48 protein-coding genes, 3 tRNA genes and 1 pseudogene are annotated in these 55087 nt (G+C 44.9%); 28 read left to right on the top strand and 24 right to left on the bottom strand.

Annotated features, from left to right (window positions below; genetic code table 11):
• A pseudogene (locus FTU82_RS09745) lies at nucleotides 1-109 on the top strand (IS701 family transposase); the annotation flags it as partial.
• Nucleotides 110-235: 126 nt separating this feature from the next.
• Here the strand turns inward: FTU82_RS09745 and glyS are convergent.
• The gene (gene glyS, locus FTU82_RS09740; RefSeq protein WP_180101299.1) at nucleotides 236-2305 is read right to left on the bottom strand and encodes a glycine--tRNA ligase subunit beta; all 2070 of its coding nucleotides are present in this window, start codon (nucleotides 2303-2305) and stop codon (nucleotides 236-238) included.
• Nucleotides 2305-3288, bottom strand: a complete 984-nt coding sequence (gene glyQ / locus FTU82_RS09735; RefSeq protein ID WP_005095400.1) for a glycine--tRNA ligase subunit alpha — start codon at nucleotides 3286-3288, stop codon at nucleotides 2305-2307. Before glyQ ends, glyS begins: the two co-directional genes overlap by 1 nt.
• A 314-nt stretch (nucleotides 3289-3602) precedes the next feature.
• Between glyQ and FTU82_RS09730 the strand changes: the two genes are divergently transcribed.
• Entirely contained in the window at nucleotides 3603-4445 is an 843-nt protein-coding gene (locus FTU82_RS09730; protein ID WP_180101298.1) for a transglutaminase family protein, read from the top strand.
• 231 nt (nucleotides 4446-4676) lie between these two features.
• Entirely contained in the window at nucleotides 4677-5795 is a 1119-nt protein-coding gene (locus FTU82_RS09725; RefSeq protein WP_180049812.1) for an HPP family protein, read from the top strand.
• 122 nt (nucleotides 5796-5917) lie between these two features.
• On the opposite strand, the gene FTU82_RS09720 is transcribed toward FTU82_RS09725, so the two are convergent.
• From FTU82_RS09720 to FTU82_RS09710, 3 genes are all read right to left on the bottom strand, one after another.
• A complete protein-coding gene (locus FTU82_RS09720) occupies nucleotides 5918-7330 on the bottom strand; it encodes a DASS family sodium-coupled anion symporter (RefSeq protein WP_005172903.1) in 1413 nt (470 codons plus the stop codon).
• 83 nt (nucleotides 7331-7413) lie between these two features.
• The gene (locus FTU82_RS09715) at nucleotides 7414-8199 is read right to left on the bottom strand and encodes a sulfite exporter TauE/SafE family protein (protein ID WP_100329294.1); all 786 of its coding nucleotides are present in this window, start codon (nucleotides 8197-8199) and stop codon (nucleotides 7414-7416) included.
• Between the two features lie 216 nt (nucleotides 8200-8415).
• Complete coding sequence (locus tag FTU82_RS09710) at nucleotides 8416-8691, bottom strand: PspC domain-containing protein (protein WP_005172901.1); 276 nt, start codon at nucleotides 8689-8691, stop codon at nucleotides 8416-8418.
• A gap of 243 nt (nucleotides 8692-8934) precedes the next feature.
• Between FTU82_RS09710 and FTU82_RS09705 the strand changes: the two genes are divergently transcribed.
• Nucleotides 8935-9627, top strand: coding sequence for a hypothetical protein (locus FTU82_RS09705; protein ID WP_005172899.1), 693 nt, complete (start codon nucleotides 8935-8937; stop codon nucleotides 9625-9627).
• 191 nt (nucleotides 9628-9818) lie between these two features.
• On the opposite strand, the gene FTU82_RS09700 is transcribed toward FTU82_RS09705, so the two are convergent.
• From FTU82_RS09700 to FTU82_RS09680, 5 genes are all read right to left on the bottom strand, one after another.
• Nucleotides 9819-9894 (bottom strand) — tRNA-Lys (locus FTU82_RS09700).
• Between the two features lie 58 nt (nucleotides 9895-9952).
• Nucleotides 9953-10028 (bottom strand) — tRNA-Lys (locus FTU82_RS09695).
• 20 nt (nucleotides 10029-10048) lie between these two features.
• Nucleotides 10049-10124: transfer RNA gene (locus tag FTU82_RS09690), tRNA-Lys, on the bottom strand.
• A gap of 195 nt (nucleotides 10125-10319) precedes the next feature.
• Nucleotides 10320-12161: a long-chain-acyl-CoA synthetase gene (locus tag FTU82_RS09685; RefSeq protein WP_005172895.1), complete on the bottom strand. Its 1842-nt coding sequence runs from the start codon at nucleotides 12159-12161 to the stop codon at nucleotides 10320-10322.
• Nucleotides 12162-12334: 173 nt separating this feature from the next.
• Entirely contained in the window at nucleotides 12335-15817 is a 3483-nt protein-coding gene (locus FTU82_RS09680) for an Rne/Rng family ribonuclease (protein WP_180101297.1), read from the bottom strand.
• 766 nt (nucleotides 15818-16583) lie between these two features.
• On the opposite strand from FTU82_RS09680, the gene FTU82_RS09675 reads away from it, so the two are divergent.
• The 7 genes from FTU82_RS09675 to FTU82_RS09645 all read left to right on the top strand — a co-directional run bounded on the left by FTU82_RS09675 (nucleotide 16584) and on the right by FTU82_RS09645 (nucleotide 24417).
• A complete protein-coding gene (locus tag FTU82_RS09675; protein ID WP_180101296.1) occupies nucleotides 16584-17540 on the top strand; it encodes an RluA family pseudouridine synthase in 957 nt (318 codons plus the stop codon).
• A 196-nt stretch (nucleotides 17541-17736) separates the two neighbouring features.
• The gene (locus FTU82_RS09670; protein ID WP_180096724.1) at nucleotides 17737-18405 is read left to right on the top strand and encodes an HAD-IA family hydrolase; all 669 of its coding nucleotides are present in this window, start codon (nucleotides 17737-17739) and stop codon (nucleotides 18403-18405) included.
• Nucleotides 18406-18811: 406 nt separating this feature from the next.
• Nucleotides 18812-19609 carry a 2-keto-4-pentenoate hydratase gene (locus tag FTU82_RS09665; RefSeq protein ID WP_005172886.1) on the top strand — a complete coding sequence of 266 codons (798 nt, stop codon included), beginning with the start codon at nucleotides 18812-18814 and terminating at the stop codon, nucleotides 19607-19609.
• A 24-nt stretch (nucleotides 19610-19633) separates the two neighbouring features.
• Nucleotides 19634-20527, top strand: coding sequence for an acetaldehyde dehydrogenase (acetylating) (locus FTU82_RS09660; protein WP_004278526.1), 894 nt, complete (start codon nucleotides 19634-19636; stop codon nucleotides 20525-20527).
• An 11-nt stretch (nucleotides 20528-20538) separates the two neighbouring features.
• Nucleotides 20539-21558 carry a 4-hydroxy-2-oxovalerate aldolase gene (dmpG, locus tag FTU82_RS09655; RefSeq protein WP_004278525.1) on the top strand — a complete coding sequence of 340 codons (1020 nt, stop codon included), beginning with the start codon at nucleotides 20539-20541 and terminating at the stop codon, nucleotides 21556-21558.
• A gap of 429 nt (nucleotides 21559-21987) precedes the next feature.
• Nucleotides 21988-23277 carry an OprD family outer membrane porin gene (locus tag FTU82_RS09650; protein WP_180101301.1) on the top strand — a complete coding sequence of 430 codons (1290 nt, stop codon included), beginning with the start codon at nucleotides 21988-21990 and terminating at the stop codon, nucleotides 23275-23277.
• A gap of 279 nt (nucleotides 23278-23556) precedes the next feature.
• Nucleotides 23557-24417, top strand: coding sequence for an alpha/beta fold hydrolase (locus FTU82_RS09645; RefSeq protein ID WP_180101295.1), 861 nt, complete (start codon nucleotides 23557-23559; stop codon nucleotides 24415-24417).
• Nucleotides 24418-24797: 380 nt separating this feature from the next.
• On the opposite strand, the gene hcaR is transcribed toward FTU82_RS09645, so the two are convergent.
• Complete coding sequence (gene hcaR, locus FTU82_RS09640; protein ID WP_180001562.1) at nucleotides 24798-25706, bottom strand: DNA-binding transcriptional regulator HcaR; 909 nt, start codon at nucleotides 25704-25706, stop codon at nucleotides 24798-24800.
• Nucleotides 25707-25986: 280 nt separating this feature from the next.
• On the opposite strand from hcaR, the gene hcaE reads away from it, so the two are divergent.
• The 9 genes from hcaE to FTU82_RS09595 all read left to right on the top strand — a co-directional run bounded on the left by hcaE (nucleotide 25987) and on the right by FTU82_RS09595 (nucleotide 34815).
• Nucleotides 25987-27354: a 3-phenylpropionate/cinnamic acid dioxygenase subunit alpha gene (hcaE, locus tag FTU82_RS09635; protein ID WP_005095430.1), complete on the top strand. Its 1368-nt coding sequence runs from the start codon at nucleotides 25987-25989 to the stop codon at nucleotides 27352-27354.
• Nucleotides 27351-27869, top strand: a complete 519-nt coding sequence (gene hcaF, locus FTU82_RS09630) for a 3-phenylpropionate/cinnamic acid dioxygenase subunit beta (protein WP_005095432.1) — start codon at nucleotides 27351-27353, stop codon at nucleotides 27867-27869. Before hcaE ends, hcaF begins: the two co-directional genes overlap by 4 nt.
• Entirely contained in the window at nucleotides 27869-28195 is a 327-nt protein-coding gene (hcaC, locus tag FTU82_RS09625; protein WP_005095433.1) for a 3-phenylpropionate/cinnamic acid dioxygenase ferredoxin subunit, read from the top strand. The genes hcaF and hcaC overlap by 1 nt, the downstream gene beginning before the upstream one ends.
• 2 nt (nucleotides 28196-28197) lie before the next feature.
• A complete protein-coding gene (gene hcaB / locus FTU82_RS09620; protein WP_005172874.1) occupies nucleotides 28198-29013 on the top strand; it encodes a 3-phenylpropionate-dihydrodiol/cinnamic acid-dihydrodiol dehydrogenase in 816 nt (271 codons plus the stop codon).
• Between the two features lie 113 nt (nucleotides 29014-29126).
• Complete coding sequence (locus FTU82_RS09615) at nucleotides 29127-30092, top strand: 3-carboxyethylcatechol 2,3-dioxygenase (RefSeq protein ID WP_074383973.1); 966 nt, start codon at nucleotides 29127-29129, stop codon at nucleotides 30090-30092.
• A gap of 5 nt (nucleotides 30093-30097) precedes the next feature.
• Entirely contained in the window at nucleotides 30098-31324 is a 1227-nt protein-coding gene (hcaD, locus tag FTU82_RS09610) for a 3-phenylpropionate/cinnamic acid dioxygenase ferredoxin--NAD(+) reductase subunit (protein ID WP_180101294.1), read from the top strand.
• Between the two features lie 296 nt (nucleotides 31325-31620).
• The gene (locus tag FTU82_RS09605) at nucleotides 31621-32529 is read left to right on the top strand and encodes a DMT family transporter (protein ID WP_180075934.1); all 909 of its coding nucleotides are present in this window, start codon (nucleotides 31621-31623) and stop codon (nucleotides 32527-32529) included.
• 398 nt (nucleotides 32530-32927) lie between these two features.
• Nucleotides 32928-33983: an MBL fold metallo-hydrolase gene (locus tag FTU82_RS09600; protein WP_180101293.1), complete on the top strand. Its 1056-nt coding sequence runs from the start codon at nucleotides 32928-32930 to the stop codon at nucleotides 33981-33983.
• Nucleotides 33984-34113: 130 nt separating this feature from the next.
• Nucleotides 34114-34815: a DUF542 domain-containing protein gene (locus FTU82_RS09595; protein WP_180001567.1), complete on the top strand. Its 702-nt coding sequence runs from the start codon at nucleotides 34114-34116 to the stop codon at nucleotides 34813-34815.
• 89 nt (nucleotides 34816-34904) lie between these two features.
• Here FTU82_RS09595 and FTU82_RS09590 read toward each other — a convergent pair whose 3' ends face one another.
• Nucleotides 34905-36425: a catalase gene (locus tag FTU82_RS09590; protein ID WP_180001568.1), complete on the bottom strand. Its 1521-nt coding sequence runs from the start codon at nucleotides 36423-36425 to the stop codon at nucleotides 34905-34907.
• Between the two features lie 642 nt (nucleotides 36426-37067).
• Here FTU82_RS09590 and FTU82_RS09585 point away from each other — a divergent pair.
• The gene (locus FTU82_RS09585) at nucleotides 37068-37247 is read left to right on the top strand and encodes a hypothetical protein (protein ID WP_005095450.1); all 180 of its coding nucleotides are present in this window, start codon (nucleotides 37068-37070) and stop codon (nucleotides 37245-37247) included.
• Here the strand turns inward: FTU82_RS09585 and FTU82_RS09580 are convergent.
• From FTU82_RS09580 to FTU82_RS09570, 3 genes are all read right to left on the bottom strand, one after another.
• The gene (locus FTU82_RS09580; RefSeq protein WP_180039677.1) at nucleotides 37244-37732 is read right to left on the bottom strand and encodes a hypothetical protein; all 489 of its coding nucleotides are present in this window, start codon (nucleotides 37730-37732) and stop codon (nucleotides 37244-37246) included. The genes FTU82_RS09585 and FTU82_RS09580 overlap by 4 nt on opposite strands.
• Before the next feature lie 41 nt (nucleotides 37733-37773).
• Nucleotides 37774-40071, bottom strand: coding sequence for a phosphoenolpyruvate--protein phosphotransferase (gene ptsP / locus FTU82_RS09575; RefSeq protein WP_180039679.1), 2298 nt, complete (start codon nucleotides 40069-40071; stop codon nucleotides 37774-37776).
• A gap of 88 nt (nucleotides 40072-40159) precedes the next feature.
• Nucleotides 40160-40642 (bottom strand): RNA pyrophosphohydrolase, encoded by a 483-nt coding sequence (locus tag FTU82_RS09570; protein ID WP_005095455.1) that lies wholly within the window; start codon nucleotides 40640-40642, stop codon nucleotides 40160-40162.
• 182 nt (nucleotides 40643-40824) lie between these two features.
• Between FTU82_RS09570 and FTU82_RS09565 the strand changes: the two genes are divergently transcribed.
• Complete coding sequence (locus FTU82_RS09565) at nucleotides 40825-41475, top strand: HAD family phosphatase (RefSeq protein ID WP_005095456.1); 651 nt, start codon at nucleotides 40825-40827, stop codon at nucleotides 41473-41475.
• A 169-nt stretch (nucleotides 41476-41644) separates the two neighbouring features.
• The gene (locus FTU82_RS09560) at nucleotides 41645-41893 is read left to right on the top strand and encodes a DUF2789 family protein (RefSeq protein ID WP_005095458.1); all 249 of its coding nucleotides are present in this window, start codon (nucleotides 41645-41647) and stop codon (nucleotides 41891-41893) included.
• A 43-nt stretch (nucleotides 41894-41936) separates the two neighbouring features.
• Here the strand turns inward: FTU82_RS09560 and ovoA are convergent, their stop codons facing one another.
• The 3 genes from ovoA to FTU82_RS09545 form a co-directional block, all read right to left on the bottom strand.
• Entirely contained in the window at nucleotides 41937-44111 is a 2175-nt protein-coding gene (ovoA, locus tag FTU82_RS09555; RefSeq protein ID WP_180101292.1) for a 5-histidylcysteine sulfoxide synthase, read from the bottom strand.
• Nucleotides 44112-44260: 149 nt separating this feature from the next.
• Nucleotides 44261-45136, bottom strand: coding sequence for a LysR family transcriptional regulator (locus FTU82_RS09550; RefSeq protein WP_005095462.1), 876 nt, complete (start codon nucleotides 45134-45136; stop codon nucleotides 44261-44263).
• A gap of 195 nt (nucleotides 45137-45331) precedes the next feature.
• A complete protein-coding gene (locus tag FTU82_RS09545) occupies nucleotides 45332-45568 on the bottom strand; it encodes a DUF2061 domain-containing protein (RefSeq protein WP_005172852.1) in 237 nt (78 codons plus the stop codon).
• A 261-nt stretch (nucleotides 45569-45829) separates the two neighbouring features.
• On the opposite strand from FTU82_RS09545, the gene leuC reads away from it, so the two are divergent.
• The 4 genes from leuC (at nucleotide 45830) to leuB (ending at nucleotide 49792) form a co-directional block, all read left to right on the top strand.
• A complete protein-coding gene (gene leuC / locus FTU82_RS09540; protein ID WP_180101291.1) occupies nucleotides 45830-47263 on the top strand; it encodes a 3-isopropylmalate dehydratase large subunit in 1434 nt (477 codons plus the stop codon).
• A 105-nt stretch (nucleotides 47264-47368) separates the two neighbouring features.
• Nucleotides 47369-48019, top strand: coding sequence for a 3-isopropylmalate dehydratase small subunit (leuD, locus tag FTU82_RS09535; protein ID WP_180085879.1), 651 nt, complete (start codon nucleotides 47369-47371; stop codon nucleotides 48017-48019).
• 87 nt (nucleotides 48020-48106) lie between these two features.
• Nucleotides 48107-48670: a hypothetical protein gene (locus FTU82_RS09530; protein ID WP_005095471.1), complete on the top strand. Its 564-nt coding sequence runs from the start codon at nucleotides 48107-48109 to the stop codon at nucleotides 48668-48670.
• Between the two features lie 42 nt (nucleotides 48671-48712).
• On the top strand, nucleotides 48713-49792 hold the full coding sequence (gene leuB / locus FTU82_RS09525; protein ID WP_180085877.1) for a 3-isopropylmalate dehydrogenase: 1080 nt from the start codon (nucleotides 48713-48715) through the stop codon (nucleotides 49790-49792).
• Between the two features lie 83 nt (nucleotides 49793-49875).
• Here the strand turns inward: leuB and FTU82_RS09520 are convergent, their stop codons facing one another.
• From FTU82_RS09520 to infA, 3 genes are all read right to left on the bottom strand, one after another.
• Nucleotides 49876-50280: a hypothetical protein gene (locus tag FTU82_RS09520; RefSeq protein WP_180101300.1), complete on the bottom strand. Its 405-nt coding sequence runs from the start codon at nucleotides 50278-50280 to the stop codon at nucleotides 49876-49878.
• A gap of 146 nt (nucleotides 50281-50426) precedes the next feature.
• The gene (locus tag FTU82_RS09515) at nucleotides 50427-50807 is read right to left on the bottom strand and encodes a hypothetical protein (protein WP_005172842.1); all 381 of its coding nucleotides are present in this window, start codon (nucleotides 50805-50807) and stop codon (nucleotides 50427-50429) included.
• Nucleotides 50808-50940: 133 nt separating this feature from the next.
• Nucleotides 50941-51162 carry a translation initiation factor IF-1 gene (infA, locus tag FTU82_RS09510; protein ID WP_001284370.1) on the bottom strand — a complete coding sequence of 74 codons (222 nt, stop codon included), beginning with the start codon at nucleotides 51160-51162 and terminating at the stop codon, nucleotides 50941-50943.
• 231 nt (nucleotides 51163-51393) lie between these two features.
• Here infA and FTU82_RS09505 point away from each other — a divergent pair, with 231 nt between their 5' ends.
• Nucleotides 51394-52401, top strand: coding sequence for an AraC family transcriptional regulator (locus tag FTU82_RS09505; RefSeq protein WP_005172840.1), 1008 nt, complete (start codon nucleotides 51394-51396; stop codon nucleotides 52399-52401).
• A gap of 90 nt (nucleotides 52402-52491) precedes the next feature.
• Here FTU82_RS09505 and truA read toward each other — a convergent pair whose 3' ends face one another.
• The 3 genes from truA to FTU82_RS09490 are packed head-to-tail and all read right to left on the bottom strand — an operon-like array spanning nucleotide 52492 to nucleotide 54995.
• Nucleotides 52492-53289: a tRNA pseudouridine(38-40) synthase TruA gene (gene truA / locus FTU82_RS09500; RefSeq protein ID WP_179999105.1), complete on the bottom strand. Its 798-nt coding sequence runs from the start codon at nucleotides 53287-53289 to the stop codon at nucleotides 52492-52494.
• A gap of 15 nt (nucleotides 53290-53304) precedes the next feature.
• Nucleotides 53305-54273: an asparaginase gene (locus tag FTU82_RS09495; protein ID WP_100355814.1), complete on the bottom strand. Its 969-nt coding sequence runs from the start codon at nucleotides 54271-54273 to the stop codon at nucleotides 53305-53307.
• Between the two features lie 47 nt (nucleotides 54274-54320).
• Nucleotides 54321-54995, bottom strand: coding sequence for a hypothetical protein (locus FTU82_RS09490; RefSeq protein WP_257221952.1), 675 nt, complete (start codon nucleotides 54993-54995; stop codon nucleotides 54321-54323).
• Nucleotides 54996-55087 lie beyond the last annotated feature (92 nt).

Here is a 55087-nt window from a genome sequence, read left to right as displayed (position 1 = left end):
AAATGTATATCGTTGGCAGAAGAAATTATTTAGACCAGTTATCAAAAACTTCATTGATGACTTTATTCTCGATAAAAATCATCTGCTACCACAGAGAATCTATAAATAATAGTGCGTAAGTCCTATATATTTAAATAATGCTATTTCACCCTGTTCTAATTTACTCATTTTAAACTCAATAAAAAACCCCACTAATTTATAGCGAGGTTTTGTTTAAACTTCAAGCAATTAAAGCTTAGTGCTGTAACACCGAAATATCAGCGACTTTCGTAAACAAATCACGCAGCTGAGCAAGCATACGTAAACGGTTTGCTTTCAAGTCAGCATCATCAGCCATCACCATTACACCGTCAAAGAACGCATCGACTGGCGCACGAAGTGCAGCTAAAGCTGAAAGTGCAGCAGTGTAGTCTTTGGCAGCAAATAACGGCTCAACCACAGGTGTGATTTTCGCAAGTTCAGCGAACAATGCTTTCTCAGCATCTTCAACCAGGCTTGCTTCAACAATTTCACCTTCAGGTGCAGCTTCTTTTGCAAGAATATTGGCAACACGCTTGTTGGCAGCAGCAAGGGCAGCAGCTTCAGGCAAGGCACGGAAGTGATTGACCGCATTGACACGCTTGTCAAAATCAAGCGGTGATTTAGGCGATAACGCTTGAACTGCTTGAATCACATCAACTGCAACGCCTTGATCTTCGTATTTGGCACGGTAACGACCTTCTAAGAATGCAACAGCATCATTTAAAGTCTTGTCGTGATCTTTCAATACATCGCCATAAGCAGCTAAAGCAAGTTTGATTAGGTCTTCAATTGATACATCAAGCTCGTTTTCCGTCACAAGACGCAAAATACCAATCGCAGAACGACGAAGTGCAAACGGGTCTTTCGAACCTGTAGGCGCTTGACCAATACCGAAAATACCCGTCAAAGTATCTAAACGGTCTGCAAGGGCAATGGTTGTACCTGTCTTAGTCTTAGGTAGAACGTCACCTGCGAATTTAGGTAAATACTGCTCACCTAAAGATTCAGCAACTTCATCATTTTCGCCTTCAAGACGTGCGTAGTATGTCCCCGCGATCCCTTGAAGTTCAGGGAACTCACCCACAAGTTCAGAGGTTAAGTCACATTTTGCCAGAAGGGCCGCTTTTTCAGCGTCTTGAGCATTTGCACCTGTAATTGGCGCTAAAGCAACAGCCAATTTTGCAATACGTTCCGACTTGTTCCAAAGCGTACCCAATTCTGCTTGGAAGACCATATTCGCCAATTTCTCTTTACGCGATGCAAGCGGTTGCTTTTGATCTTGCAAGAAGAAGAATTCAGCATCCGACAAACGTGGACGAACGACTTTCTCGTTACCTTCAATAATTTGTGTCGGGTCTTTCGACTCAATGTTAGACACCGTAATGAAGTACGGTTGCAGTTTATTGTCAGCATTCACTAAACAGAAGTACTTTTGGTTGTCCTGCATGGTGGTGATCAATGCTTCTTGAGGAACAGCAAGGAAGCGTTCTTCGAAGCTTGCACGAAGCGCAACAGGCCATTCAACCAATGCTGTTACTTCGTCACGAAGGTCACTTGGTACAATTGCAATGGCATTGACTTCATCAGCCAACGCTTTCACTTGTTGGTCGATAATGGCTTGACGTTCTTCAAAAGAAGCTACAACGTGCGCTGCTTTTAATTTTGCTAAGTATTCGTCAGCATGCGTTAAAGTAATCGCTTCAGGTGCGTGGAAACGATGACCATAAGTCACGTTAGCTGCTTTGTGATCCTGAATGGTTGCATCAACAATATCGTTGTCTTTCAGCAATACCACCCATTTTACCGGACGTACAAATTCAGTACGGCTCGCCGCAGAACGCATGCGTTTTGCAATTGGCAGGTTGTCCAAGGCATTTTGTAAAATTTGCGGGAGTAAAGCGTCTAGGCTTTGACCTTTCACGTCTTTCAAGTAGCACACTTTTTCAACTTTACCGGCTTGGAAAGTCGATACTTGATCAACCGTGATGCCTTGACCACGCATAAAGCCTTCTAAAGCTTTGGTTGGGTTGCCTTCCGCATCAAAGGCTGCTTGCTTTGCAGGGCCGTCAAAACGCTTTTGCGTATCTGCTTGTGCGCCATCAACGTTTACGATTTTAAGTGCCAAACGACGTGGTGCTGCGTAGGCTTCGATAGAGTCAAAAGCAAGACCCGCATCTTTTAAGCCTTTTACGGTTTCTGCTTGCAATGCATCACGTAATTTTTTAAGGCTTTTCGGTGGAAGTTCTTCACAGCCTAATTCGAACAAAACGGTATGTTTAGACATTATTTGCTCTCCTTAGATTCAACTTTTGCTTCCGCTTCAACTTGTGCTTTTAACTGCGCTAACACTTCATCACGAAGCTCAGGTTCAGCCATCGGGAAGCCTAACTTCGCACGCGCTGCTACATAGCTATTTGCAATGGCACGTGCCAAAGTACGCACACGTAAAATATAACGTTGACGTTCAGTCACCGAAATCGCGCCACGCGCATCTAATAAGTTAAAGCAGTGTGATGCTTTAATCACTTGCTCATAAGCAGGCAATGGCAGTTCAGCTTCGATTAAACGTGTTGCTTCAGCTTCGTAGAAATCGAACAACTCAAACATTTTTTCAACGTTTGCATATTCAAAGTTATAAGTTGACTGCTCAACTTCATTTTGATGGAACACATCGCCATAGGTCACAGTACCGAACTGACCTTTGGTCCAAACTAAATCGTAAACCGAGTCTACACCTTGCAAGTACATGGCAAGACGCTCAAGACCGTAGGTAATTTCGCCTGTTACCGGGTAGCATTCAACACCGCCCACTTGCTGGAAATACGTGAACTGCGTCACTTCCATACCATTGAGCCAGACTTCCCAGCCTAGACCCCAAGCGCCGAGAGTTGGCGATTCCCAGTTGTCTTCGACAAAACGAATATCGTGTACCAGTGGATCAATTCCAATCGCTTTAAGCGAGTCAAGGTAGAGCTGTTGGATGTTGTCCGGGTTTGGCTTCAGTACCACCTGGAATTGGTAATAATGTTGCAGACGGTTCGGGTTTTCGCCATAACGGCCATCTTTCGGACGACGTGACGGCTGAACGTAGGCTGCGTTCCAGGTTTCAGGCCCTAAAGCACGAAGGAAAGTCGCTGTATGGAATGTTCCTGCGCCCATTTCCATGTCGTAAGGCTGTAAAATTACACAGCCTTGCTCCGCCCAGTAAGTTTGTAAGGCAAGAATTAAGCCTTGGAAGGTATCAATATGCGATATGGCGCGACTCATGGTCATCCACTTAAAATTAGAGAAAAATTGTGCTCAATTATAAGGACTTTGCAGGGGAGTGGCAAAGGGTTAATGTGTGGAACCTTTTTTGAAAAAATCCAGAATACCTTTAAACAAGAAGAGTCATCTATGCATCTGTCGTGATTTCAGCTTTACTGGCCGATTGAGGCTAACTTAAAAAATCAAGAATAAATCAGATATATGGCATCCGATTAACCGGAGCATTATAAAGCTCAACTGATCTTATACGATTAGCATCCTAAAATTAGTTTAATATTCACACAATATAATAATGCTTAAAAATAAGGAAATTCATGACCACTTATCAAATTCAATGTCATTTAAAATATAAGGTTGTCCAGACCACAGAATTTGTTTTTCTGATTCAGGCGGCACATCATTCCGATCAAACTATTCTTGAACAACAACTGACATTTAATATGCCTGTCGTATGGCGTGAATTCCAGGATTTAAATCATCAAAATCGTTATATATGTCTGCATGTCCAACCTTGTGATGTCTTTGAAGTGCATTATAACGCGACAGTTGAACGTCATCCGGTGATCAATGCAGATGCGCAGCATAATCTGAATGAAGTGCTGATTCCGGATTTGCCTGATGCGGTGCTGCCTTATTTGCTAGCCAGCCGTTATTGTAATTCGGATTTATTTGCAGAAATGGCCAATCGGTCCTTTGGCTGGATGACGCCGGGTTATGCGCGGGTCAAAGCGATTGAACAATGGATTTATAACAATATATTTTATGTTTCTGGCAGCACGGATCAGTTTAGTACTGCAACAGATGTGCTCATCCATCGGGCGGGCGTCTGTCGTGACTTTGCTCATTTAGGTATTGCGCTGTGTCGTGCTTTAGGCATTCCAGCACGCATGGTGGTCGGTTATGTCGAAATCGAAAAGTTTTTACCCGATTTTCACGCCATTTTTGAAGCTTATTTAGAGGGTGGGTGGGTACTGTTTGATCCGACCCGTTTGGCGCCTGTAGAAAATTTAATTCGGATTGGCACTGGCGTCGATGCCGGAGATGTGGCATTTTCGACCTTCTATGGTGAGGTCGAGCTGATTAAAATCGAGCCGATTATTCGCTCTGAATCAGATGAAAATCCGCTATCAAAGCCTACTGAAATTACTGCAAAATAACATGATTTTAAACAGTTTTATCAGCTTCATTGTAAGTCATAATGTTGTTGGAATATGCAGAAGCATAAAGCCTTAGCTATTCAAAACCATTTTGATGATGAGCAATCATGCCGACATTTTTTTCTAAAAAGTAGGCATACCTGCAGCATTAAAAGATATAAAACAAATATACCTTTAAGGCTGCTTGGTTCTATAATGCGGAAAATCGATAAAAAGTAAATCAGGTAGACTGTGTTTCACTCAAATCTAGACTGGCTCAATACCTTAAAACCAAACTTCAAAGTCCTTCCGCTCAAAGACCGTCTGTTATGCGGCATCGGTGCCCTGATCGGCTTGGCCGTATCTTCATTGCTGAGTTTGTGGATTCTGGGTGATTTTAAGGCCTGGTATATTGCACCGATGGGAGCGTCTTCGGTGTTGCTGTTTGCAGTGCCGGCCAGTCCTCTGGCACAGCCCTGGAATATTATGGTGGGGAATACCATTGCGGCTGTGGTCGGCGTAACCTGCGCATTATTCATGGCCAATCCGACTGAAGCTTTTAGTGTCGCCGTCGCTCTGTCGATTATGCTGATGATGACCACAGATTCCTTGCATCCCCCGAGTGGTGCGGTCGCGATTACTGCGGTCTTGGGCGGAAATGCGGTACATGATCTGGGCTATGCCTTTGTGTTTTATCCGGTGCTCTTAAATTCACTGCTGCTGATGATCATCGCCATTGTATTTAACCGCATGATTGGCAAGAGCTATCCGCAGCAGGCGCAACTGAATACCCGTTCTAAAGATCCAACCCCGACCCAGAAAGTTACCATTCAGCCGCAGGATATTCAGGACGTGCTAGACCAGCAAACAGAATTGCTGGATATCAGTGAATATGACCTGCAAAAGATTATTCTGGAAGCACAGGATATTGCCAATGCGCGGGCGGTGCATGAATTTACTTGTCAGGATATTATGACCAAAGATGTGGTCACGCTGCATGAAAATGACAATATTCATCATGCGCTGGACAAGTTTAAACAGATGAACCTGATGAGCCTGCCCGTGGTCAATGCAGAAGAAAAACTGGTCGGTACTTTGGCCATGTATGACGTGGTGGAATGGTTTAAGCGTGCTTCAGATATTCGCAGCAGTTGGGAAGATCAGGTCAGGCATATTATGAGCTTAAAAGTCGTCACGGTGCAGCCGACCCAGCCGATTCAGGATCTGGTGCCTTATTTTGTTGAACGTTCTTTTAATTATATTCCGGTGGTCAGTCAACAACGGCTGGTGGGAATTATCAGTCGTGCCGATATCATTGCTGCACTGAATCAGGAACTCAATCAACTTAAGATCAAAAGCAGAACTGAATAAGGTGATTTTAGAGAAATTATCTGAGTTTAATATATCTGCTTTGAGCAAGGATTTTTCTTAAAAAGCAGCGATACTTGCCAATAAAAAAGCACGCCAAAACGTGCTTTTTTATTGGACTTGGTTTAGAGGAAGAACCAGTAAATAAACAGTGAAATAATAAAGATACACATAATATTCAGTACAAAACCGACTTTCATCATTTCGCTTTGCTGGATATGACCGGTTCCAAAAACAATCGCATTGGGCGGGGTAGCTACCGGCAGCATAAAGGCACATGAGGCACCAATACCAATGACAATCACCAGAATTTCTTTGGGCATGCCCATCTGATCCGCAATTGCGGCAAATACTGGTACCAGCAGGGCAGCCGAAGCGGTATTACTGGTAAATTCAGTCAGGAAGATAATAAAAGTGGCGACTACAAAAATAATCATCAGCGGGGAGGCATCACCAAAGGCATTGGCCAGAGTTTGCCCCAGTACCAGCGAACTGCCTGAATCCTTCAGAATGGCACTCAAGGTCAGACCACCACCAAATAGGTACAAGACCCCCCAGTCGGTATTTTCTGCAATCTGTTTCCAGCTTGCGGTACCTAGAATTACCACCATACAGGCAGCCGAAATTGCAATCCAGGTATCCGGCTGAGAAATACCAAAAATTTCGGTGAATTTTTTACTGAAAATCCAGGCAATTGCAGTACAGAGAAAGAGGATCATGGTGGCTATACGGGTGCCGGTCCAGGGAATATCTTCGGTCACAAATTGTACTTTGTGATTTAGTTTTGGACGTAGTACCAGATATAAACTGACTAGCATGGCGGGGAGAATAATGAACATCATCGGCAAGCCGATTTTCATCCAGTCGGCAAAATCATAGCCGAGTGCCTTGGCGGCAATGGCATTCGGAGGGGAACCGACCATGGTGCCCAGCCCGCCAATACTGGCCGAATAGGCAATGCCGAGCAGGATAAAGACAAAAGTTTTACGATCCTTGCTGACATCCAGATGTGAAAGCAAGCCTAAGGCCAAAGGCAGCATCATGGCAGCAGTGGCCGTATTGGAAATCCACATGGACAGCAGCGCCGTCACCACAAAAATCGCCAGTACAGAAATACCCAAATGCCCACCAGACATGGAGATAATCCACATGGCAATTTTCCGGTCCAGCTTCTGGATATGCAATGCCGTTGCCAGCGCAAAACCACCAAAAAACAGGAAAATGACAGGATCGGCAAAAGTGGCCAAAGCGGCTTGTGTGGTGATGGGAACCAGTCCCCCGTCAGAGGCCATTGGCATGGCGAGTAACACCGCCATCACTGGAACTAAAAGTGCGGTAATGGTGATATGAATCGCTTCAGTCAGCCAGAGAATACCGATAAAAGCCAGCAGAGCCAGACCCTTATTGGCATTCTGGTCATAGGGCAGATAAAGATAGAGGCTATAGGCCACAATAGCTGCAACAACAATAAGGATCCAGCCTTTGAGCAGCCCTTTAGGCATCGCATTGGTTGGGGTGGCTAGATTGGTCTGAGTCATATGCTCTCCTTGCAAGGTTTTTATTTACGTCATTTTTTTATATCAGCTTTGAATTTGTAATTTTGCTTTGTTTAAAAAATACCCTATTTAAAGATACTATAACCAGATTGTTGCAATAATCCAGCACTTTGCCAGAGGGCATACAGGCCCAAGCCAAAAAGTAAAGCCAGGACAATCCATTTGAAGTGCTGCTGAGATAAACGATGGCGTATTTTGCCTCCGATCCAGACACCAGCAAGGGCGAATAAGCTGATCCCGATCAGAATATGCTGTTGATGGGTTTCCAGTGTGATCAGAATTGGAAATAGTAAAATCAGCTGAATCAGTTTACCGGCAATAAAATTGAGATTACTGATAATAACAATATCTATCTTTGAGAGCTGGCAACTCATCAGATACATCATCAGAAAAGGTGCCATAGCATTGGTCGCACCTCCAATAATGCCGGCCAGTAAACCAAAACAGAGCATGCTGGAAATATGCGGACTAACTTGTAAGGGTCGTGCCCGTAACTGGTCCAAGACATAAAATACAATTACCAGACCCAATAACAGTTTTAAATAAGCCTCATTTAGCCAAAGTAACAGCTTGACCCCGAGTACACTGCCGATCAGGCTACTAAGCATTAATGGCCAATAGCGTTTTATATAATAGCCAATACTATTCAACAGACTATGTGCAGGATCGGCATTCAGCATGATCAGATTCAGCAGCAAACAGGGCAGAATGACAAGGGTAACCGCGATGCTAAGCGGATATGCGCTGGACAGAACAGCCGTACTCATCATGGGAAAGCCAAAGCCGCTTAAACCATGCAGCAGGGCTGCTACGGCACAGAGCCACAGCATCATCCATTCTGCCTGAGTCATCTGACATCCATTTCAAACATTGGAATATTGAATTTATCGCTAATTGAGCTAAAAGATAAAGTAAAAAGCTGTCATACAGCATAGAAATAACAAAAATATAGGCAAAAAAAAGCCACGATAATCTAGGGGAATTATCGTGGCATCAAAATCTCACCCCATTAGACTGGGTGAAGGAGGAAGCACTTCAATACATCTTGCTATAAATTAGGATGCAGATTAATAGCGTTTATCCTGATTGACGGTGCGCACAGGATTTTGATAGTCCTGAACTTGCTGAACCTTGTCCTGTTCAATGCTGTACTGCTTTTTTGGCATGATTAACCACAGAACCAGATAGACCAGAATACCCGGAAATGCAGCACTCATGACCGAAATCACCACAAAGATAAGGCGTAATAAATTTGCGTTCCAACCAAAACGTTCAGCAATACCACCCATCACACCTGCAATCATGTTTGAGCGGTTAGAGCGATATAAACCAACATTGGCCATTAAAATCTCCTGATTAAAAATAGGGTTGAATCCTAAAACAGATCCATACTTCAAAAATGGAGTTGGATCAAATTTTTTAAAGTGCTGATTGCAAATAAATTCGTTAAGTAATGTTAATAAAGATTAAATCCAGCTCTAAGAGCCACTAACATAGTGAAAATTCTATTGAACTCTTGTGTAAAGTTCATTGGCTTGCAATGTGCTCTGTACGTGCTGTGTTTCCTAATTTAGGTATGCTTTAAAATGAAATTGGATGTATCAAGTTGTACATTAAGCAGTTTTTTTAAATTCGGCCTAATGTTGGGGGGGATGGGCATACTACAGGCTTGTGATCGCCATCAAGTCAAGCCTGAGCAGGAGCTTCAGGCAGAATCAGGACAGGAGGGGGTGAAAATTTCCGCTGCGAATGCACAGCCTGATGTCGTGCCGGTGAGTGCAAAATCTTTAACTCAGGTAGCAGGGCAAGCTACCCTTCGGGCAGAAACCGAGTCAAATCTGGCCGTCGTACCAGATTATGCCAAAGATTTTATCGGCCGCTATTATACCGAGATCGACTGTGATGGTAACTTTGCGCCCTGCAATGAGGGTAAGGCAGAATTTATTTTGACCTTAATGCCGGATGGTACGGTGCATCGCAGCATTTTGCAGTATGGCAAAGTGTTTATTGATAATGCCAAAAGTAGCACTGCCAGCAATATCACCTATCGCAAAGACCGTTGGTTTATCAATCCGGAGCGTACCGAGGTGGTGGTGAGTCGTAAAGAAGGGGCGAGCTTTTATTATACGATTAAGGATTCGAACCATCTGGTGATGAATCTGGACAAAATCTATAGTGAAAAGGAAAGAATCAATCGTGAATTATTTGATCGCGGCTATCCTGCACCCTCTAAAGCTTATGAGCTGGTAAAAGACACCACATTTGATATTAGAAAATAATGCGATAAGAAACGGCGCTGCTCTTTTTTTTAGAATTAGATTAAAGAAAACTATTTATAACTGTTTAAAAATCAAAACAAGTTTTGAAGACAAATCAGCCTAAAATCCAAGCGTGAAAATATAATAGCAGCTGATAGAAAGCAAATGAAAATAGTGTAGGGGATGTTTCAGAAGACATTCTAAGTAAAGAATGGTGGGCCGTCCGCGACTCGAACGCGGGACCAATGGATTAAAAGTCCACTGCTCTACCAACTGAGCTAACGGCCCATTCTGGGTAATCAAAATGAATTTGATTGAGATTTCTAAAACTGATGTTTTAGAATGATGGTGGGCCGTCCGCGACTCGAACGCGGGACCAATGGATTAAAAGTCCACTGCTCTACCAACTGAGCTAACGGCCCATCAAGGGATATCAAAGAAATGGTGGGCCGTCCGCGACTCGAACGCGGGACCAATGGATTAAAAGTCCACTGCTCTACCAACTGAGCTAACGGCCCTGAACCGGCATTCAAACTAGGTTTGAATGTATAGTGCAAGTCAAGCTAAATAGCTTAAAGCACCACTTTGTTTGATGGAGCGTATTGTAGCAAGATCTCATTTCAGCGCAAGCAAAAAATAACAAAGTTGCCCATGTTTGATTATAAATAGAACAATTGTGCTTTATCTAAACAAAAAATAGGCAACTTCAGTACTTAGAAGCGATATTGGTAGGCCTGAATGTTGGCAAAAATCTCTGCTGTGAGCTCAGAATAGGCCGTTGCACCTGGTAAGAGAACCAACAGGCGTTCATCGGTTTTATTCGGATCAAATGCTTGCTCTTTCAACCTGTTTTTCTGGTATTTAAAGGTGCCTGTCGTTTCGACTTGCTGCTGGATACGTAAAAACACCGGAACGGCATAAGCAGGCAAGCACTGTTTAAAGGTGCTGACCATCTGTTGCAGGTCTTCTTGATCCAGTTGCATGTCTGGTTTTAAGGTCAGCGCTGCCATCCCGGCACGACCATTGGTATTGGGGATTTCCACGCCATAGACCACGGCTTCAACAATTTTGTCATACTCGGTGAGCATATTTTCGACTTCGGTGGTCGAGACATTTTCACCTTTCCAGCGGAAAGTATCACCTAAGCGGTCGACAAACTGGGCATGACGAAAGCCGATATTACGTACCAGATCGCCCGTATTGAAATAAGCATCACCTTTGCCAAATACATCCTGCATGATCACGGACTTGTTTTTTTCCGGGTCGGTATAACCATCAAAGGGTGAGCGACGGGTAATTTTACCAATCAGTAAACCTGTTTCACCTTTTTTCACCCGTTTGCAGTGACCCTTGTTATCCCGAACCGGTTCATTTTTATCTTTATCAAAGGCAATAATGGCATAGGGTGTCGGGGAGAAACCGACGGTATTGTCAAAATTGAAAATATTGCTAAAACCGACATTGCCTTCACTGGACGCATACAATTCCAGCACTTCCTGAATCCCAAAACGGGATTTGAACTTGTCCCAGATATTCGGGCGCATGCCATTTCCAATCATTCGGGTGACCCGATGGTCTTTTTCCAGTTCAGAGGGAGGGGCATCCATCAGATAGCGGCACAACTCACCGACATAGCCAATCGCAGAGGCATCAAATTTCTTTACATCTTTCCAGAAGGAGGAGGTCGAGAATTTACGTCGAATCGCAAGCGTTCCTGCACCTGCAATCACGCCACACCAGCACACCACCATGCCTGTGGCATGATAAAGCGGCAGGGTGCAGTACATCACATCATCTTTCTTCAGGTTTAGCACATGGCCATAGGTGCCATAAGCCAGCGTCCAGCGCCCGTTGGTAAAGATGACTGCCTTAGGCAGGCCGGTGGTGCCCGACGTATAAATGTAGAACAGCCCATCTTTACCTTGCACCGAATGGGTGGTCGGTGGATTGAATTTCGGGGAGAGATCGATTTTTTCAGCCAGATTGATAAAGCCTGCAGGCGCCTGACCCGGATCGGCTTGAGTATTTTGGTCGGCAAACCAATGCAGGCGATCACTGCTAATATTGAGGTCATCGCGAATCTCGTTGACCGCGTTCCGGCACTCTTCACCGACAATCACCGCAATTGGTTTGACCAGGTTGATACTGTGGGTCAGCACCTTACCCACTTGCGAGGTATTGACCAGTGCCGTGGTGACACCAAGTTTGGCCAGACCGAGTACGCTGGCAATCAGTTCAGGGCGGTTCTCGACCATCAGCGCCACGACATCACCTTTTTTGGCACCCAAGGAAAGATAAAAATGTGCAATCTGGTTGGCCCAGGCATTAAGAGCGGTATAACTATAGCTTTGATCTTCGAAACGCAAAGCGATACCTTCCGGATTACGCTGTGAAGCTTTTTCAAAAGCCAGACCCAGACCGGCCGGTGTATTCGGAGTACGTAAATAAGCTTGTCTTAGCCCAGTCAGCAAATTAGGCACTTTGATTAAGAAGGCCGGGATTTTGGCAGCGACATCTGCAATACCAATAAGATCGTGCGGTTTCATTTGGGTCATGAGAATCCTATTTGTTTTTCGTATCCGATAGGTTTAATTTATATACAGTAGACAAGCTATCCATCTTTTAACGTTAAAAAGCTAGTGCAATCTACCTATTTTGACCAAATCTAGCAAAAAAAACCTAGTCATCGAAATGACTAGGTTTTTTTATGTGACTGCAATTGGGCAAATTATGACTCAGTTGCAGTATTGGCTTTTTTCGGTGGACGGCCACGTGGACGACGCGGGCGAGCAGCTTGCTTCTCGGCTTTTTCCGCTTCGCTGGCTTCAGCTTCCTCTACGGTCGCTTCTGCCACATCTTTGCTTTTTGCCACAGGCGCTTCTGTTTCAGCACTTGCTTCAGCTGGAGCAGCTTCTTCGACCTGAACTTCAGCTGGTGCAACTTCAGTGGTCACTTCTACTGGTGCTGCGGTTTCAGTTGCTGGTTCCGTCGGTTGAGTATTTTCCGTCGTTTCAACCACTGCTTCCGATGCTACAGGTGCTTCAGTTACAGCTGCTTCAACAGGTTCAGCTGGTGCTTCTACTGCTACAGGTTCTGGCGCAGCTTCAACTGACGGCGCGGCTTCCACCTTTGCCTGCTGTTTGGCTTGTTGCAAAGCCTGCTCCGCAGCCTGTTTGGCCAAACGGCGACGCTCACGTGGATCGTTGGCAACACGCTTGTCTGAGACCGGTTTTGGTGGGTTCAGGTCCAGGACTGGAGCAGGCTCTGCTTCAACCTTGGCTACCGTTACTTCAACATCACGGGTGACCGGTTTTTTCTCTGCAGCAGCAGGCGCTGCGGCAGCCACCAGACTCGCGTTGTACTCTTTCGTGAACTTTTCTAAAGCACGGTTGAAGGTTGGTAATAAACCAAACTGTTCGATCAGCACTGAGCAGTCTTCACCATAGACATGACGAATCAGGCTACCAATGGTGAACTGGCCCAAAGTTGGCACTTGTGACGGTGTTAACTGCTGAGCTGCAGGTTGTTGCGACTGTGCTGCACGCTGCTGGCGACGACGCTGACGCGGATCGTTGCTGGCCCGGGTTTTTTCAGACGTTGCTTCAGTCGCTACAATTTCTTCCACAGGAGCTGTCAAGGTGGCTTCAACCACATTTTCAGCTGCAGCCGCTTCAACTGGCGCATCTGCCGGTGCAGTGACTTCAACTGCTGGCGTTGCAACTGTAGCATTGTCATTCAATGCCACGATTTCGCTTTTTGCCTGGTCAATATTTACGACCATTGCTGTTGGCATCACATCCGTACGGGGTGCATCGACCAATTCAACACGAAGCTGCTTGTCATTGACGGCCGGCGCTTCAACAACTGCAGGAGCTGCCTGAGGCGCTTGTTCGTTCAGAACACTTGGATCGCGGTGGCGATTTGGGCGTTCCGGACGTTGCTGGTTGCGGCGGTCACGGCGCGGCATTGCCTGTTGTGGCTGTTGTTCATTGTTCTGAACATCATTTTGCTGCGCTGGCTCGTTGTGATGCTGACGGCGAGAATGACGCTTGTTTTCACGTGCTTCATGGCGTTGTTCTTGACGAGACACCTGAACCACTTCTTCATGCACTTGATGTTGCTGAGGTGCAGGAGCTTCAGACTGAACCTGCTCGCGCGGTTCTTTGTGCTTCGGGTTCGGGTTGCGCGGTTTCTTGTTGTGACGTGGTGCCCTTTCTTCACGCTCTGCCGGTTTTTCTGCCGCATCACGTTCCTGTTTTTGTGCAACAGTCGATGGTGCCAGGTAAGCATTATTGTTGCTTGATACAGCAGCAGGTTGTGCTACGTGCTGTGGTGCTGGCTGTGCAACCGGTGCAGCCACCTGACCGAACTGGCCACGACTTACCGCACCGCCATTGATCATTTGTTCAATCGCTGCTGCAGCATTATTGGCAGTACGTGATGGATCAACAGTCGCTGCCTGTTTTTGTACAAACAGGTTTTCTAACCATGCACATGGGCTGCTTGAAGCTACTGGAGCTACTGCCTGTACAGGTGTTTGCTGTGCCACTTGCGGTTGAGCCGGCTGGTTTTGTGGATTGCGGCGTTTATTGTTATTACGGCCGTTGTTTTGTTGCGGCTGTGAAGGCGCTGGTGCTGCGTGTTGCGCATGCTGCTCTTCTTCTAGATGCCATTCAGAAGACTCATAGCCCAATTCTTTTTCACTTGAACGGGTCGCTTCGGTACGTTCATAGCTGGTTGGGGCAAAGCCTTCGGCATTATAGGTAATTTCATAATGCGGTGTTTCTAGATGCGGATGCGGCAATACTGTCACACGTACATTCGAGGTTTGTTCCAGATATACCAGGGTATGACGCTTTTCATTCAACATGAATGCAGCAATTTCGACCGGAACTTCGACCTGAACTTCACCTTGACGTTCACGCAGCGCAATCTCTTCCACTTTACGCATGATTGAAAGTGAAAGTGAACGCAAGTCACGTACCATGCCAGTACCATGACAGCGTGGGCAGACATAGCCAGTCGCTTCTTCAAGAGAAGGACGTAGACGCTGACGGCTCATTTCCATCAGGCCAAAACGTGACAATTGACCGAATTGAATACGGGCACGGTCACTCTGGGTCGCTTCACGAAGTTTCGCTTCCACCATACGCTGGTTGCGATCTTTGGTCATGTCGATAAAGTCGATCACCACCAGGCCGCCGATATCGCGTAAACGGAGTTGACGCGCAATTTCTTCTGCAGCTTCAATATTGGTGTTCAGCGCAGTATCTTCAACATCGCTACCGCGGGTCGATTTTGCTGAGTTGATGTCAATCGACACCAAAGCTTCAGTTTGATCGATGACGATCGAACCGCCAGAAGGGAGTTTTACTTCACGTTCATAGGCAGTCTGAATCTGGCTTTCAATCGCGAAATGAGCAAATAAAGGCTCATTTAAGGTATAGGTTTTCAGTTTGTCGAGTTGACGTGGCATCACTGCTTTTACGAAGTTATAAGCTTCGTTATAGGCTTGCTCAGAGTCAATTAGAATTTCCGCAACATCATCACGCAGGTAGTCACGAATGGCACGTGTCACCACACCCGCTTCCTGATGCACCAACATTGGAGATGGGCCAGAACTTGCTGTTTTCTGGATTTGTGCCCAAAGGTCAAGCAGATGTTGCAGATCAAGTTGCAGCTCTTCTTGTGAACGGCCGATGCCGGCAGTACGCACAATCACGCTCATGCCACGTGGTACGTTAAGCGTCGCCAGCATTTCTTTCAGTTCTTCACGCACAGCACCAGAAATTTGACGGCTGATACCACCACCTTTCGGGTTGTTTGGCATTAAAACCAGGTAACGGCCAGCAAGTGAAATAAACGTAGACAGGGCAGCGCCTTTATTGCCACGCTCTTCTTTTTCCACCTGAACCAAAAGCTCGGTACCTTCCGTAATCAGTTCACGGATATTTGAGGTCTGGCGAGGGTCGGCTTTGTAATATGAGTTTGCAATTTCACGCATCGACAGGAAGCCTTGACGACCTGCACCATATTCGACGAATACAGCTTCTAAAGAAGGCTCAACGCGAGTCACGTGACCTTTATAGATATTGGATTTTTTTTGTTCACGGGTACGATTCTCTAAATCAAAATCGTAAAGACGCTGACCAGTGACAAGTGCAACGCGAATTTCTTCGGCATGTGTTGCATTAATCAACATACGTTTCATGGGTGTAACACCTTATAGTGATACACAGCAAAAAATCGCTATACACGTAGCGAACATCACACATCACGGATCAATGGCTCAAATCTGCAATGAATTTCATTGTGGTCTGAGTCTTTTCTTACCGGCTTCTACTTGTATAGATAGGCTTCGGTTTTGATTCACGTATTGATGATGGCAATACGGCTTCAATCTTTAAACGGATTAAAGTCACCTGAACGCTTCACTGGCGGACGAGCGGTGCATTGGATGTATGTAACTTTCACTGTCACATTGCTCGAAGATCATCCCTTCTTTATAGAAAGTGTCTTGATACGGAATTGTCGTCGTATCTTTACAAACTGTGCAGATCCAATGCATCGACGCTGTAGCCTGAAGTCGTCTTCAGGGTGCGACTAATCTGATGTGTATCAGTTTACGTTTAAAAACCAACGAAAGTTGGCGACATATTTTTTAAGACAAACTGATTTATGTACCTGAGGTACAATTAAACGCAACAGTTTGCTTTGTTTGCCGATATAATAAGCCTTCGGCGTCGGCATAATTCTTTGGGGACCTTCCCGTATCATGTGAGTCTTTAATTGAACAATCAAGTTCAGAAAAATCTGAAATGATTCAACTTTTACCCACAAACGATGGTTTCCGTGCGCTGACTATATCAAACCTTGCATCATCTGCCTATGGGCTAAGCTTATGTTTCTTGTGTAAAGCATAACCTAAGTGATCAGTTTTTAATCAATTTTAGTATTTTTTGGGTCATAGTAACTGTATGAATTCTACGCAACAATGGCAAAACGTCACTTGGTTTGAAGTGGATGAACATCAAGATGGACAACGCATCGATAATTTCCTGTTTAGTCGTTTGAAAGGTGTGCCAAAAAGCCGTATCTATCGCCTGATTCGTGAAGGCCAGGTGCGCGTCAATAAAAAACGCATCAAGGCGGAAACCAAACTGGCGATTGCTGATCAGATTCGTGTTGCACCGATCCGTTATGAGCAAAAAGATGAATCTGCTGCGCCCATTTCTGACAAGGTTGCCAATGGTTTGTTGGCCCGCGTGATCTATGAAGATGAAGGTCTGATGGTGGTGAATAAACCTTCGGGCATCGCGGTACATGGCGGTAGTGGTGTGGCATATGGTCTGATCGAAGGCTTACGTGCAGCGACTGGGAAAAAATATCTGGAACTGATTCATCGTATTGACCGTGACACGTCTGGTCTGGTGATGATCTCGAAAAAACGTAGCGTACTGAAAAGCTTACAGGACATGCTGCGTGAACATAAAATCAAAAAAACCTATGCCGCCGTGGTAAAAGGGCAGGTCAGTCTGGATAAACAGCTGATTGATGCACCTTTACATCGTTATGAGCTGGCCAATGGTGAACGTCGTGTCTGTGTGTCACCGAAAGAAGGCAAAGAGTCTAAAACCCAGTGGAATGTGCAGGAACGCTTTATGCATGCCACACTGGTATATGCATCTCCGCTTTCTGGTCGAACCCATCAGATTCGTGTTCATGGTTTGAGCATTGGTCATCCGCTAGTAGGCGATGAAAAATATGGTCATGAAACTGGTTATAACGGGCCGAAACCGCGCCGCTTGTGTCTGCATGCCATGCGTCTGGAGATTCCGGGTTATGCCATGATTGAAGCACCTTTGCCGGAAGATATGCAGAGTCTGGTGGCGCAGTTAAGAGCACAGAAAGCGGATAAGCCGACGGCTCAGTAAAGACTTATTTTTTTTCTTTTAATAAATTCAATCCACCCTAACCCTCCTTTGAAAAAGGAGGGAATTCCCCTCTTTCTTAAAGAGGGGCTAGGGGAGATTTTAGGCATTAAACCTCTCTCTAGCCCTCTTCTACAAGGAGAGGGCTAGAGAGAGTTGGTAAAGCTACCTAACCTTGAATCAAATCTAGGAAATCTTTATGAACTCACCTGTAAAATTGGTCATTTTCGATTGGGATGGCACTTTATTTGATTCAGTCGGTCAAATCGTGGCGAGTTTGCAGTTTGCCGCACAGCAGTTTCAGCAGCCGTTAACGGATGCAGATGCGAAAAGTATTATTGGACTGGGTTTACCTGAAGTTGCACAGCGTTTATTCCCGACAGTACCAGAATTACATACGGATATTTTGCAGGCTTATTCCGATCATTATGTTGCCAACTCATCAGGAGATTCCTGGTTTGAAGGGGTGGCGCATATGCTTGCGGATTTGCAGCAACACGGCGTGAAATTGGCTGTGGCGACGGGTAAAAGCCGTAAAGGTCTGGATCGTGTCTTGAAGCAGACCAACAGTGAGCAGCTGTTTGTGACCACGCGTGCTGCCAGTGAAACCCGTTCCAAACCAGATCCACTCATGTTAGAAGAAATACTGGCAGAAACAGGTGTGCAGGCCAAACATGCGCTTATGGTCGGTGACACTTCTTATGATCTGGAAATGGCACAAAATATGGCCATGCCAAGTGTCGGTGTCAGCTATGGCGTGCATGAACCTGAGCTTTTGGCGCAATTCAATCCGGTCTGTATCGTGGATGATGTGACCGCTTTACATGCGGCATTGTTGGCTAAAGTCCAATGGAAACAAGTGATTTAATATATTATCTTGGTTACAGTAAAAAATGGTATTTCCCCGGTTTAAAACTGCCGGGGAGCGCTACAGATTTAAGCATTTGCTCTTATCTTTTAGTCTAAAGTCACAATTATGTTGATTTTATTCGGTCGGATTAGCAGAGTTTTTCTGCTAAATGATGATGTATTTTAAATACTAAGATTTTGTTTTGTCTTGGTTTTTATGGATTTTCTTTATAGATAATAGCTATAGCAAAAAATAAAATAACTATTGGCATAAAAGCCGTATTTTTCCCATTCTAAAACTGTTTATTCCTATGCTCGCTCTGAGAAAGGTAATCCTGACGGATTATCGGCCTGATCATGTCCATATTTTCTGTCCATCTTAGATCTCAGCATAAGCCTAATTTTTGCAGTTTAAGGAAACATTGATGTCGAATTCTGCTGTTGTTGAATCAGTTGCACAAGCCCTTCGTAGCGCTGAATTATCACAAACTGCGATCGCGCCGATTCGCCCAGAACTGGGTGGTGAAAGTGCTGACGTAGATATTGCCTATGCCGTTCAAGAAGTGAATACCGAGCGCGCTTTGTCTGAAGGTCGCCGTCTGGTCGGCCGTAAAATTGGTTTAACCTCTAAAGTGGTTCAAGCGCAACTCGGCGTAGATCAGCCTGACTTCGGCATGTTGTTTGCTGATATGGCCTATGGCGATGGTGAAGTAATTCCTGCAGGTCTGCTGATTCAACCTAAGGTTGAAGCGGAAATCGCATTGGTGATTAACCAGGATTTGACCAAAGAAAAACATACCTATGCTGACATCATCAGTGCCACTGACTATGCCCTGCCTGCAGTTGAAGTGGTCGATAGCCGGATCGAAAACTGGAAAATCAGTTTAATTGATACAGTTGCAGATAACGCATCTTCCGCAGCATTCGTTTTAGGTTCTCAACCTGTAAAACTTGAAAACCTTGATCTGGTGAACTGCAAAATGGTCATGACCCGTGGTGACGAAGTTGTGTCTCAAGGTGTGGGTAAAGCATGTCTGGCCAATCCACTCAATGCTGCAGTTTGGCTGGCAGATGAAATGGTACGCCGTGGTCGTCCATTACTTGCAGGCGACATTATCTTAACAGGTGCCTTAGGGCCTATGGTTGTGGCTCAACCAGGCGATGAATTCAAAGTTGAAATTGAAGGCTTCGGTTCTGTTACAGCTGCATTTGCTGCTGAATAATCGAGATTCCAAGAGAGTACATTCATGAAAAAGATTAAATGTGCAATGATCGGTCCAGGTAATATTGGTACGGATTTGCTTTACAAGTTACAACGCAGCGAATGGTTAGAGCCAGTGTGGATGGTGGGGATTGACCCGACCTCTGAAGGTCTGGCACGTGCTGCAAAAATGGGTTTAAAAACCACCGCTGAAGGTGTGGATGGTCTTCTGCCTCACGTGATTGCAGATGATATTAAAATTGCATTCGATGCAACGTCTGCTTATGTACATGCTGAAAACAGCCGCAAGCTCAATGAACTTGGCGTACTGATGATTGACTTAACGCCTGCTGCGATCGGTCCATTCTGTGTACCACCGGTCAACCTTGAAGCATTGCTTGCGGGTGGCGAAGTACCAAACGTAAACATGGTCACCTGTGGTGGTCAGGCAACGATTCCGATGGTTGCTGCAGTTTCTCGCGTTCAACCGGTTGAATATGGTGAGATCATTGCAACGGTATCGACTAAATCAGTAGGTCCAGGTACACGTAAAAACATTGATGAATTTACCCGTACCACTGCCGGTGCCATTGAGAAAGTGGGCGGCGCGAAACAGGGTAAAGCGATTATCATCATCAACCCGGCTGAGCCACCACTGATGATGCGTGACACAGTTCACTGTCTGGTAGAAGGTGAGCCAGATCAAGCTGCGATCACTGAATCTGTACACGCAATGATTAAAGAAGTTCAAAAATATGTACCGGGTTACAAGCTTGTCAATGGTCCAGTTTTTGATGGCAACCGCGTGTCAATTTACTTAGAAGTTGAAGGGCTTGGTGATTTCCTGCCGAAATATGCGGGTAACCTTGACATCATGACTGCTGCTGCTGCACGTACTGCAGAGATGTTTGCAGAACACGTATTCAATAAAGACGCTTAAGGAGCAACCACATGTCTAAGATTATTGTTCATGATATGACTTTGCGTGATGGTATGCACCCACAGCGCCATCAAACCACTGTTGAGCAAATGATTGCGATTTCAACAGCACTTGATGATGCAGGCGTACCTTTAATTGAAGTCACGCACGGTGACGGCCTTGGCGGTTCATCCGTCAACTACGGTTTTGCTGCTGCGACTGACGAAGAATATTTAACAGCTGTTGTACCACGTATGAAGAATGCAAAAATTTCTGCATTACTTCTACCTGGTATCGGTACGGTTGACCATTTAAAAATGGCGCATGAAATTGGTGTTTCTACTATTCGTGTTGCAACGCACTGTACAGAAGCGGATTGCTCAGAACAGCACATCACTGCTGCGCGTAAGTTAGACATGGACACAGTGGGCTTCCTAATGCTTGCTCACATGGCGACTCCTGAAAAACTGCTTGAAGAAGCAAACAAGATGGTGTCTTACGGTGCAAACTGTATCTATGTCACTGACTCAGCAGGCTATATGCTTCCTCAAGATGTCATCGATCGTGTTGGTCATTTACGTCAACACTTGGACCCAAGCATTGAGCTCGGTTTCCACGGTCACCATAACTTGGGTATGGGTGTATCGAATACGGTTGCTGCGGTACAAGCCGGTGCAGTACGTGTTGACTTGGCATCTGCAGGTTTGGGTGCGGGTGCGGGTAATACACCACTTGAGTTGTTCATTGCGGTTGCAAACCGTATGGGCATGGACACTGGCGTTGACTTGTTCAAAGTACAAGACGTTGCTGAAGATCTGGTCATTCCAATGATGCACAACCCGATCCGTGCCGATCGTGATGCAGCAACTTTGGGTTATGCGGGTGTGTATTCTTCATTCCTGCTGTTTGCTAAACGCGCTGAAGCAAAATATGGCGTTTCTGCACGTGAAATCCTGATGGAGCTTGGTCGTCGTGGTACGGTCGGTGGTCAGGAAGACATGATTGAAGATTTAGCATTAACCATGTCTAAAGCGCGTGAGTTACAAGCTTAACTTTTAATCGCTCAGTATTAAAATAAGTTTGATAAAAAAGCATCCAAATTGGGTGCTTTTTTATTTTAAATGAGACTGATTAATATATTAAAACTCTGGGGTGAGATGTTTTAGTTATAATATTGTAGGGCGATTATTTTGGCTTTATATTTTCCTTAAACATAAAAACGATAAATAAAAAATGGCTGCTGAAAGATTTTAAAAAATTTACTCTTATTAATAGAAGAAACAAAAGTTTGAATTAAATATCTGGTCAATTTTTTATTTTAATTAATCGTTTTAAAATCTAAGCGATTGGTTGCTTGAGGAGAGGTCTGAAATATCGGCCGATGAAAGCAGAAAATCTTAATACTGTGGTCGGATTTTTTATTTAAATCGACTTGCGCATGATGGCGACATAGATTTTATCTGTTAAATGGGGAACTCATGATGCGTCGTCAAAACTTATGGATAGCAATGTTTGCTGCGATAGCAACTTTAGGAACAACAGCTGCTCAAGCTGATTTTATTGACGACAGTAACGTTCAATTAAAATTTAAGAATTTTTATTTAGAACGTAATTATGATAATGAATCTCAAAAAAACTATGGTAACTGGACGCAAGCGGTAACACTAGATGCTAAGTCTGGTTATCACGATATCGGTGGTGGGGTTCAGGTAGGTGCCGATGTATTAGCACAATATGCCGTAGGTTTGAAATCTCCTGATAATGTGAATGATATTCACATGCCATATAGCAACAAAGATCAGAAGACTGAACGTGATAATGCCAAGTTGGGCGTAACCTTAAAAGCAAAAGTTGGTCAAACTGAATTGAAAGTAGGTGACTTACAACCCATGTCACCAGTGGTGTTCTTTGATCCATCTCGTCAATTGCTAACGACCTATAGTGGCGCATGGTTAGAATCTAAAGATATCAAAGACACTAAACTGACCTTGGCTTATATTGATGGTATTAATGCGCGTTATGATAATCAATATCAAAATTTAACGCTGTTCCCGCAAAATGATTTTGCTAAAGCTGAAGCTGCAGGTCTATCCACTGATGATGGTATGTATATCGTAGGAATCGACCATCAATTCACACCTAAATTTACTGGTAGCTATTGGTATGCCGATGTGACCAATATCTATAAACAGCATTATGTAGCTACAGATTATAAAACAACTGTCGGTGAAAAGACTAAGCTCGATGGACACGTTCGTTACTTTGATAACAGTGAATCTGGTGACAAACTTTATGGCAATATCGATAGCCAGGCGGTTTCTGCAGGCCTGAAAGTAAATCAGGGTGCTCATACAGTTCAGTTGGGCTATCAACAAATGTTTGGTGATCATGGTACGAGAGCCACTATGTTCCCGACTCTGGGCGGATGGGTTCCACAACCATATTTAGACAACTGGTCTGTAGCAAGTTTTATTCGTAAAGACGAAAAATCATGGAGTCTCGGTTATACCTATGACTTCTCAGAGCTGGGTGCGAAAGGTTTAACTGCAACTTTACGTCATTTTGAAGGATGGGACGTAGATAATGGTGCTGGCAATGAGCGTGGTAAGGAAGATGAAAACAATGTAATTGTTAATTATGTTGTTCCTGAAGGTAAATTAAAAGGCTTAGGTCTCCAATACATGTTCATCGATACCAACTATGGCAATATTGCAGGTGGCTTTGATTTGCAGGAACATCGTATTGCAACAACTTATACCTATAAATTCTAAAATTGAGAATTTAAAAGAGCGGTATACCAATACCGCTCTTTTTTATGTCATTTTGAAATTTAAAACCTGAATATTTATAAGGAATTATTTTAAAAATAATTATACAAAACAATATCTTAAATTATATATTTTTTATAGTATGCAATCGTAATTTTGTATCAGTTGAGCTGTGCTAAGCGGTTAATATAAAGCTGTAAAAATTCATTTTTTAAAGAGTCAACTTGCCGTCGACCTCTGAATAGATGGACACGCAAGCTAAAGACTGTACGAGGAATCAACATGAGCACTGTTCAAATCCCTGATTATAAAACAGATCCATTCTTTGGCTTAGAAGACAAATGGATTGAAACTGCAGAAGGTGAGTTGACTCACTACCACGAAATTGGTGAAGGTACACCAATTCTATTCCTTCATGGTTCTGGTACTGGTGTATCTGCTGCTGCAAACTGGTGGTTGAACCTGCCTGCAATTGGTGAACAAGCACGTTGTATCGCAATTGACACGATTGGTTATGGTCAAACTGTTGTTGCACCGAATACTGCGTATGGTATCCGTGCCTGGGTTGATCACGCGATCCGTACTCTAGATGCTCTTGGCATTGAAAAAACCTGGTTAGTGGGTAACTCTTTAGGTGGTTGGTTGGCATTCCAATTGGCACTGGATTATCCAGAGCGTGTTTTGGGTATCGTATCTATGGGTACTGGCGGTGCAAAACAAACTGCTGCACTCAAAGCACACGCAAACCCGGTGTTGACTGAAGAAGGCATCAAGAAAACCTTGTCAATGTTTGTGGTAAATAAAGACTTGATCACGGATGAACTGGTAAAAGTTCGCTTTGCTTCTGCTGCAAATGACTATGCATCAAATCGTTTGATGGATGTAGTTGGCGCACGTGACCGTGACCGTTTCGAATTCCCGCTTGATTTCGAAAAAATGAAAGATATTACTGTGCCAGTGTTATTGATTCATGGTACGCAAGACGTGGTCATTCCAGTATCACGTACTTGGGACATCCTGAATGTGGTTCCAAATGCTGATGCGCACATCTTCAGCCAATGTGGTCACTGGTCTCAAGTTGAGAAAGCAGACGAATTCAATACTGTGATCAAAAACTATCTTGCTGTTCACGGCGTAAAATAATTTTACCGTGTTTTAAAAAGGGATGGCTTCGGTCATCCTTTTTTTGTGGGCAAAATATTGAACAGAATGTACTTAAGTGCATATGATTCTCATTTGTACAGGTTGATGTAAAAATCTAATTATTTTTAGCAAGTTATTAAATTTAAGCCGAGAAAAAACTGACTTAACTTTTATTAGACTTAAGTTGTAAATGAAGGGGGGGTTAGGGTGAAAAACAGGCAATATTAGCCCAGATCAGGCGACCAATTAAGGAGCTACAGATTGATCCTTTATCAAAAAATAGAATTTAAAATAAATTTTTTAGCAAAAAATGATAAAACAAAAAAGCACATGCCACTCAAAAGTTGAATGGCATATGCTTGATCGGAGATGGAGCGGGATTAGTCCTGTTCGTCGCGGTTAATATCTAGATAAAACACCCGGGTTAATAGCTCAAGAAATTTGGTTACCGCATAGGATTTGTTGTTTTTGTGGTAACTGACATACAGATCCAGATATGGCAGTTCCACGTCCAGAGGGCGAATTACGGTATTGTCCATGGTTAGTGGTGCAATATAGCCAGGCAAAATGGTACAGCCTAGGCCCATTCCGATCGAGTTGATATTAAATAAAATATTATCGGCCTTTTGCACGATATTGAGTTCAATGCCGTTGGCTTTGGCAAAGTCCAGAATAGCCTGGTTCAGGGTCAAGGACTGCTCTGCTGATGGAATAATAAAATCAATACCATTCAATGCTTTAACAGGAATTCTTTCGTATTTTGCTAAGGGGTGATCTTTAGGCAGGAGAAAAATCAGCGGTTCACGAATCACGAACTGGCTTTCAATTTCATCACTATTGAAGTTATGACGGGTAAAAGTCAGATCCAGATCACCTTTTTTCAACAGACGCATTTGTTCATTATTGTTCAGGCTGAGCAATTCAATTTTTAAATCCGGATTTTGCACACGCAGATTTGGCAAGATATACGGGAAGATTTTCATCTCGGCCACCGGAACAAAACCAATCCGTAGCATTTGCTGCTTGGCTTGTGATACCTGACGTGCCATGGCAACGGCCTTGTCTGCTTGTGCCAGGGTCAGGCGCGCCTGTTCCAGAAATACGGCACCTTCTTCGGTCAGCTCCACTTTACGTTTGGTTCGGTTGAGTAGCTTGACGCCGACATCTTCTTCCAGGTCTTTGATTTGCTGGCTAAGTGAGGGTTGAGCCGTATAAAGTTTAAGTGCTGCCTTACTAAAGTTCAGTTCTTCAGCAACGGTGATAAAGTAGCGAAGGTGTCGTAATTCCATGTCATCAGCCCGAAGAGTAATCCAAAAAATGTCTTACTATAATTTCATAGAAGTATAATCTATAAACAACTATGTCGTGAAGGTTATTTTGATATTTAGAAAGTAAATACTCTTGAGATATTTATTAATGTTTTAATATCAGAACAAGCACGTGGAATAATTGCTTAAAGCTATTAATTGAAACAAAAAAAATATTTCCCCAAAATCAATCCAAAATCCATTATCCATTCGAATTGAGTCTATTTACTTTGTGCCTTGATGGGTCACAGGAGAGCTTTTCATGAGTGGAAAAATTGATGTGCGTGAAATCGACGCTTTAGTCGATGCACAAAATGGGCGTATCACTCCATCTATCTATACAGATCCAGATATTTACGAATTAGAACTTGAACGCGTTTTTGGCCGTACTTGGTTGTTCCTTTGTCATGAAAGCCAGATTCCAAAGGCGGGTGACTTCTTCAATACCTATATGGGTGAAGATCCGATCATCGTGGCACGTCAAAAAGATGGCTCAATCAAAGCATTCTTAAACCAGTGCCGTCACCGCTCTATGCGTGTGAGTTTCGCAGACTGTGGTAATACCCGTGCATTCACTTGCCCATACCACGGCTGGTCTTATGGCATTGACGGTTCTTTAAAAGACATTCCGCTTGAAGAACGTGCTTACCCACAAGGTGCATGTAAAGAGCAATGGGGCTTGGTCGAAGTGAATCGTGTCAAGTCTTACAAAGGTCTGGTATTCGCTTGTTGGGATGAAACCACACCTGATCTTGAAGAATACATGGGCGATATCGCCTGGTATCTAGATGGTGTACTTGACCGTCGTCCAGGTGGTACAGAAATTATCGGTGGTGTACACAAATGGGAAATCGAGTGTAACTGGAAATTTGCAGCGGAACAGTTTGCATCTGACCAATATCATGCCTTGTTCTCTCATGCATCTGCGATCCAAGTCCTTGGCGCAAAACCAGATGATGAAGCATCGAAAAAACTTGGTGCTGCACAAACGGCTCGTCCAGTCTGGGAAACGGCTAAAGATGCACTTCAGTACGGTTCACGTGGTCACGGTTCAGGCTTCTTCTTTACAGAAAAACCAGATGCAAACGTATGGGTCGACGGTGAAGTAGCCAACTACTTCCGCGAAACTTATGAAGAAGTAAAAGAGCGTTTAGGTGAAGTCCGTGCCCTGCGTCTTGCAGGTCATAACACCATGTTCCCGACCTTGTCTTGGTTGAACGGTACGGCAACGCTTCGTGTATGGCACCCACGTGGTCCAAACAAAACTGAAGTATGGGCATTCTGTATTGCGGATGCTGAAGCATCGCAAGAAGTCAAAGAAGCATTTGAACGTTCTGCAACGCGTGCTTTCGGTCCTGCTGGTTTCCTAGAGCAAGATGACTCTGAAAACTGGATCGAAATCCAAAAAGTTTTACGTGGTTATAAAGCCCGTCAAAACAAACTCATTATGGAAATGGGTAAAGGCAACGAGAAAATCCGTGAAGACGGTATTCCGGGGATCACCAACTATATTTTCTCTGAAACTGCAGCACGTGGCATGTACCGCCGCTGGGCAGATTTATTGATCCATGAAAAATGGGAAGACGTTGAAGCAGCAGCTGACGCATACGAGAAGGAGCTTATGAAATGAGTCAAGTGAGTTTAGAACTTCATCATCAAATCAGTCAGTTCCTGTATCGCGAAGCAAAATTGCTGGACGACTGGAAATTCCGCGATTGGTTGGATACCTTGGCTGAAGATATTTCTTATACGCTACGTACCACACCAAACGCGCAAACCCGTGACCGTCGCCGTTCAGTTGAGCCACCGACGACTTGGGTATTCAACGATACCAAAGACCTTTTAGAGCGTCGTGTCGCACGTCTTGAAACCGGTATGGCTTGGGCTGAAGAGCCTCCATCACGTACCACTCACATGGTGAGCAACGTGATCGTAGAGCCAGCTGAAGTTGAAGGCGAATACGACGTATATGTAACCTATTTGCTATATCGTACGCAAAAAGAGAAAGACATTGTCATTTACTGCGGTAAACGCCATGACAAGATCCGTAAAGTTGAAGGCGGCCTCGGCTTCCAGATCTTCAACCGTAAGATCATGCTGGATCAAGCGACCTATAGCTCACATAACCTGAGTGTATTCTTCTAATGAATAAGATTTTTGTTTGCCAAGTTGACGAATTAGACGAAGGCGAAGCGCTAAAAGTAGATTGCGGCGTGAATGGTATTGATGCATTGGCAGTATTCAATAACGGTGGTGAGTTCTTCGCAATGAACGACCGCTGTTCACACGGCAATGCGTCTATGTCTGAAGGTTATCTGGAAGACGACGGTACAGTGGAATGTCCACTTCATGCTGCACGTTTCTGTTTGAAAACAGGTGAGGCACTTTGCTTGCCAGCAACTGATCCAATTCAAACATTCCCGGTAGTGGTTGAAGACGGCGCATTATATGTAGAGATGGCAGGAGAGTAATCATGGGTTGGCTACAAGGCGAAGTTGCACTTATTACCGGTGGTGGTTCAGGCTTAGGCTGGGCGCTAGTGGAACGTTTCCTGGAAGAAGGTGCACAAGTTGCCGTTCTTCAACGTTCAAAAGCAAAAGTGGAAGCATTAAACGAACACTTTGGCGGTAAAGTTCTTGCGATTGAAGGCGATGTAGCCAGCTATGCAGACAACGTTCGTGCAGTGAATGCCACTGTAGAGCGTTTCGGCAAACTCGACTGTTTCGTCGGCAATGCCGGGATCTGGGATCATTATGCCGATATCGTCAATACCTCTGGTGAGCAGCTGGAAAAAGCCTTTGACGAGATTATGGGGATTAATACCAAGTCGCTCATTCTCGGCGCGAAGGCTGCACTGGAGGCATTGATCGCTTCTGAAGGTTCTATCATATTTACTTTGTCTAATTCGGCACTGTACTCCGCTGGCGGAGGCCCTGTATATACTGCATCTAAGCATGCAGGGGTGGGTATTATGAAAGAATTGGCCTATGAGCTTGCGCCTAAAGTACGAGTGAATGCGGTTGCACCGTCAGGTATGAATGTGAATATCAAAGGCGCAGCGTCGCTCGGTCAGGAAAATGTTGGCCTGCTCGATGCACGTGATCCTGAGAAAATTGCACGTGGTATGCCACTGAATTTCTTGCCTGAACCGGAAGATATGACAGGTTCATACGTACTCTTGGCATCTCGTCAAAATAACCGTCCTTTGACTGGCGTTCTGATCAATGCAGAATGCGGTCTGGGGATTCGTGGCTTACGTCAGCCCCGTGCCGGTTTCTTTGACGAATAAAAATCTGCTTTTAAAAATCTCCCCTTCCCCCTCTTTATAAAAGAGGGAGAAAATCTCCCTCCTTTTTAAAGGAAGGATGGGGAGGATTTAAGTCTTCCTTTTTGGAGTCTCTCATGGCCGTTAAACTTATTTGTGCATCGCACAGTCCGTTAATGGAATTTGCTTCACCACAGGAAAAGCGTAAAGAACAAGCTGTTCGAGATGCTTTTGAAAAACTCTCTGCTGAAGTAAAAGCTTACGACCCAACCCTGATTATCACCTTTGGTCCTGACCATTTTAATGGTTTCTTCTATGACCTGATGCCAAGTTTCTGTGTCGGTATTCGTGCCAAAGCTGCGGGTGACTGGGATTATGGTAAAGACAATGATCACATCGATGTACCTGAAGACAAAGCATTAGGTTTGGTTCGACGTGTACTCGATGAAGGTGTCGACGTTGCATATTCTTACCGTATGCAGGCGGATCATGGGGTGACTCAGCCATTGCACTTCCTGTGTGACGGCAAACTCGATCGTTATCCAACGATTCCAATTTTTATTAATGGCGCTGCAGCACCGATGCCAACCCCCAAGCGTACCATTGCTTTGGGCCGTGCTGTAGGTCAGTTTATTAAATCTTTAAACCTTGAAAATGAGCGTGTCCTTGTTTTAGGTACAGGTGGTCTGTCGCATGATCCACCCACACCGCAAATGGGTTCGGTTCCACCACAAGTAGAAGAATTCCTGATTGCAGGTCGTAATCCAACGCCTGAAGCACGTGAAGCACGTCAGGGCAAAGTCATTGCAGTCGGTCAGAAACTGGCAGCAGGCGATACTTCGGTTGCAGTTCCTTTAAATGCTGAATGGGATCGTGCACTGCTTGAAACCTTCAAGAACGCTGATTTTGCGACCTTAGAAGCCATGACAGAAGATGAAATTCGTCGTGACGGCGGTCGTGGTGGTCAGGAAGTCCGTTCCTGGATGGCCGCATTTGCAGCCTTAAGCGAAATGGGCGAATACGACATGACAACACACTGCTATGAAGATATCAGTGAATGGATTGCGGGCTTCGGCATCGTATCTGCAGAGTTAAAAGGTTAATTGACATGAGCAACATCGAAACCATCGTAATTGTAGGGGCTGGCCAGGCAGGTGCAAGCGCGATTTTAGAACTTCGTGGCAACAAGTACGCAGGTAAAATCATTCTGATTGGTGATGAAACGCATCTTCCTTATGAGCGTCCGCCACTGTCGAAAGATGTGATTCTAAAACCTGAGGACACCAAGATTGAAATTCTGTCAGCAGAAAAACTGGCTGATCTTGGCGTGACCACCATTCGTGGCAATGGCGTGACTCAAATCAACGCGACCGCGAAAACGGTTGAACTTCAAAATGGTGATGTTGTTGCTTATGACAAATTGCTTCTCGCAACAGGCGGTGCCGCGCGCCGTCTGCCAAACTTCGATGCGTTAGGCAAACATGTTTATACCTTGCGTAACCTTGAAGACTCACAGGCATTGGTTCCTGTATTGCAAGCAGGTCAACGTATCCTGCTGATCGGTGGCGGTGTGATCGGTCTTGAACTGGCATCCTCTGCGCGTTACAAAGACTGTCAGGTGACTGTGCTTGAGCAGGGACCAATGGTAATGGGGCGTTGTTCACCGCATATTTTAAGTGAATTTCTGCTTGAACAACACCGTCTGGCAGGCGTAGATGTTCGCTTAAATACTCAAGTTGCAGCTTGCCGTTTAGATGGTGAAGAAATTGTGGTGACTTTAGCTGATGGCGAAGAGTTATGTGCTGATGCTGTGGTTTATGGAATCGGAATTGTGCCAAACGCACAGCTTGCCATTGCAGCCGGTTTAGATGCTGATCTTGCGATCAAGGTCAATGAAAACTGCCAGACTTCAAATGCCGATATTTATGCAGCAGGCGATGTCGCGACACAACTTCGTGAAGACGGCGAATTCCGCCGTGTCGAGACTTGGGAAAATGCCAATCTTCAGGCAGGCATTTTTGCGCGTCATGTCATGGGTGTCGAACATCCAAAAGCCAATCCGGCCTGGTTCTGGACCGATCAGCTCAATATCAACTTCCAGTTTGTCGGTGATATGGCTGCGACCCAATGGCTGGTTCGTGGCGACATGGATGCAGCCAAAGGCGCAGACAATTCATTTGTGATGTATGGTGTGACAGATGGTCAAATCGTTGCCGGTATTACCGTCAATGCGGCCAAAGAAATGCGTCATCTGAAAAAAATGATCAGCAAGAATACGGCTTTTGAAGCTGAAAAACATTTGGATCTGGCACAAGACTTACGCAAAATTGCTTAAGTTGTATTGAGATATCTTGGAACAGATCTATGTTTTGCATAGGTCTGTTTTTTATGTTTATCGAATACTCTCTATATGATCACTACCTCAAGTTTCAGTTTTGGTTTGTATTACTTTGCGTAGGTAATGCCTCACTTTTGAGAGGTCAAAAGTGACAAAAATCTTTTTCTAAACTGAGGATATGTCCATATATCCCAGTTTAGCGGCGGCATCCATGCCGCAATCAGTATTGTCGATTGTGGATTTGAACGAGAAGTTAGTTCAATTCTTTCTGATTAACTTTAATTGAGTCTTTTATGAATTCAAATTCATCTCCCATGGTGGTCACGGCAAGCATTTATGCCTTGCTGGTGCTGATCTGGGCGGCAACACCGCTCGCGATTGTCTGGAGCGTGGCCGAGATTCACCCGATGTGGGTGCTCATTATTCGCTATTTCGGTGCTTCAATCATTGCGCTGTTTCTGCTGAAGGTTATGCGTGACCCATTGCCTTTCGACAGCACCTCATTGAAAAGCTATCTGGCAGGCAGTTTGAATTTAATAGGTGCACAGTTATTTATTTATCTGGCTGCCAACTATCTGACCTCAGGTTTGATGGCGCTGATCTTTGGTTTCTCGCCCTTGATTGCCGGTTTAATCGGTCATGTGATTTTAAAGACCCATAAACTGATCTGGCTGCAATGGCTGGGCATGGCGGTGGCTGTCGCGGGATTGTGTTTTGTGTTTGCCGATTCAGCCGACAGCAAGGTCAATCCTTGGGGTGTGGTGCTGATGCTGATCAGTATGGTGTCCTATATCAGCTCGATTTTCTGGGTGAAACAGATTAGTGCACCGTTGAGCCCGATGTCGCAAGCGACAGGTTCATTGCTGGTTTCCGCGGCCGGTTCACTCATTTTAGTGCCGTTTATCTGGCAGCATTTCCCGACACAGATGCCGAGTACCCATGCCATCATTGGCTTCCTGTTCACCATGATTTTGTCATCCATCGTGGCCATGTTGTGTTATTTCTGGCTGATTCGCCGTTTAAATGCCTCGACAGTTTCCTTGAGTAATGTGATGACACCGGTGATCGCTTTGGTATTAGGAGCGACCTTAAACCATGAAATCATCAGCTCTCATGCTTTTGCCGGTATTGCTGTGGTGATGTTCGGGATCGTGATGTACTTTTGGAAAGAGTGGCGCGAGCAGTATTTTTCCAAGCCTTAGAACCATCAAAATTAAAAGGGCGAAAGCCCTTTTTTATTGCCCTAATTTTTTGTAGATTAACCCTGCTGACAGGTTTACTGCCCCTAAGCTTAAATCAAGTTATTTGAAGCGAATACCAAAATGAGCAGGGTGAGGGCTTTGTATCATTTTGTATTTTTAGACAGAAAGGCATGAGCAATTTTTTGCTCGATCATCCAAGGATTCAACCCGTCAAAAGGCCGATGAAATGTACTTTTTTTGCTAAAAATAACAAAAACATACATGATTTTCTGTGACGGATTTCATACTATGTTGGCGTGTGCCTGTTTTTAGTTTGTATGCTAATTAAAAGATACACCGCTTGAACAGTTCAAGAGGTTGCTGTCTTGCATATAGCGAATAATAAATAGTGGATGTTTATGCAAGATCTTCTCAAAACTAAAAAATTCCAGTTAATCACGGAATCCAGTTGGAAACATCTCTGGTCTAAACCAGTATTCGAGTATCTGCATTCAGCGCATTTCGACGGCAAACAGTTTCGTAATCTTGAACATGCGACTTTATCGCGCGGTCGCTTCGATTTATATAAATGGCTCATTACCCGGAAGTCCAAGACCTGGAATGTCAATCTTGACGAGGAACGTGCCGAGTTTTTTTCTCGTCCGCGCACATTGCCACAACAGCGTCCTGAAGCCGCTCTGGATGACTGGCAAGTCTGGTTTATCGGTCATTCCACCACACTGATTCAGATCGGCCCCTATAATTTCCTCACCGATCCGGTCTGGGCAGAATATGCCAGCCCTTCAGCCTCTACCGGCCCACAACGGGTCATTCCGGCAGGTATAGCCCTGGATGAACTGCCGCAGATTGATGCGGTACTACTCAGCCATAATCATTATGATCATATGGATCTGGCCAGTCTGGAATGGCTGCATAACGCTTTTCAGATGCCGATTTATACCGGTCTGGGCAATGCCTGGTATTTGCCAGAACACTATACCGTGCATGAAATGGACTGGTGGGAAAACGCATTTTTTGAAGAGATCCGGATTGTTTATACGCCGGCACAACATGCTTCAGGTCGTGGCATGCGCGATCAGAATTGTGCGCTCTGGGGCGGCTTTTCTCTATTACATGGTAAGGAACATTGTTTCTTTGCCGGAGATAGCGGTTATACTTCGCATTTTAAAGAGATTCGTAAACGTCTGGGTGCACCGCGAATTGCCTTGCTGCCGATTGGCGCTTATGAGCCGCGTGAACTGATGCGCGCCATCCATATGAATCCGGAAGATGCCTTCCATGCCCATCATGACTTGCAGGCCAAATGTTCCCTGGCGATTCATTACCGGACTTTCCAGTTGACGGATGAAGACCGGGATGCACCGGAACACGAATTGCATGAGCTCATCAAGCATTCTTCCAAGCTGATCAATCCATTTTACTGCATACGTGAAGGCAAACGGATTATTGTCTAATGTTGAATAGGCAGAGGGTTAGGTTTAGACCTGTTTAGCAGATCACCGCATCGCGGGTATGGTAGGGTTTAAAGAGGCTTCGCGTCAGGTTCAGATTCCACCATGTTGCACAGATGAGAAGGATAATAGAATGACCAGAACATTAGAGATTACTGAACAGACCACACTGGGCGAGTTGGTCACTTTCTTTCCCGCCATTACCCCGCGACTGAATGCGTTACAGATAGATTACTGCTGTCAGGGCGATCGGAGTTTACAAACCGCGATGCAGGAAACCGGACTTGCTGCCGATTTTTTAAATGAAATCCAGCAGGCCTATCAACAGTATTTAACTCAGGAACAGACCGATGTACCAGTCAGTGAATCATCTGATCAGGAATTAATTGATTTAATTCTCTCTGTTCATCATGTGCCGGAACGAGCGCTCTGGAAAGAGCTGGATGAACTGGTCAATAAAATTTTACTGGTGCACTTTAAGCATGATCCAGAACGTTTATTGGCACTGCATCGTTGTTTTAGCTTGCTTAAAATGGAACTTGAACAGCACTTTGCCAAAGAAGAGAAAATTTTGTTTCCAGCTTTGCGGCTTGAAACAAAGTCTGCAGCAGATTTAGACAAAATTAAAAGTTTAATTGCAGAACTTGAAGATGAGCATGATGCCGCAGGCCAGTTGATTAAACAGATCATTGAACTGACCGGGCATTTTACCCCGCCGGATTATGCCTGCCCAACGGTCAAAGTGGTCTATGCCAAACTGCATGAACTGGTCGATGATGTGTTTTTACACATTGCTAAAGAAAATAGCGTGTTGTTTAAGCGCTATACTAGCTAAATTCTCAAGGCTCTAAACTAAAAAAAGCCCCTATCGAAATAGGGGTATTTTATTGCTTTATATTTTTAGTGAATCTTTAAGGGCAAAGATTACAGCACACCTGGCTGACCCAGTGCAGGATCAGTTGCACGAGCAGCTTGGGCATCAGCAACCGTCATGCCTAATGCAGTAGCAACGCCTTCACCATAAGCTGGGTCACATGCATAACAGTTACGGATATGACGGTACTTAATGAAGTCTAGAGCATCGCCCATCGCACGTGCGGTGTTATCAAACAGGGCCTGTTTTTGCTCAGGGTTCATCAGGTTGAACAATGCGCGTGGCTGGCTGAAATAGTTGCTATCATCTGCACGGTAATCCCAGAAATCTGCATCACCGCGAATTTTCAATGCCGGTTCGCGGTATTGTGGCTGTTCTTGCCATTGGTGGAAGCTGTTTGGCTCATAGTGTGGCAAGCTGCCATAGTTGCCATCCATACGACCTTGGCCATCACGACGGTTTGAGTGCACCGGACAACGTGCTGCGTTCACTGGAATTTGTGAATGATTCACGCCTACACGGTAACGTGCAGCATCGGCATAGTTAACTAAACGCGCTTGTAGCATGCGGTCTGGTGAGTAGCTAATCCCCGGAACAAGGTTACTTGGTGCAAAGGCGGCTTGTTCAACATCCTGGAAGTAGTTTTCTGGGTTGCGGTTCAGTTCAAATTCACCCACTTCAATCAGTGGATATTCACCCTTCGGCCAGACTTTGGTCAGGTCAAATGGATGATATGGTACTTGTTCTGCCTCAAGTTCTGGCATGATTTGTACGAACAGGGTCCATTTCGGGAAGTCCCCACGTTCAATCGCATTGTACAGGTCAGTCTGGCTGCTTTCGCGGTCACGACCAACCAGTTCTGCTGCCTCGGCATCGGTCAGGTTTTGAATGCCTTGTTGCGTGCGGAAATGGAATTTCACCCAGAAACGTTCATTGTTGGCATTGATGAAGCTGTAGGTATGGCTACCAAAACCATGCATGTGACGATAACCGACTGGAATACCACGATCTGACATCACAATGGTGACTTGGTGCAATGCTTCCGGCAGCAATGTCCAGAAATCCCAGTTATTGGTCGCATTACGCAAGTTGGTGCGTGGGTCGCGTTTTACTGCTTTATTCAGGTCAGGGAACTGGCGAGGGTCGCGGAAGAAGAATACTGGTGTGTTGTTACCAACCAAATCCCAGTTACCTTCTTCGGTATAGAATTTCAGGGCAAAACCACGAATATCACGTTCTGCATCGGCAGCACCACGTTCACCGGCAACGGTAGAGAAACGCGCAAACATTTCAGTTTTTTTGCCCACTTCAGAGAAGATTTTAGCGCGGGTATATTGGCTAATGTCATGGGTCACGGTAAATGTACCAAAAGCACCTGAACCTTTGGCATGCATACGGCGCTCAGGAATCACTTCGCGAACAAAGTTAGCCAGTTTTTCATTCAGCCATAAATCCTGAGCAAGTAATGGACCACGTGCACCTGCGGTCATACTGTTCTGGTTGTCGACCACAGGCGCACCCGCTTCAGTGGTCAGGTGGGTAACAGGGCATTTTTTAAAATCTTGGCTCATTTTTCCTCTCCAAGTTTTGAATATCTTGTAGCGTTTATCCAGTATTTATAAAATATTGAGTTATCTGCGAAGGGCATCAGGTTTTACTCTATTTTCAATATCTTGATATAAATACTGTTAGCGCACAAAGTGGAATTCACAGGATATAATTGAGTGATGTCACTCAAAAAATATTTTTAAAGTTAATAAAGTCTAAAATATTTAAAATTAAATGGTTACTTTTTAAAAGTAGCCGGTTTTCTACTCTTTGACAATATCAAATTCTCTATATTTTGGATAACTCAAATAATGAATCGGATTAAACGAAAATAACAATCTTTAAGTCCCTTATATGTTTTTATCAAAGGATCAAACTAATAGATGAATCGTGCTGTTTAAAATAAATCTTATAACTGATTTATTTTAAATGCTTTTTTTGATTAGGTTTTGTCTGTGTGAAAAACATCATAAAGTGCTGAATGTAATCAGCATGTTTTCCGGCTATAGTGCTCATTTTTGTATACAGAATATCCTGCTTAAATGGTCTTTATTTTTAAAAAAAGCATTGGCAAATATGCTTGAAAATTGTCCAAAATGGCGTATCATTATTTTCCCACTCGCGTGGAAACTCACTAAAATCTAGTTAAAAGGCGAAAGTACAACATGGCCAAGAAGAAAACAGTCGAGCATGTGGTGATCCATAATTTTGTGGCAAAACACATGCATGAAGTCAACAAAAGTCAGGTTTTTGTAGACCGAAAGAAAAATGCAAAACGTGGCTACAACAAGCACAGACAAGGGCGATATTCTATGGAAGATCGCCCTTTTTTAATGGCAGCTTAAGATCTGTAAGGTGGTTGAGGATGACGCGTTGGCTGTTTGGGGTTGGTTCCAAGTGGAGAGAGCGGGGCAACGGGGCGGTTGCTACGATTTTGTGTATTTTGAGTGGAGCGCCGCGATGAATTTGTTGGCTCATCTCGTATAAAATCATTAAATAATTGATTCAGTCTTCCCTGATTTGGCTGTCCATAATGTGCAGGGTGAGGTTCAGTTCTGGCCTGCTGAAAACTGGCAAATTGATCTTTTTGCTGACGATAGAGTTTGGCCGCTATCACAGAGGGATCATTTCGGCCTAAACGCCGTCGCTGGGATGCTGAAATTTCGATGCCCAATAGAGGGGACATTTTAGGCCGATCGGCATAGCCGCTGGCAGGACGTGTATAAGATGAACCGGAATAATCCGCATTTTTCCGGGCCCGCAAGGCAGGTGCAATAATAACAATATAGAACACCGCAATGAGCATGAACAGGATAACCAGAAATTCCATAACCACCTCTACACTCGTCGAGGGACTGGAAAAGTCCCGGATTAGGCACTCACCATACGCGTGGCTGATTTCACCATATCACCCAAACCATGGGTTCTGAAATAATATTCCAGCCAGCTTTTTACCATCAGTGGATTGTCCATTTTTAACACATGCTGTAGCAATTCCTGTGCATCACTCATCGGCACGTGACAAATGGTTTTACGTACCTTCAGGATATTACTCGAACTCATTGACAGGGTATTAAAGCCCATGGCCATGAGCAAAACCGCAGACAGCGGATCACCTGCCATTTCACCGCAGATACTGACCGGTTTTTCATTACGATGACAGTCCTGCACCAGACGGGTCAGGGCACGCAGTACGGCAGGATGTAAATGTGAATAGACATTGGCAACCCGCGGATTATTGCGATCGACTGCCAAAAGATATTGAGTCAAATCGTTAGAGCCAACCGAGAAGAAATCGACCAGTTCGGAAAACTCATCAATCTGATGCAGCACACTCGGCACTTCCACCATGATGCCGAGTTTTGGCTTGTTCACTTTGACCTGTTCTTCTTCCTGAATCGCCGCATGATCACGTTCCAGTAAATAGAGGGCTTCTTCAACCTCACTGACACTGGTCACCATCGGCAACAGAATATGCAGGTTATTCAGTCCGATACTGGCTTTAAGCATGGCGCGAATTTGTGAAGAAAAAATTTCCGGATGATCCAGGGTAAAACGAATGCCACGCCAGCCCAGTGCCGAATTTTCTTCTTCAATTGAAAAATACGGCAGGTCTTTGTCTGCCCCAATGTCCAGGGTACGCATCACTACCGGTTTATTGGCAAAATGAGTGAGTTGCTGGCGATAAATCGCGCGCTGTTCTTCTTCGCCCGGGAAGCGGTCGCGTAGCATAAATGGAATTTCAGAACGGTATAAACCAACGCCTTTGGCACCACGTTGCACGCCACGGACCACATCGATCATCAGGCCGGTGTTGACGTACAGTTTTACCGCTACCCCATCCGGGGTAATCGCATCTTTGGTTTCGTACTGACGCAGATCTTTGGCGATCTGTTCTTCTTCTTTTTGAATTTCTTTATAGCGACTGCGCAAACGCCGTGGCGGATTGATGAAGACCCGGCCTTGATGCGCATCAACGATCATTTCTACATCATCCAGGGTATTAATTGGCAGTTCAGTCACACCGACCACAGTCGGAATGCCGAGGGCACGTGCCACAATTACCATATGCGAGTTCATGGCACCTTCAGTGGTGACAATCGCAGCAATTTTATCCACTGGCAGTTCAACCAGAGCTGCAGTGGAAATCTCTTCCCCTATCAGAATACTCTCATCGGTCAGCTCACGATGACTGGCATCAGCTTCCTGTAAACGCGCCAGAATACGGCGGCCCAAGTCTTTTAAGTCTGCCACCCGTTCACGTAAATAATCATCCTGCATCTGGGCAAACTGTGCCACATGACTATCAATCACGATGCGCACTGCACCCTGTGCCCAATGGCCTTCGCGAATGAGCGTCTTGATTTCTGCCGGCAGGGCATTTTCATCCAGCATCCGCAAGAATACGCTAAAGAGGGCGCGTTCTTCGGCCATCAGCGCATCCTGCATCTTGTCATCGAGCGACTGGATTTCTTCACGGACTGAGTTGAGGGCGCTGTCTAATAATTGTAGTTCTTCGCTGATGTCATCGGCTTCACGATCGGGAACAGCGGCCAGATCTGCTGGCGGGTAGAGAATCACGGCCCGGCCCAGGGCAATTCCGCCTGAACCGGACACCCCCTGAAAGGTTTTATAGGCAGGCAGGTTACTTGGCTTGCGGAAGACATCAATATTGCCCACCGCATGGGCATGGGCAATTACGCCAGAGAGCTGCGCGCACAGTGTGACCAGAAATGATTCGGCGGCTTCAGAGAAATCTTGAGATTCTTTATTCTGAACCACCAACACACCCATCACCTTACGGCGGTACATCACCGGGACGCCCAGAAAAGAGTTATACAGCTCTTCACCGGTTTCAGGCAGGAACAGGAAGCGTTCATGTTTGGGTGCATTGTCCAGATTGACAATTTCTTCACGCTGGCCGACCAGACCCACCAAACCTTCGCCAGTCTGTAACGATACGTGACCTACAGACTCAGCCTTCAGGCCCTTGGAAGCCATCAGCAGATAACGCTGGTTACGTTCATCCAGAAGGTAAATAGAGCAGACATCGACATGCATGGCGTCCGCGACATGCTTGACCATGATATCGAGGGATTCATGCAAACTGGCAGATGCATTGATCTCTTGAACAATACGTCTCAACGTGTCCAGTTGCATATTCGACATAAGGTCTGCTCCGTCTATTCAGAATTTCAGTGATACGTTTATTTATAACAATAGCCGACCAAAAAATCTGCATGATTTATGCGATTTTTTAAGGTTTTTGCTGGGGTAGCTGCTGACACAACTCCACCAGGGCTTTGCGATAAACATCACGTTTGAAATTCACGACTTGACCTAATGGATACCAGTAACTGACCCATTGCCATTGATCAAATTCCGGCGGATCAGACAGATTCAACTGAATATGCTGAACGGGGGCCGTGAGTTTGAGTAAAAACCACTTTTGTTTTTGACCGATGCACACCGGATCGGAGTCCGGTCGTATGTATCGATGCGGCAAACGATAGCGCAACCAGCCTTTGGTTTGCGCGATGATCTGGACGTGTTCGGGCAATAAGCCAACTTCTTCTCTCAGCTCACGATAGAGTGCCTGCTCAGGGGTTTCTCCATATTGGATACCTCCTTGTGGAAATTGCCATGCATTATGACCAATGCGTTTTGCCCATAAAACTTGTCCAGCATCGTTTGCCAAAATGATCCCGACATTTGGTCGGAAACCCTCAGAGTCGATCATTTGGCTACCTAAAAATTGTTTAATTTATACCTTTGCCATCGGGGAGCGTTATTTCTTTATCCAACTCGAAAAAAGCAAAGTTTAAAAATGTTAAAATTGCTATGATCTTAACGAATTTCTATCGACTAGCGGAGATAGATTTACAATTTTTTTCTTAAATTTCAGTTTTTACGAGTATTTTCATGAAATTGGCGCTATTTGATCTCGATCACACCTTGTTAAACACGGATTCGGATCATTCTTGGGGAGAGTTTCTGGTCAGCGAGGGCCTGGTCGATCCGGTGCAGCATCGTGCCATGAATGACAAGTTCTATGACGACTATAAAAAAGGTCAGTTAGACCCCTATGCCTATAATGAATTTGTGTTCCAGTTTCTGACTCAACATGAGCATGCTTATTTAACCGAGTTGCACCAGCTGTTTATGCAAAAGGTGATTCGCCCGCAAATGCGTCCAGAAGGTTTTAAGGCCATTCAACGGCATAAAGACGCCGGTCATGCTCTGGTCGGGATTACCGCGACTTCGGATTTTATTACTGCACCAATTTTTCGTGAATTCGGCATTACTGAAATTATTGCCACCAATGCTGAAGTACTCGATGGCAAATATACCGGAAAAGTGATCAATACCGCGTGTTATCAACAAGGCAAGCTGGTGCGTCTGGAACAGTGGCTGCAAGGTCGCGATGTGACCGAGTCTTGGGCCTATTCAGATTCGATTAATGACCGTTTCTTGCTGGAATATGCCGATCATGCCATTGCAGTGAATCCGGATGACCGCCTTGAAGTTTTAGCCAAAGCGCAGGGCTGGAATATACAGGACTGGTCGATTTAACTGATTGCATTTTATCCATCTGATTGATCCAGCACAACTTCGGTTGTGCTTTTTTATCTGCCCGAATTCAATATAAGTGTTAATGTTTTTTCACAGTCCGCTTGCCTCGGACATGTTATGCTCAAAAAACAGGACATGAAAATAATGGAAAAGTTTGAGGTGTAATGCTATGACTCACGTTCGACCGCGTATGACACATCTGTTTCAGCAGCTTGGCTTGGATGCCACTCAGGAAGGCATTGAAAAGTTTATTCACGAACATCAACTGCATAAAGATCTGACTTTGCTCGATGCACCGTACTGGTCAGAAGCACAACGTCAGTTTTTAACCGAAAAAATTGCATCTGATGGTTCATGGGCCATTGTGGTGGATCAACTCAATGAATCCCTGCATGAAAACTCAACCAGTGAAGGATGAAATAAAAGCCAATCGAATGATTGGCTTTTTTAGCTTGAAGGCTTTAGTGAGTGCGTCGCCAGATGCTGACTTGTGACAAGCTATGTTGATATTTTCTGGCGGTTTCACGAATAACAAAAGGCACATCCTGGGGCTGGGTCACCAGCTCAAAATGAGCCTTTAATATTTCCGAGATTCCCTCCAGTGTAGTGACCTCTCTGTCTGCCTGCTTGAAGCCGCCCAGCCATTCATCACGTGCAGTATGTTCTTCCAGCCAGGTATAAGGCGAACTGAGCAGTAGAATTCCACCCATATTTATCCGTTGATGGATCTGCATCAAAAAGTCTTTGGGATGATGCAGCCGGTCGATCAGATTTGCTGCCAGAATAAAATAATAGCCACTAAAATGTGCTTTCAGATTACAGGCATCGGCCTGAAAAAATTCCACTTTAGAGGCAAGCTGATCCAAAGCGAAATCCTCAAGCGAGCAGATTTTCTCTTCGCTTAATTCACCTTCTGTGGGGAGCTGATAACGGATTCGGTGACCTTGGGCCAGAAAGACGGCTTGCTGAATAAAGCGTGCAGAAAAATCCAGACCGGTGACCTGATCAAAATAGTGTGCCAGTTCAAAGCTGGCGCGGCCAGTAGCACAGCCAATATCCAGAGCACTTTTACATGCAGTTTCTCGGAAATACGGCTGCGCCAGCTGCACCAATGTTTTGGCAAAATTGGCGATGCCAAAGTATTCGGCGCCGTACTGAAACTCCAGATATTGAGACACCAACTGGTCGCTTTCATACTGTGAAGGAAACTGTTGCAAGGCTTGATCAGAGGCGACATAGCGGAAGCCAGCGTGTTGAAAGAAATGCCGTCTAAAAGCATAACGTGCGCTGTGCAGGGCTTCATTGCCTGCTGAAATCCAGGAGCCACCTTTAATAATATTATGGCGCCCGTCAAAGGTCGGGGTACTAAAATCATCATAAAGAGGATGCACCTGAAAGCCCTGAAACGGATAGATTGGCGTTTCAGTCCATTGCCAGACATTGCCCTGAATATCATAGAAATCGCCCTGCCGAAAATGATCGACCGGGCAGGAACTGGTGCCATATTTCAATTCGATATTGGCCTGTTCAGGACTGGGTAAATCTGGATCCAGGTCTGAAACCGCATACAGGCGATACCATTCATCCTCAGTCGGTAAACGAATGGTTTTTTCAAGCTGTTGCGATTTCCACTGACAAAAGGCTTTGGCTTCATGATAATTTACGTCTACCGGCCAATCCCAGGGCATGGGGACTTCTTCCAGCATCAGGCGCAGTGACCAGCCGAGTTCAGTCTTGCGCCAAAAACACGGATGAGTCGCTTGTGAAAATTGTAGCCAGCCTAAGCCTTCTTCACTCCAGTAGTGTCCGGTCTGGTAGCCATCTGCTTCGACAAAGGCCAGAAACTCCTGATTCGACACCAGATATTTTGCAGCTTCAAAGGCTGCAACTTCGGCTTCATGCTGGCCGTATTCATTGTCCCAGCCATAAAAAGGATGGTTAAAATCTTTCTGTAGATGTACCTGGCCTTCAGGCACAGCAATCAAACTATTTTCCGGGGCAATGCCGGTAATGATATTGGCACGCCACTGCGGATGCTGGTGTACATGTTCTAAAGCATGCTGACGAATCAGCACCGATGACGTTTCCAGATGAATCCGTTCATGTTCGATGCCCATAATCAGCGTCCACCACGGATTGTGCCAGTTTAAGGGCAGATTCAGCGGGGCATGCTCAACAATGTTCAGAATCAGCGCGCGTACCTGATGTCGATAATCCCGGACTGCCTGCACAGTCGGCCAGTCATAATGCACTTCATCTAGATCATCCCAACTCATTTCATCAACCCCGATCGCAAAAATACTTTCAAAATGCGGATTCAGACGTTCAGTAATGAGTTTGCTCAGCAGCAGTTTATTGACAAAAAAAGTCGCGGTATGACCAAAATAAAAAATCAGCGGATGACGCAAATTAATTGGCTTGATAAAAAAAGCATCTTCATGCTTGAGGCATTCAAATAACTGCTCATAGGTATCAAAGGTATTCAGGAAGTAATCACGTAGGCTGTGTCGCGCTGTCTGTTCGTCGGCAAAATCAAGCGCAGGTGTAGGCAACAGCATCGGTTTGGCCGAAAGCCATAGGCTGCTGGCATTTGTTTTATCTTGAGAGAGGGGTTTTAGGGGAGAATCGAGCTGCATCCGTCAGGCTCCATCGAATAATTTTAAGTATTCCTCTGCATCGCAAAAGAATAGATTTATCTTAAAAATACGCGAAAGAAATCCCCAGATGGGTGTATTTAGGTAACAAAATGCTGCACTGTTTTGAATGCAGCATTTTTAGAAATGAATTAAAGAGGCAGGGAACTACTTTGCATAAGTTGAACCAGAGCTTGCGCCGCTTTGGACTGAGTACGACCCGGATGCCAGACCATGCCTAGCCGGCGGTTCATTTCCAGATTGATATCCAGCTGATGCAGATCGTGATTGACCAGAGTTTTTGGCAGCACAGACCAGCCGAGACCAATGGATACCAGCATGCGGATTGATTCCAGCGGATTATTGCTCATGCTGACTTTTGGTTTAATGCCCTGTTTTTCAAACTCGGCCAAAGTAATCTGTGAGGTATAGGTTTGTGAAGACGGTAGCAGGCTCGGGTAATTCAGCAAATCTTCCAGGCACAGATTTTTTTGCTGGGCCAGTGGATGAAAGGGTGCAACTACAAAGACCAGAGGATCATTCCAGATGGTGACATAATTCAGACGTGCATCGCCCCGTGGCGGCAAGGTTAAAAATGCCAGTTCCAGATCGCCGGCAATGACTTGTTCGTGCGCCTGCTCGGAATCGACAAAATGTACATCCAGCCTTACATCCGGATATTCTTGTACATAGCGGCGCAAATGACTTGGAAGATGATGCAGGCCAATATGATGGCTGGTGCCGATTTTCAATTTTCCCTGTACCTGACCCTGTTCATGGCTCAAGGTATAATGAATATCACCGAGTTCATTCAGCCAGTTTTTCACTTTAGGCAATAGCGAATGCGCGGCATGGGTGGCTTGTACACCACGTCCGGCGGATTCAAACAGTTTGACCCCAAAATATTCTTCCAGACTGTGAATACGTTTGGTGACGGCAGGCTGGGTAATAAAAAGCTGATCTGCGGCCAGAGAAATCGAACCAGTTTCCATGACTTTTACGAAGGCTTCAAAAGCTGCGAGATTCATCTTAATCACCTATAAAGAATTTTTATGTGTAATTATATTATTGTTATTTTTTAAGAATAAATCAAAGCATAATTCGCTTGTTTGTATTGCATTGCTGCATTACTAAACATTTTCAAAGCCTTGGGATTTAAATAGCGTCAAAAAAAGACCCTCTTGGATGAGATGGTCTTTGGTCAGGAACATCGACAGAAAAGATCAGGCGGTGATGTCCTCATTCTGCTGTTCGATATTGCGCTCCCAAATTTTTTCGTGGAAGAAGAACGCAACTGCCTGTACTGTGGGTTCCAATAAACTTAAGGCAATTGCCATGGCCAAACTGCCAGTCACCAAATAACCGACAATCATTGCCACCGTGATGTGCATAATGTAATAGCTGAAGGTCTTTTTAAACATACGCTGATTATTGTCTACAAAACGTTGGATATGTGCCATGTCGAAGTTCCTCAAAATATAAATCTCTGTCTATGCAGGAATAATAATAATTCTCATTTAATTTGTAAAAACGAATATTTTTAATAAATTGATCGGAAAAGTAGATTTATGGGAATGCAGCGAAATCATGATTTTATTCAGCTTTTGAAAGATTCCAAAAAGTTTTTTAACTAATAAAAATGATAAATTAGATTTATGTGACAGCAGCGATATAATCAAAATCAGAGCAAGAATTTACCCAGTCCAGTGGAGTACATCGACATGGCAGGCGCAACCCAACCAGCAAAAACATTATATGATAAATTGTGGGATGACCATTTAGTAACACAACGTGATGATGGTTCTGCCTTACTGTACATTGACCGTCACTTATTACATGAAGTAACGTCGCCACAGGCATTTGAAGGTTTACAACTCGCCGGGCGCAAGCCATGGCGTTTAAGCGCAAACATTGCTACACCAGATCATAACGTACCCACCTCGAAAAAAGAGCGTGAACAGGGTGTTGCCGGCATTGAAGATGAAACTTCGCGCATTCAGGTACAAACCTTGGACGACAACTGCAAGACCTTTAATATTGTTGAATTTGATATTAATGATATCCGTCAGGGGATTGCGCATGTGGTTGGGCCTGAGCAAGGTTTAACCTTGCCGGGCATGACCGTGGTCTGTGGTGATTCACATACTGCGACCCATGGTGCTTTCGGTTGTTTGGCGCATGGTATCGGTACTTCAGAAGTTGAACATGTATTGGCGACCCAATGCCTGGTTCAAAAGAAGATGAAAAACATGTTGGTACGCGTTGACGGTCAGTTGGGTCAGGGCGTGACACCGAAAGATGTGGTCTTGGCGATTATCGGCAAGATTGGTACAGCAGGGGGTACTGGTCATGCGATTGAATTTGGCGGTCAGGTGTTCCGTGACATGTCGATTGAAGGTCGTATGACCGTGTGTAATATGGCAATCGAAGCCGGTGCACGCGTAGGTATGGTCGCTGTCGATGACAAAACCATCGAATATGTTAAAGGCCGTCCTTATGCACCGACTGCAGAACAGTGGGATCAGGCCGTAGTGTATTGGAATACCTTACATTCGGATGAAGATGCACACTTTGATACAGTTGTGGTCTTGCAAGGCGAAGAGATCGAGCCGCAAGTGTCTTGGGGAACCTCTCCTGAAATGGTGATTCCAGTGTCTCAGGCAGTACCAACTTTGCAACAAGCCAAAGACGAAGTACAACGCAATGACTGGAACCGTGCTTATCAATATATGGGTTTAAATGCCGGTCAGGCCTTGGCTGAAATTCAATTAGACCGTGTCTTTATTGGCTCATGCACCAACTCGCGTATTGAAGATATCCGTGCTGCGGCTGAAGTGATCAAAGGTCGTAAAGTCGCGGCAAGCATCAAGCAGGCGATGGTGGTTCCGGGTTCGGGTCTGGTCAAGGCCCAGGCAGAAGCTGAAGGCCTGGATAAAGTGTTTGTAGAAGCCGGCTTTGAATGGCGTGAACCAGGTTGTTCAATGTGTCTGGCAATGAATGCTGACAAGTTACAACCGGGCGAGCATTGTGCATCGACGTCTAACCGTAACTTTGAAGGTCGTCAGGGCAATGGCGGTCGTACGCATCTGGTCAGCCCTGCAATGGCAGCCGCCGCGGCAATTGCCGGTCACTTTGTTGATGTGCGTAGTTTCTAAAAATCCCCCTCAGTCCCTCTTTTAGAAAAGGGGGAAGTTCCCCTCTTTAATAAAGAGGGGGTTAGGGTAGATTTAAAGTGATGACATTCTTTAGGAATAAAGACAATGAAAAAATATACCGTTGAACAAGGTATCGTTGCACCATTAGACCGGGCCAATGTCGATACCGATTTAATTATTCCAAAACAGTTTTTGAAATCGATCAAACGTAGTGGTTTTGGTGCGAATTTATTTGATGAATTGCGTTATCTGGATGAAGGCTATTTGGGTCAAGACAACTCAAAACGACCTTTAAACAAGGATTTTGCATTAAACCAACCTCGCTATCAAGGCGCGAGCATTTTGATTTCACGCGCCAACTTTGGTTGTGGTTCTAGTCGTGAACATGCGCCATGGGCATTGGAAGAATACGGTTTCCGTACCGTGATTGCACCAAGCTATGCCGACATTTTCTATAACAACAGCTTTAAGAATGGCATGTTGCCTGTGATTTTGTCTGAAGAGATTGTTGATCAGTTATTCAAAGAATGCTTTGCAACTGAAGGTTATCAACTCACCATCGATTTGAACGCACAAGAAGTACGCACACCAAATGGTAAAAGCTTTCAATTTGAAGTCGATCCATTTCGTAAGCATTGCCTGTTAAATGGTCTGGATGATATTGGTTTAACTTTACAAGCTGCGGATGACATTCGTGCTTATGAGGAAAAAACCAAACAATCACGTCCATGGGTATTTGCCGAAATTCAGGGCTAAATCAGCGAAAATTGTCATAGCATGACTGCGATGCCCTTGCTAATATCGGAAGATTATTGGGTTTTTTGATTGGGTAAGACAGACATTATGGCGAATTATTGGAAACAGTGGCTTGCTTTAAGTACGGTGTCGGTGCTGATGACTGCATGTCAAAGCATCGATACCATGAAGCTCAAACATGCCAAAGAAAATGCCGAAAGCAAAAACAATGCGTTGATTTACTGTAAAGGAACATCGGATTGCCAGTTCGAGCGCTTAAACCAGACCATCATTGTCAATAACGACAATGGCCGCCTCAGTAATGAGGCGCGAAAGCAAAAACTGGTACGTTTGCAGGCTAAGAATTTGAATCAGGCCAATCCGATTTACTTGTCAGTACCCGCAGGACAGCATGAATTAGTCGTCCGTTTTTATCCAATCAGTAAGGATAAAGCGGAAATTTTACATGTGTTTCATCGCTTTCAGGCCAACAAAACTTATACCTTGAAAATGTTCCGCGACCGTAGTGCGCGTAGCAGCAGTTTATTAAATGCCTCTGCACCTGATCCGCTTTGCGTGGATTTATTGCAAGAGCAAAAAACCATTCGTCGTTTTTGCAAACCTTATAATGTGGTCAACGGCATTGCAGAGTTTGTAGAAAAGAAAATTTAACCTTTGTCAGGTCTGAATCTGACGCTTTAAACGGAAAATCTCATGTCTAAACAAATTTTGATTTTAGCTGGTGATGGCATCGGTCCTGAAATTGTCAAAGCGGCAGAGCAGGTACTGGATCGTGTAAATGAAAAATTTAATCTCGATTTGACATGGGAACAGGGTTTACTCGGTGGTGCGGCAATTGATGCCTACGGTTCACCATATCCTGAAGTGACCTCAGAACAGGCCAAAAAAGCCGATGCAATTTTATTGGGCGCCGTCGGCGGGCCAAAATGGGATACGATCGAGCGCTCAATCCGTCCGGAACGCGGTTTATTAAAATTACGTAGCGAACTGAACCTGTTTGCCAACTTGCGCCCAGCGATTCTCTATCCACAATTGGCTGATGCTTCAAGCCTGAAACCTGAAATCGTGGCAGGTCTGGATATCCTGATCGTGCGTGAATTGACGGGCGGTATTTATTTCGGTCAGCCACGTGGGATCCGTGAACTGGAAAACGGCGAGAAGCAAGGTTATAACACGGATGTGTATTCAGAATCTGAAATCAAACGCATTGCCAAAGTTGCCTTTGAAATGGCGAAGCTGCGCGGTGCCAAGGTCTGTTCAGTGGATAAAGCCAACGTACTTGAAGTCACTGAGTTGTGGAAACAAACCGTTACTGCGTTGAAAGAAGAACAGTATCCAGAAATTAACTTGTCACATATGTATGTCGACAATGCTGCGATGCAACTGGTGCGCGCGCCAAAACAGTTTGACGTGATTGTCACCTCTAACCTGTTCGGTGATATCTTGTCTGACGAAGCAGCGATGCTTACCGGTTCAATCGGCATGTTGCCATCAGCCTCGCTAGATGAAAATGCTAAAGGCATGTATGAGCCTTGTCATGGTTCAGCCCCTGATATTGCGGGTCAAAACCTGGCGAACCCATTGGCCACAATTTTGTCTGTTGCGATGATGCTACGCTACACTTTCCGTGAAGAAGCTGCAGCCAAAGCGATTGAAGATGCCGTAGGCAATGTTTTGGATCAAGGCTTGCGTACAGCAGATATTATGTCTGAAGGCATGCACAAAGTCGGTACAGTTGAAATGGGTCAGGCAGTGGTTGCTGCATTGAACTAAGTCCGTTTTGATTAAAAAAATGATAAAAAAACGCAGCTTTGGGCTGCGTTTTTTTATCTCAGATTTCTCGTATCTGGCTCAGGTTAACAGGTTCGACCTGTAGTACGAACTGCGGTTGCAATATTATCTTTGAGTAAGAAGATGATCTTACATTGCAGATTGACGTCATAGCCACCTGAAGGACTCACAGGAACCGGAATAGGTACGGCACCGCCTGCTGCCGGAAACTGTGCTACAGGCAAAGGAATTGCAACAGGGCGCTGTACCACATAGCTTAATTGCTGGGCACTGAGTTCAGGCCCACTGACCTGCTGATAACCTAAACGTTTTAGATCTAGAGTTTGATCGATCAGCTGGCTGCTTTGTCCAATAAACTGCTGCAAATAGGCTTCGCGGTCAGATTGGCCCATATTAAGCGAATGTGCACAGCCCGCTATTAAAATACTGGCCAAAATACCGAGCGATAGTTGGAGATAGGAAAATCGCATCATTTCACTCCTGCACAGGAACGACTCATCAATAGTGTAGGCAGGAAGTGTGATTGGTATTGTTGTAATTTGACACGCGGTACAGATGGGAGCGAGAGCTAGCTCAACATCAATCCATCAAAGAAATTGGACTACAGGATGACAGCTTAGCAAGCCCTGCCGCTATAGCGAACGGATTGGACAATTTCATCTTTCAGCTCAAACCGGATTTGGCATTTCATCTCGATGTTATAACCGCCATTTGAGGGCGTAGGCATTGGTGCACCGATCGAGATACTCTGACTAATATTCGGTGTGCCCATCGGAATATTCATGTCCCGGAAAATAGTATAGCTGAGAAACTCTGCTGTCTGAATCGGTTGCTGGGCGGTTTTAAATCCCATTGCACTCAGATCAAGCTGGCTGCGAACCTGTGCGGCAGTTTGACCGACATAGTGTTGTAGCGACTGATTTAGGTGATGTTTGCCGCCTGTGGCACAGGCGACGAGGATTAAGCTGCACAGCAGGACTAAGCACTTCATATTCATGGTTTTTAGACATGTTATTTTAATTAAATGAATAGTCGTGAGTTTATAGTTCAGTGTCAAATTATTTTATTTTTCAATAAAAAATTAAAGCAATAAAAAAGCCACTAAAAGTGGCTTTTGCTTGCGCTAAAACTTAGCGTGCACGATAGGTGATACGACCTTTGGTCAAATCATAAGGTGTCATTTCAACCTTCACACTGTCGCCAGTTAAAATACGGATATAGTGTTTACGCATTTTACCAGAGATGTGGGCAATCACTTCGTGACCGTTCTCTAAACGTACACGGAACATAGTATTAGGAAGCGTCTCGGTGACAACGCCTTCGAACTCGATGAGTTCCTCTTTATTGGCCATAGCCTACCTGAATGAATAAATTGGAAAGGCGCAAATTATAGTCAATTTTTTTGCAAAATACAAGGTGAAACGGGCGTTAGACTGATCATCTGTCAGTAAAATAAGCGAACGATCAGGATAAACTTTTTAACTAAAAAAATGTCGGTTTCTGTTGTCAGTTTGGTCAATCGCAGTTAATCTAAAATTAATCTTTTTAAGTATAAATGAAGTACATACAAGGAAGGCTTTTGAGTGAGTCAGCTAACGGATGCATCAGTCGTATTGCGTTTGGGCTATCAGGCGATTCGTCGTGCGGGTTTGCCGACAGAAGAACTTTTGACCAAAGCAGGAGTTGCTTTAAATCAGGTCGAGGCCAATGACCGTACGCCGCTGAGTGCCCAGTATGCCTTTTGGGTGGCAGCTGAAGAAGTCAGTAAGGACCCGGATATTGGTTTGCATCTGGGCGAACATTTACCACTGTATCGTGGTCAGGTGATTGAACACCTGTTTGTTTCATCTGAAAATTTTGGTGAGGGACTGAAACGTGCCTTGGCCTATCAACGACTGATCAGCGATGCCTTTGCTGCCAAGTTGGTGATCGAAGATGATCGCTGCTATTTAACCAATGGCGAGCAGCCTTTTGCTGAAAGTCTGGTCAATCGTCATTTTACCGAGTGTGCCATGTCGGGTGTACTGCGTTTCTTTAAATTTATTACCGAAGGACGTTTTGAACCGATTTATATCGATTTTAATTTTTCCAAAGGTGCTCCTGACGAGGAATATTTCCGGGTTTATGAGTGTCCGGTCAGCTTAGGTCAAAAAGAAACCCGACTTTATTTCGATCCAAGTATTTTAGAGTTTCCGCTGTGGCAGGCTGAACCAGAGCTTTTACAATTACATGAGCAGCTTGCAATTGAAAAACTGCAGGAACTGGCGCGTTATGATCTGGTCGGTGAAGTTCGTCGTGCGATTGGCTCTACTTTGGAAAGTGGCGAAACCACACTGGAAACTGTAGCTGCACAGCTAAACATCACGCCACGCCGCCTAAGAACACAACTGAGTGAAGCACATACCAGCTTTCAACAGATTCTGTCGGATTATCGCTGTCGTCTGGCCAAGCGTTTGCTGGCGAGTACCACTGAAAGTGTTGAAAGAATTGTCTATCTGACCGGATTCTCGGAACCAAGTACGTTTTATCGTGCCTTTAAACGCTGGACCAATGAAACGCCAGTGGAATATCGGAAACGCAAGCAGCGTTAAAAATCCCTCCTAACCTCCCTTTAAAAAGGGAGGAATTCCCCTCCTTTCAGAAGGAGTTAGGGGAGGTAAATATTCTAAAAAATTTAAAAATTATTCCGGCAGATTCAGCCAATGCGGCCCCAACGGTAATTTAGGCAATTCAAACTGCTCCGGATAGTCGGCATGAATAAAATATAAACCATCGGCAGGCGCAGTCACGCCAGCAGCTTTGCGGTCTTCGGCCGCGAAAATACTATCAATATGATCGGCAGCATACATGCCCTGACCAATTTCCAGTAGGCAGCCCATGATATTACGCACCATATGATGCAGAAAGCCATCGGCCTGAATATCCAGTACCAGATACTGACCATGCTGAATCAGACGGCAGTGGCTGACATGGCGCACCGGTTGATTGGATTGGCAGGCTGCAGCACGGAAGCTTTCAAAATTATGTGTACCTTCAAACTTTTTCGCAGACAGCATCATCTGTTCAATATCGAGTGGAGCATAGACATGGGTGACCTGTTTATGCAGCAAGGCAGGTCGCACAGGATGATTATAGACCACATAGCGGTAACGGCGTGCCTGAGCCTTAAAGCGGGCATGGAAGCTGTGATCCATCTCTTTGATCCACTGAATCGAGATATCTTTGGGCAACTGGCTATTGCAACCCATCAGCCAGCCACGTTCAGAACGAATGGCATTGCTATCAAAATGTGCCACCATATTGGTCGCATGTACCCCCGCATCGGTACGTCCGGCACCATGTAGGCTAATCGGTTGATCGGCAACCCGGCTCAGTACCTTTTCAATGGTTTCCTGCACACTTGCAACACCCGGCTGTTGAGTCTGCCATCCCCGATAATGCATCCCACAAAACTCAATTCCCACCGCAAAACGTTGCATAATGACCTCAAAACCTTATTGATCGTACCAATGACGATGCCATTGCTCTACAGTGTCGTATTGTAAATACATTTTCAGGGCTTTTGCATACAGATCCGCATGGCCATAACTTTCATTCAGCAGAATTTTGCAGTGATTGACCCATTCTGCAATGGCATAGCGCTGATCTGTCGCGCCAAAAGGCACCTGGGTGGTCAGTACAGAGAGACAGCCTTGGTCATAGAGTTGATCAATGAGTGCGATCAGGGCCTCATTGACAGCGAGATTACCCGTGCCAAAACCTTGCAGAAATAAAAAATGCGGTGGTCTGGCTAATAAGCTGTGCAGGTTGTTCAGTTGCTGGGCCAGATCAATCGGTTGCATCATGATACTCATGCAGTTAAATCCAGCGGCTTTCCTAATATCTTCAGCTTTGACTTGATAACACTGCTGACTGGCCTGGATTGTAATATTGGCCTCAAGACCTGAGAAGGCATTTAACTCGGTGGTATGCTGTTTGAGTGCCGTCTGGGCATGCATTAGTTGATGATGAAAAGCCAGATAGACCCCTGCGGTACACATGCTGACAGAATCCAGGGCGAACCTCAGATTATCCAGCGCATCACTAAATTCGCGCTGCTCATTGCCCTGAGCATTCAGCAGCGGATATTGACTACCAGTCAGTACCACATGTGCCGAGTTGCCGAGAAAATGTGCCAGGACTGCACTGGCATAACTCAGAGTATCTGTACCGTGAATAATCACAAAATATTGGATCTTTCGAGATTGCAGTTTTTGAATAAACTGCACCAATTGCAGCCAGTCCGCGGCTGTGCAGGCACTACTGTCTTTAATGGCTGGTGCGCGGTGGCATTCAACGAAATATTGGTCTGCGAGTATCTGTTCGAGCTTGGGAATAAATAAATCCGCAGACATCGGGGCAAGTGGATCGCCGACACAGCCGAATGTGCCACCCATATAAATTAATGCAATATTTTTCATCATAAAAAAAGCAGCCAACCCTTGACTGCTTTAGTGTAAATCGAAATGCATCAAGATGCGATTTGATTCAGTAATTGCTCTGCGCGTTGCTGTTGCTCGGCCGTATATTCAGCTTCTCGCTCTGCAATGATCTCACGTGCGGCAACATAGGCACCGAGCTGAATATATTGCTGCGCAAGATCCAGATTCAGACTGGCCTCATTGACGTCCAGTAATTCCGGGAAAGATTGTACCAGTGGATCATGCTGGTCTGTTGCTGTTTGAACTGGTGTAGCAGGAATGTCGAAAGTAACACCTGTTGCAGCAGGTTTAGTTTCTGTATGATCTAATTTAAAGTCTAAGCCTGATGAAAGGTCTGTCTGTGTCGCAGATTCACTCACAGGTGCAGCAGCAGAAAGACTAGACAGATCAAACTCAATTGCTGGTTCTGAGGTTTTTTCGGCGACAGGCGCTGGAGTTTCTATAGAAAATGAGAAATCCAGAGGTGTAATTTCTTCAGTGGTGGTTGGTAACTGTTCATTATTGACCTCTAATTTGAGATCGAAATTAGGAATTTGGCTCTTGCCAATCTGGGTATTAAAATCTGTTTCTGGACTATTCGGTGTGATAGAAGAAACAACCTCTGGTGTTGCTGTCTCAACTTTAAGAGATTCAAAGTCAAACTGAACTTCATTGCTAGCTTTTGATGCTGGGCAGAGTAAAACTTGAAGTGCGACATAAACCACCTAATTAATTTAAAGGGTTTATGGAGTATATAAAATTGTCATACCATCATCTTAACTTTGAAGATCGTACTGCATTAATGCTTGAGTCAAGA

Source organism: Acinetobacter sp. YH12151, from assembly GCF_013418355.1.
Lineage (GTDB): Bacteria > Pseudomonadota > Gammaproteobacteria > Pseudomonadales > Moraxellaceae > Acinetobacter > Acinetobacter pseudolwoffii.
The sequence above is the reverse complement of the archived record's forward strand: the minus strand, read 5'-3'. Positions and strand labels throughout refer to the sequence as shown.

What these genes read in the sequence shown, in the direction of transcription:
- hcaE (WP_005095430.1), top strand. Translation starts at nt 25,987, where the DNA reads ATGAGTGGAAAAATTGATGTGCGTGAAATCGACGCTTTAGTCGATGCA.
- FTU82_RS09605 (WP_180075934.1), top strand. Translation starts at nt 31,621, where the DNA reads ATGAATTCAAATTCATCTCCCATGGTGGTCACGGCAAGCATTTATGCC.
- leuB (WP_180085877.1), top strand. Translation starts at nt 48,713, where the DNA reads ATGTCTAAACAAATTTTGATTTTAGCTGGTGATGGCATCGGTCCTGAA.
- FTU82_RS09520 (WP_180101300.1), bottom strand. Translation starts at nt 50,280, where the DNA reads ATGCGATTTTCCTATCTCCAACTATCGCTCGGTATTTTGGCCAGTATT.
- FTU82_RS09560 (WP_005095458.1), top strand. Translation starts at nt 41,645, where the DNA reads ATGACTCACGTTCGACCGCGTATGACACATCTGTTTCAGCAGCTTGGC.
- leuC (WP_180101291.1), top strand. Translation starts at nt 45,830, where the DNA reads ATGGCAGGCGCAACCCAACCAGCAAAAACATTATATGATAAATTGTGG.
- FTU82_RS09675 (WP_180101296.1), top strand. Translation starts at nt 16,584, where the DNA reads ATGAATTCTACGCAACAATGGCAAAACGTCACTTGGTTTGAAGTGGAT.
- FTU82_RS09515 (WP_005172842.1), bottom strand. Translation starts at nt 50,807, where the DNA reads ATGAATATGAAGTGCTTAGTCCTGCTGTGCAGCTTAATCCTCGTCGCC.
- FTU82_RS09645 (WP_180101295.1), top strand. Translation starts at nt 23,557, where the DNA reads ATGAGCACTGTTCAAATCCCTGATTATAAAACAGATCCATTCTTTGGC.
- infA (WP_001284370.1), bottom strand. Translation starts at nt 51,162, where the DNA reads ATGGCCAATAAAGAGGAACTCATCGAGTTCGAAGGCGTTGTCACCGAG.
- FTU82_RS09680 (WP_180101297.1), bottom strand. Translation starts at nt 15,817, where the DNA reads ATGAAACGTATGTTGATTAATGCAACACATGCCGAAGAAATTCGCGTT.
- FTU82_RS09570 (WP_005095455.1), bottom strand. Translation starts at nt 40,642, where the DNA reads ATGATCGACTCTGAGGGTTTCCGACCAAATGTCGGGATCATTTTGGCA.
- FTU82_RS09660 (WP_004278526.1), top strand. Translation starts at nt 19,634, where the DNA reads ATGAAAAAGATTAAATGTGCAATGATCGGTCCAGGTAATATTGGTACG.
- FTU82_RS09580 (WP_180039677.1), bottom strand. Translation starts at nt 37,732, where the DNA reads ATGGAATTTCTGGTTATCCTGTTCATGCTCATTGCGGTGTTCTATATT.
- FTU82_RS09530 (WP_005095471.1), top strand. Translation starts at nt 48,107, where the DNA reads ATGGCGAATTATTGGAAACAGTGGCTTGCTTTAAGTACGGTGTCGGTG.
- FTU82_RS09705 (WP_005172899.1), top strand. Translation starts at nt 8,935, where the DNA reads ATGAAATTGGATGTATCAAGTTGTACATTAAGCAGTTTTTTTAAATTC.
- glyS (WP_180101299.1), bottom strand. Translation starts at nt 2,305, where the DNA reads ATGTCTAAACATACCGTTTTGTTCGAATTAGGCTGTGAAGAACTTCCA.
- FTU82_RS09590 (WP_180001568.1), bottom strand. Translation starts at nt 36,425, where the DNA reads ATGAGCCAAGATTTTAAAAAATGCCCTGTTACCCACCTGACCACTGAA.
- FTU82_RS09495 (WP_100355814.1), bottom strand. Translation starts at nt 54,273, where the DNA reads ATGATGAAAAATATTGCATTAATTTATATGGGTGGCACATTCGGCTGT.
- glyQ (WP_005095400.1), bottom strand. Translation starts at nt 3,288, where the DNA reads ATGAGTCGCGCCATATCGCATATTGATACCTTCCAAGGCTTAATTCTT.
- ovoA (WP_180101292.1), bottom strand. Translation starts at nt 44,111, where the DNA reads ATGCAGCTCGATTCTCCCCTAAAACCCCTCTCTCAAGATAAAACAAAT.
- FTU82_RS09665 (WP_005172886.1), top strand. Translation starts at nt 18,812, where the DNA reads ATGTCGAATTCTGCTGTTGTTGAATCAGTTGCACAAGCCCTTCGTAGC.
- FTU82_RS09715 (WP_100329294.1), bottom strand. Translation starts at nt 8,199, where the DNA reads ATGACTCAGGCAGAATGGATGATGCTGTGGCTCTGTGCCGTAGCAGCC.
- hcaR (WP_180001562.1), bottom strand. Translation starts at nt 25,706, where the DNA reads ATGGAATTACGACACCTTCGCTACTTTATCACCGTTGCTGAAGAACTG.
- hcaB (WP_005172874.1), top strand. Translation starts at nt 28,198, where the DNA reads ATGGGTTGGCTACAAGGCGAAGTTGCACTTATTACCGGTGGTGGTTCA.
- FTU82_RS09565 (WP_005095456.1), top strand. Translation starts at nt 40,825, where the DNA reads ATGAAATTGGCGCTATTTGATCTCGATCACACCTTGTTAAACACGGAT.
- FTU82_RS09710 (WP_005172901.1), bottom strand. Translation starts at nt 8,691, where the DNA reads ATGGCCAATGTTGGTTTATATCGCTCTAACCGCTCAAACATGATTGCA.
- FTU82_RS09595 (WP_180001567.1), top strand. Translation starts at nt 34,114, where the DNA reads ATGACCAGAACATTAGAGATTACTGAACAGACCACACTGGGCGAGTTG.
- FTU82_RS09615 (WP_074383973.1), top strand. Translation starts at nt 29,127, where the DNA reads ATGGCCGTTAAACTTATTTGTGCATCGCACAGTCCGTTAATGGAATTT.
- ptsP (WP_180039679.1), bottom strand. Translation starts at nt 40,071, where the DNA reads ATGTCGAATATGCAACTGGACACGTTGAGACGTATTGTTCAAGAGATC.
- hcaD (WP_180101294.1), top strand. Translation starts at nt 30,098, where the DNA reads ATGAGCAACATCGAAACCATCGTAATTGTAGGGGCTGGCCAGGCAGGT.
- FTU82_RS09650 (WP_180101301.1), top strand. Translation starts at nt 21,988, where the DNA reads ATGCGTCGTCAAAACTTATGGATAGCAATGTTTGCTGCGATAGCAACT.
- leuD (WP_180085879.1), top strand. Translation starts at nt 47,369, where the DNA reads ATGAAAAAATATACCGTTGAACAAGGTATCGTTGCACCATTAGACCGG.
- FTU82_RS09550 (WP_005095462.1), bottom strand. Translation starts at nt 45,136, where the DNA reads ATGAATCTCGCAGCTTTTGAAGCCTTCGTAAAAGTCATGGAAACTGGT.
- FTU82_RS09585 (WP_005095450.1), top strand. Translation starts at nt 37,068, where the DNA reads ATGGCCAAGAAGAAAACAGTCGAGCATGTGGTGATCCATAATTTTGTG.
- hcaC (WP_005095433.1), top strand. Translation starts at nt 27,869, where the DNA reads ATGAATAAGATTTTTGTTTGCCAAGTTGACGAATTAGACGAAGGCGAA.
- FTU82_RS09730 (WP_180101298.1), top strand. Translation starts at nt 3,603, where the DNA reads ATGACCACTTATCAAATTCAATGTCATTTAAAATATAAGGTTGTCCAG.
- hcaF (WP_005095432.1), top strand. Translation starts at nt 27,351, where the DNA reads ATGAGTCAAGTGAGTTTAGAACTTCATCATCAAATCAGTCAGTTCCTG.
- FTU82_RS09720 (WP_005172903.1), bottom strand. Translation starts at nt 7,330, where the DNA reads ATGACTCAGACCAATCTAGCCACCCCAACCAATGCGATGCCTAAAGGG.
- FTU82_RS09600 (WP_180101293.1), top strand. Translation starts at nt 32,928, where the DNA reads ATGCAAGATCTTCTCAAAACTAAAAAATTCCAGTTAATCACGGAATCC.
- FTU82_RS09545 (WP_005172852.1), bottom strand. Translation starts at nt 45,568, where the DNA reads ATGGCACATATCCAACGTTTTGTAGACAATAATCAGCGTATGTTTAAA.
- dmpG (WP_004278525.1), top strand. Translation starts at nt 20,539, where the DNA reads ATGTCTAAGATTATTGTTCATGATATGACTTTGCGTGATGGTATGCAC.
- truA (WP_179999105.1), bottom strand. Translation starts at nt 53,289, where the DNA reads ATGCAACGTTTTGCGGTGGGAATTGAGTTTTGTGGGATGCATTATCGG.
- FTU82_RS09670 (WP_180096724.1), top strand. Translation starts at nt 17,737, where the DNA reads ATGAACTCACCTGTAAAATTGGTCATTTTCGATTGGGATGGCACTTTA.
- FTU82_RS09685 (WP_005172895.1), bottom strand. Translation starts at nt 12,161, where the DNA reads ATGACCCAAATGAAACCGCACGATCTTATTGGTATTGCAGATGTCGCT.